Source organism: Achromobacter sp. HZ34, from assembly GCF_002209485.1.
Classification (GTDB): Bacteria; Pseudomonadota; Gammaproteobacteria; order Burkholderiales; family Burkholderiaceae_B; genus Bordetella_C.
The window spans coordinates 56,064-112,108 of the sequence record NZ_NJIX01000007.1 but is presented as its reverse complement, the minus strand read 5'-3'; the positions used below and the strand labels follow the sequence as shown (position 1 = coordinate 112,108).

Genomic DNA, 56,045 nt, shown 5'->3' with positions numbered 1-56,045 from the left:
GAGATCCTGGCCGCGCGCGCGGCGCAGCGCTTCGGCATCCCCTTCACCCTGTCGACCGTCAGCATCTGCTCCATCGAAGACATTGCGCAAGCCACCGGCGGCCATCCTTTCTGGTTCCAGCTGTACATGATGCGGGACCGGCGCTTTGTCGAGAAGCTGGTGCGCCGCGCCCATGAGGCTCATTGCGACGCCCTGGTGCTGACGCTGGACCTGCCGATCAGCGGCCAGCGCCACAAGGACTTGAAGAACGGGCTGACCGCGCCGCCCCGCCTGACGGTGGCGAACATGGTCAATATGGTGGGCAAGCCGGGATGGTGCCTGCGCATGCTGGGTACCCGGCGCCGCAGCTTCGGCAACATCGTCGGCCATGCCGAAGGCGTGGGCGACATGGCTTCGATGGCCGACTGGAGTTCGCGCAATTACGATCCTTCCGTGACGTGGGAAGACATCGCCTGGATCCGCAAGATCTGGGAGCGCAAGCTCATCCTGAAAGGCATCCTCGATGCCGAGGATGCACGCCAGGCCCAGCGCGTGGGCGCCGACGCGATCATCGTGTCCAACCACGGCGGCCGGCAGCTGGACGGCGCGCCTTCCAGCATCCGCGCCCTGCCCGCCATCGTCGATGCCGTGGGCGCCCGCACGGAAGTGCATCTGGACAGCGGCGTGCGCAGCGGCCAGGACGTACTCAAGGCGCTGGCCCTCGGTGCCCGCGGCGTCTATATCGGCCGTGCCATGCTGTATGGCCTGGGCGCATTGGGCGAAGCGGGTGTCACGCGGGCTTTGGAAATCATCCAGAAGGAACTGGACCTGACCATGGCCTTCTGCGGCCACACCGATATCGCGCGGGTGGATGGGGACGTCTTGTTGCGCGACTCCACGCAATGGCCGGCGGCGCTGGCAGCGTAAGCTGCCGCGCTCCGAGGGGATGCAGACGAGTCCCTGTCACGTGGGCCTCGTACACGCTCCTGTTACTCCGTCTTGATATGCACCGCCAGCCAGACCGTCTCTTGATCGGGCGACGTGTAGGTCACCCAATGTTCGACGCCGCCGGGAATCAGCAGGTGGTCGCCCGCATTCAGCGTGTGCTCTTCACCGGCCAGCAGCAGCCGGGCCGAGCCTGAGACCACCATCACCCATTCATCATGGGGCTGGCAATAAGGCTGGTCCGCGGGCGTGACGTTGCCGTGGGAAACGATGCGTTCGATCACGAGATCCGGGCGCGTGAGCAAGCCCTCGAAAGTCTCCGCCTTGCGCTTGGACAGCATCCGTACCTTCGGCGTCCACTCCGCAATGGCGTCCATGGGCACCACCGGCCGCGGCAGCCGCCGGAAATCGAAACGCGCCAACACGGGCGAAGTCAGGCCGGCCACATCCACGTTGTAGATCTGTTCCGGTTTGAAGAACTCATCGAAGGCCGCGCGGAAGTGGCCGCGCGACTTCACCACCACGGTCCTGGCGGCAGCGATGTCCAGACCGAACATTTCGAAGAACATGGGCTCGTGGCATTGATAGCGGTTGGACACCACCACCACCTCGATGCCGCCGATCCGCAGCAATACCGACGGCCCCAGGTCGTAGCGGCAACCCTGCAACTGTCCCCGGCGCCCGACGCCCTGGCCATCACGCAAGGCCAGCACCCGGGCCTGCGTTTCGAAGGCGTCCGAATACAGCGTGGTCTCCTCCCGGTTGAAGCGCGCCAGGAACGAGGCATCGACACCCAGGCGATGCGCTTCGGCGCACAAGGCTGCATCGGTGATGACGCCGACGATCACGCCCTGGACATCCGCCGCCAGCAAGGCTTGCAGCAAATAAGGCGTATTGCCGCGGCCACCGCCGCCGGGGTTATCGGCAACGTCGGCCAGGCACACGGCGGGCAGCCGCTCGTCTTCGCCGGCGGCACGCGCCAGGGCCACCGCCCGTTCGACCGACGTCAGTTCCGGCGTGAAGGCCGCGCGGCCTTGCCACGCGGGCAGCGCCAGATCCAGCGCGACCTGGCGCGCGTACGCGGGATCGTTGCGCGTGGTGACGATCACCGTCAGGCCGTTCTTCGGCGTATCGCCATAAACGAAACCCGCCACCCCGGAAATATTGATGATGCGGGGATCGTCCAGCAGTGCTTCGGCCGAGGCAATCATGTCGGCGTAAGGCCCCGTGCCGGGCGCCGTCAACAGCTGCGTAGGCGGCGCGCAGACGGGCATGCGGATGTGTGCCACCGAGACCTCCCCGCCCGCCATCAGCTCGCGCAGGACGCGCGCCGCGTCGGCGCCGCGCTCGGCCATGTCGACGTGCGGATTGCGGCGATACGAGATCAGGGTATCCACGCTGTCGACCATGCGGTCCGACACATTGGCGTGCAGGTCCACCGTGGCGACCACGGGGATGGCGTCCCCCACGATACGGCGCACCATGGCGAAGACCTCGCCATCGGGATCGTCGGACTCGGTGGTGATGGCCGCGCCGTGCTCGCAGATATAAACCGCCTGCACGGGCAAGGCCGCGCGCAAGCCGGCCTCGAATACCACCATGGTGTCGGTGAAGAAACCGTGCTCCACCGGACCGCCCGACTCCGCATTGGCGAACAGGATGGGCACCGGCGTCCAGGCGCCGGCGCCATCCATGTCGCGCACGAAGGCCGGAATCTCGGGCGTCATGGCCGGCGCATCGCTACGGGCGTCGGCCATCAGGGCGTCGCCGCGCAGGTAGGCCCTGGTGACGAAGTCCTCGCGCGTGGAAATCGGCGCGAAACGGTTGGATTCGATCGCAAAGCCCAGTATGGCGATGCGCGGTCCGGTGGTGGAAGTCGGCATGATCAGTTCTGCTTCTCGATATGGGCGGAGGCAATCACGTCGGCCCACTTCTTCTGTTCAACGGCAACGAATTTGACGAAATCGGGTTGATTGCCCGGCGTGGGCGTGGCGAAGGCCTTGGCCAGGTCCGCCTTGACCGCATCGGACTTCATCACCTCTTCCAGCACCGCGCTGGCACGATCGACGATGGCCTTGGGCGTCCCGGCCGGGAAGATCAAGCCGCCCCAGGCGCCGTTGTCATAACCCTTGAAACCGGATTCGTCGATGGTGGGAATGTCCGGAAACGCGGGCGCGCGCGTGATGCTGGTGATCGCCAATGCGCGCAGCTTGCCGGCCTGCACCAGGGGCCAGGCGATGGGGGCATTGGTGATGGTGTAATCCAGCTGGCCGCCCGCCAGATCCGTCAGCGATGCGGGGTCGCCGTTATAGGGCACGAAAGAGGTGTCGATATTGGCCATGCGCTTGAACAACTCTCCGCCCATGTGCCCGCTGCTACCCAGGTTGGACGCGGCCCAGAACAGCTTGCCCGGCTTGGCCTTGGCGGCGGCGACCAGATCCGCGATCGATTTGTAAGGCGAGTCCGCCCGCACTACCACCAGGTTGGGCAGGGTGAACATGGGACCGATCAAGGCGAAGTCCTTGGACGCGTCGTAAGGTATCTGGTTGAACAGCGACGGATTGACCGCCAGCGTATTCAGATTGCCGTACCCCATCGTGTAGCCATCGGGCGCCGCGCGCTTGATCTGGCCCATGCCTATCGATCCCCCCGCGCCGGGGCGATTTTCCACGATGAAAGACTGGTGCGTGGCCTGGGCCAGATGCGTCACGACCACTCGGGTCAGCACGTCGGCGCCGCCGCCCGCGGCGGACGGTACGATGACGGTGACCGGCCGGGCTGGCCAGGTGGCATCCGCGGCGTGGCCGCTCAGCGGTGTAAGCAGCGCCGTGGCCAGGATGGCGGCGGTAGCCAGCTTGCAGCGGACCGCCCCGGTGTATTGTTTTCCGAACATTTTCACTACCCCTTGGAATGTTATTTACATCAAGCCGGACTCAGGCGCCGGCTGCCTTGCCTAATTCCCCGTCGACCACGGATAACCAATAGGCGACGCCATAAGGAATCGCTTCGTCGTTGAAGTCGTAGTTGGGCATATGCAGATTGCCGCCGCCATCGCCCTGGCGCACGCCATTGCCGATGAATACGAAGGCGCCGGGACGCTTCTGCAGCAGCCAGGAAAAATCTTCGCCGGCGGTCAGGCGCTGCATGTCGCCATTGACGCCGTCGTTGCCGACCACGCGCGCAGCCGCCGCCACCGCGGCCTGCGTGACGGCCCCATCGTTGATCACCGTGGCCGCATTCCACCAGCACTTGACGGTCGCCGTGGCGCCCTGGATCGCCGCGTGGGCATGCGCCATTTCCGTGATGCGCTGCTCCAGCAATGCCTGCACGTCCGCGCTGAAGGCGCGCATCGTGCCGGAGATATGCAATTTCGCCGGCATCACATTCATGGCCTGCGGATCGCCAGCCTGGATATGGCCCACGCTGATGATGGCGGTCTGGTCTGGCGGCACGTTGCGCGACACGATGGTCTGCAGGCCCAGGACGAAATTCGCCTGCGCCACCGTCAGGTCCGAGGCCAGGTGCGGCGTCATCCCGCCATGCCCGCCCGTGCCCGAAAACGTCACCTGCCACCGGCCGGAGGCGGACATGAAGGCGTCGGGACGCGTGCCGAACGTGCCCACCGGCATGGTGGGATAGGAATGCAGGCCGAAAATCCGGTCGCAGGGGAAGCGGGAGAAAAGATCGGCCTCCAGCATCGCCAGGGCGCCGCCCCGGCCTTCCTCCGCCGGTTGGAAAATCAGGTGTACGGTGCCCGCGAAGTCGGGGTCGCGCGCCAGGGCGCGGGCCGCGCCCAGCAGCATGGTGGTATGCCCATCGTGGCCGCAGGCATGCATGACGCCGACATGGCGCGATGCGTGCGGCAAGGCATTGGTCTCCGTCATGGCCAGCGCATCCATGTCGGCACGCAGGCCGATGGCGCCGACTTTGCCGCCGCCGTTCTTACCACCGCTGCTTTTGCCACCCCCTTCGCGCTTGCCGACGATGGTGCCGACCACCCCCAGCTTGCCTACGCCGGTCACGGTTTCGATACCCCATTCACGCAGCTTCCCCGCCACCAGTTCGGCGGTGCGGGTTTCCTCGAAACCCAGCTCGGGGTGGGCGTGGATGTCGTGACGAATGGCGGTCAACTCGTCGAGGTCCAGGCGGGCACGTTGCAGATAATCGTTCATGTCTATTGCCGAAGAGGGGTACTGCCGGTTTTCAGGGCTGACCGAAAAGCTCGGTCATGAACTGGGTCGATTTCAAGCCGGTGCCGGTCATGATGGCTACCGTGGTCTCGTTCGCTTGAATCGCGCCGCGCTCCAGCAACACATCGATGGCGGCGGCCGCCGATGCGCAAGTCGGCTCCACATACAGCCCCATGGCCGCCATGGCGCGCACGGCCGCGCGTATCTGGTCTTCCGTCAGGGCCACCGTCTGACCCTGGGTTTCGCGGATGGCTTGCAGGTTTTCCAGCAGGCGCACGGGCCGTTTGATGGCGGTGCCTTCGGCGATCGTCGGTGATACAGGGCGATCGGTCAGCGTATCCACACCGGCCGTGAAGCAGGCGTCGATGGGTGAACAGTTCAAGGGTTGTGCCACGAACAGGCGCGGCAGTTTCTTGATCTGGCCAGCCGCCAGCAATTCCTTGAAACCGATATGGCAGCCCAATACGTTGCTGCCCGCCCCGGTGGGAATGATCACGTTATCCGGCGCCGTGAAATTCAGGTCTTCCCAGATCTCGTAGGCCAGGGACTTGGTGCCCTGCAGAAAGAAGGGGTGCCAGTTATGGCTGGCATAGAAAATCTGCTCGGATTGACGGATGGCCTCGTGTTCGGATTCCTCGCGCGGCCCTTCCACCAACTGCACCTCGGCGCCAAAAGCGCGGATCTGCGCCACCTTGGCGATGGGGGTATAGGCAGGCGCCAGGATCTTCACCTGCATGCCGGCTGCCGCGCCCAATGCGGCGATGGCGGCGCCGCCATTACCCGAACTGTCTTCGAGTATCTTGGGCACGCCTTGCTGGCGCAGCCAGGAAACCATCACCGCGGCGCCGCGGTCCTTGAAGCTGCTGGTGGGGTTGAACCATTCCAGCTTGAAATACGGCCGTGCCTGGCCCCAGTTGCGCTGGATCAGCGGGGTACATCCCTCGCCCAGGCTGACGGCATCGGCGATGGGGGCCGGCAAGGCCGCCTGGTAACGCCAGATGGAACGCCGCCGCGTCTCGATGTCGTCGCGGCCGATGCCGGCAAGCGGGGTCACCATCAGGGGATTGTGGTCGTCCGAGCGCCACCGGATATCCGACAGCGGATACGTCTTGCCGGTGCGCGGATCGATATATATCGGGTTTTTGAACTGCGTCATCAATGCTATTCCTGGTTCAAGCTATTCACGTGGCGGGTTCATCAGTGCCTGTCCACGGCCCCTTACCAAGGCCACGTAATCGCCATGCCGCGCCCCGCCTTGCGGGCGCCATCGAAAATCATTTGGGCCACCACCAGATCCTGCAGCGCCAGCCCCGTCATATCGAAAACGGTGATGGCGCCCGCCTCGCGTACATAGGACTGTTCGCCCAGGATGACGGTGCCGATCTCCGTTGCAGGGCATTCCTTGGCCCACTGCCCTTCGCCCACATTGGCGGACTGGCGCCCGTCATCGACGAACAGCCGGGCGCGTTGCAGCAGACCTTCCGGCAATTCGCGCTTGCCTATGGTGTCCGCGCCCACCGCGTTGACATGCGTGCCAGCCTGTACCGCTTCATTGCCGAACAGCGGCTTGCGGCTGGGCGTGGCCGTGATCACCAGGTCGGCGGCAGCCACGGCCTGGTCGGCGTCCGTCGCATGCTTGAGTGCGCAACGGTCCCCATGGCGGGCGGTGAAATCGCTTTCGAAGCCGGGATCGCTGGCACCGTCCACGGTCAGGTAGGTCACCGACACCAGCGAGGAACGGACCTGCAGCGCATATTCCAGATGGATGCGCGCCTGCACGCCGGTGCCGAACAGGCAAAGGCTACGAACATCCTTGCGCGCGAACAGGTCGATGCCGATAGCGCCGGCCGCACCGGTACGCAAGGTGGTGACGTGGTTGCCATCGAGCAGGCAGACCGGACGTCCGGTGGCCGGATCGAAAAGCATGATGGTGGCCTGGTGCGCCCCTTTGCCATGGGCGGTATTGCCCGGCCAGAAGCCGGCCGCCTTGAAACCCAGGACATTGTCCGGCGCGATGTCACCGGCCTTGATCCCGAACACCGCATTGCTTCCCACCGACTCGCGGATCATCGGAAACACGCGGCCCGTGCCGGCGCTGTGTTGCACGAAGGCCTGGCGCACGGCGGCCATGGTGGCGTCGCGGTCCAGCAAGGCCAGCACGTCAGGCGCGGGGATGAGAAGCAAGGTGTCTGAGACGTCTGAAGGTGCTGTCGCGGAAGGCATCTGGACTCGTGATCTGGGGGTGTTGAAGGTAGACAATATATCCAGATCAAGATTTATTGTCCATGTTCGAATGTCCAACTTTTCTCAGAATCTGTCCGAATTCGGGTAATTACTGATATTTTCTGGATGAATTGTCCAGATCATCCCGGTTTCGCGGGTATAGTTCGCCCATGCCAAACACATCCGACAAAATGTCCGAATCCCTGATGCTGAGCCAGCTGCGCACCATCGCCGAGGGACTGGGCAAGACGTTCGCGCCGTTCTGCGAAGTGGTGGTGCACGACCTCAGCCATCCGAAGAACGCGATCTACAGCATCGAGAACAACCTCAGCGGCCGCAGCGTCGGCCAGGCCGTGACCGAACTGGGCCTGGCCCGGATCCAGGACCCGGACTACCCCGCCATCATCCCCAACTACGCCAACCAGTTCGCCGACGGCCGCCAGGTCAAGAGCACGTCCATCGGCATCAAGAATGCCGAGGGCGAATATGTGGCGGCCTTGTGCCTGAACGTGGACCTGACGCTGTTCAACGGTTTCCAGGCCGCGCTGGCGCAGTTCTCCCAGGTGCAGACCGAAAGCGTCGAGGAAACCCTGGACGCCAGCCATTCAGACCGTATCCGCGAACAGGTGGATGCCTTCGCCGCCGCGCGTGCCACGACCGCGCGCTCCTTGAAGCCCGCCGAACGCAAGCAGCTGGTCCAGGAATTGAAGAAAGCCGGCTATCTGGATATCCGCCGCGGCATGGAAATCGCCGCCGCCCATATGGGCGTTTCCCGCGCGACGGTTTACAGCTACGTCCGCTAGCAAAGCCGGAGCGGCCTGCATGGCCGCTCCAGGCCTGGCTCAGTTACGTGCCTCCGTATGCATCCCAGGCGGATCCAGCGGCGGCTCGGCCGGCAATTCCTGCGGCAGGTAGTTCGGCAAACGGCTGGCGGGGAAGATCGCCAGGATGGCCACCATGGCCATGATCAGCAGACCGATCTTCAAGGCCCGCAGCCGGGCTTCCGTATTGACCCGCATGGCCTCGGACACCTGCTCCGGCGTCGCGGTGGTCCCGGCCAGGACGTTTTGCAGACGGTCATTGCTGACGAAGTTGATACTCTCCAGGTCGATCTGCGCCTGTAGCGTAGGCGTCAGGACAGGCGTCGCCGCGATGCCCCGCATCACATTGCCCGCCAGCAGACCCACCAGCAATGCGCCCGCCACCGCGGTGCCTACGGCGTTGGCCAGGTTGTTCGTGGTGCCCCGCAAGGATCCGACATCGTTGGCCAGTTCCTTCGGCGATGCGCTCACCAGCACATTGAAGACCAAGGTCACCAAGGCCCCCTGGCCGATGCCGAACGTCACCAGTCCCACCAGCACGGCCACTTCAGTCCAGTTATTGCGCACCACGAACGCCAGCCAGCACAAGGCGATAGTGCATATGATGAAACCCACCCGCCCTATCTGCCGCGGCGTGAAGCGCTTGTAGAAACGCACCACCAGCATCGCGGAAAAGAACACCGAGAGATTGAACGGCAGCATGGCGATGGCCGTCGCCATCGGCGTGCGTCCCTGCACGATCTGGATGTACAGCGGTACGCTGAAATTCAGCATCGCCTCCAGCGCCACCACGGAAAACATGGCGATCACGGCAGCGCGTTCGCTCGATGAAGTGATGACTTCCAGCGCCAGCAAAGGCGTCTTGCCGGATTTCGCGCGCCTGCGTGTCCATGCAACGAAGGACTGGCCCAGCACGATGCCCAGCACGATCATCACGGGTGCCGGCGACATGCCGAGCAGGTCGAAGGGCGCGGCGGCACGCGCCGATCCCAGGCCCCAGCGGTTCAGGTTGTTGAACCCGAACGTGATGAGCAGAATGGCGACCGCGGCCAGGATGATCCCCACCACGTCGATGTTCACCTCGGGGCGTCCCCGGTCGGCCTTCAGGCGAAAACTGAGCACCAGGATGATGGCCGACAGCGCGATCAGGATGCCGAACACCGGCCGCCAGCCGATATACGTGCCCAGCACGCCGCCAATCAGGAAGGCCGATACGCCCGCGCCCGCGCGAGCCGAGCCCAGGGCCCCCACGGCCGTGGCCTGCTGCGTGCCGTGATAATTCTCCGCGATCAGGGCGACCAGGGACGGCACCATGGCCGCGCCCGCAAGACCGCTCAAAGCCTGCGCGGTGATCATCAGGGTGGCATTCGGACTGATGGTCATCAACACCTGCGCGGCACCGAAGACGATGACCGACAGCCGAAACACCACCACGGAACCGAAGCGCTGGTTCAACTTGGCGCCCAGCATGACGAAGGCCGCCACCGACAGCGAGTACATGACGATACCGGTGGCAATCGTGGTGGGCGGCACGTTGAAGCTCTTCACCATGCCGCCCATCGCCACCGGTAGTGACGCGACGTTGAAGGACATCAGAATCTGGGCCAGGGCGATGGTGATCATCGGCACCCACGAAGCGCGCGCTTGCGCGCCATACCCGGCCCCTGCAACTGTCGTCGTGTGACTTTGCATCGTTCACTCCTGGTAGATAGGCGTGCCTGGTGAACACCGACACCTGCAGTCGCTATGCGAGAAGGCGCGCGCGGTTAACTCAACGTGTCAACCATGTTCCCGAAAGGGCTCGGAAACGAACATGTCCATGCCGAGGCGCCGCGAAAGAAAGCGCGAGGCAAGCTGCCCCTTGACGCTATTCCCCGCGGCGTCCAGCAAGGGCCCAAAGGTACCCAGCCCGCTCTTGCCGGGAGACACGGTGACGATGCCGCCACCTATCCCGCTTTTGCCGGGCAGTCCCACATCGCACAGCCAGTCGCCGGAGGTCTCATACATGCCGGCGGTCACCATCACCGCCAGCGTGTAATGGCACACCTCATTGCCGACGACCCACTCCCCCGTCACCGGGTTGATGCCACCGTCGGCGAGCGTGGCGCCCATGACGGCCAGATCTCTAGCGTTGATGTCCAGGCAGCACTGCCTGGTGTACAGGTCCGTGGCGGTCTTGGCATCGCAACCCAGGCGGCCGTATCCGAACAGTACATTGGCGATGCCACGATTACGGAAATTGGTCGCCGACGCCGAGGCGTAGACCTCTTCGTTGACCGAGAGTTTCCGGCCGGCGAAGGTGGACAGGCCGTTGAGGATCAGCGCCCATTTTTCCTCGGCGGTGGCCCCGGGCATCAAGCTGGTGGTGGCGATGGCGCCGGAATTCACCATCGGGTTGGTGCGTCCGTCAGGCGTGCGCTCGATGGCAGACAAGGAATTGAACGGCAGGCCGGTGCTGTTGACGCCCAGTTTTTCGCGGCATGCCGCTGCGCCTATCGCCTGGCAGACCAGGGCGAAGACGAAGGGCTTGGAGATGCTCATGATCGTGAACGCGTGATCCACGTCACCTGCCGCATAGACATGGCCATTGGTGCCTACCAGGCAGACACCGAACAGGCTGGGGTCTACACGCTGCAGGGCGGGGTAGACCGTCGAAACCGTGCCGTCGGAATCGCTTCGAAACCGGGTGTGCGCCTCGTGTACCAACAACTCGACGACATACGGATCCGGCAGATGGCCCGTTGAAACATAATCAGCCGTGTCTTGACCAAGATTCTGCGACATGGTGCCCCCAAGTCTGATCTACGGTAAGGATGCAAGGTACTCGTACCTGAAGCTGATGACGCTGAAGCTGATGGCGCTATGGCCGATGTCCGCTGGCGGATCACATAAAGGCTGATGACGCTATGGCCGATAACGCGAACGTGCCGGTGATGGTACGCCTGAATTTGCGATTGATTCAAGTATTGTTGCGCTGGGCCAACTGGGCTGCTCTGCCGTGGCAGGCCAGCCCAGGTCGGCCCTGGTAAGGTCAGGCCAGGTCAGCCCAGATCGGGCAACTGCACCGTCTTGGTCAGCTTCTTGCCATCACGCACGATCAGGAAGTCCACCTTCTGGCCGGCGGCGGTTTTCAGCGCTTCCTCCATCGAGGGCCCGGTGACAGGTTGCCCGTTCATCGTCAGGATGATGTCGTCCGGCAAGACATCGGCCATGAAAGCCGGCGAGTCGTTGACCACCACCACGACGTGAACGCCTTTGTTGGTCTGCAACTTCTTTCGTTCGCTGTCGTCCAGCTCCCGCGTATGTATGCCGAAGCCCGCCTTCTGCTTGACGAAATAGGCGGCGCGATATTCAAAGTGGTCATAGGTGACGTTGACCTGCCTGATCGCTGTCACTGTCGTGGTGGTCGTGGACTTGTCGCTGGCCTTGACCGTGCCCTTCGAACCTTTGACCTTTGAGTCGTTGACCGTTTCGGTCGTCGTCTCCCTGATCGGCACTCTGCGGTTTTCCGTCTCGGTCGTGCTGCCCGTGTACAAGGGGCTGAAGATGGCGACCAGATCCGCCTTCAGCTCCCTGGCCTGGTCCACGGCAAGGCTTTCCTTGATGCTGCCATCCGTGGCGTGGAAGCCCGACTCACCCAGGAAGCCATAGCCCCGCCGCAGATAGGAAGCCATGAACGCATCCCTTTGCTCCGGCGTCGCCAAAGGGGCGATGCGCTCGATGATGGGATCTTCAGGCGGCGGCGCGGCGCGGTTGGCCATGAGTTGGGAGACGTCCACCGCATTGGCCTGCTGGTAGTGGTCCGAATAGACGTTCACGCATCCGGACACCGACAGGACATGGATTGAAGCTGCCATATTTCATGGCGCCGCCAACGTGTGGGCGTCACAGCAATTCGTTACAAGAATGCGAGTCCCTTCCGCCCTCGCCCGGCAGTCGTAAGCAATAAGACAAACTCGGTAACGAAATGCGCGGCAACGCGTGAGCCGGGAGATTGTCCCCCTATCCGTCGCTCGGATAAGATCCCCGGGCATCTTCGCGGGCTCGCGGCGCCGGTCGCCGCGGCATCGCCACGCCCCGTGCGCTACAGCCCGCGGCGTATTTCCCGAGAGACGGAATCCGACCCATGGCCAAGGACAACGCGCAAGGCAATCAAACCGCGCAGGACGGGCGCGAGCTGGAAGTACTGGGCACCTGCCAGACGCAACCCAGCATGGACGCGCAGCACGAGCACAACGTCACGCCGGCGCAAGTGTGGTCCTATGCGCAGGAAGAAGCGTTGGTCAGCGTCAGCGACCAGCATGACCACGACAAGTGCTATCGCCTGCTGCCCGATGCCGAGGACCGCGCCCGCCGCATCGCGGCGCGCTATGCCGGCCTGTATTTCGACAGCGCCGCCAAATCGAAGGGCAAGGTGCAGTTCTACTGGCCCGCGCTGGCTGCCTTCGTGGTGAAGGACATCGTTGAGGCCTATCGCTTCGACCGAGAGAACGTGCTCGAAGGCGGTTGGGGTAACGCCATGCGTACGTCTGCCGTGCCCACCCTGTTCTCCGAGGCCTTGTCGAGCGCGTCGCCGTATGCGCACGCCATGCGCGTCTATGTGGCATTGGCCAAGGGCAATCTGTGGCTGTACATGGATATTTATCCTTGGCTGTATTTCTTCCTGCGCTTCGGCATCAAGCAGGATGGCAGCTTGAACGAGGCCCGCATACGCAGCCATGTCGAGCAGCGCAATGCCACGGAATACCAGCAGCAATCGCGCAAGGCGGTCGAAGACTTGCCCTTCGGCCGCGCGTGGTTCGCCCGCCAGCAGGCCCGCCAGGCCAATGATCCCGTCTACAAGCGCGCCAAACAGTACTTTCCCACGCAGCCCAGTTGGTCCATGGATGGCGGATATGGCGCACACACGGCCGCGGCTTATCAGGCACACAATTACGTGAGGGCGCACATCGCCAGCTATGACGGCGGCTACCACCTGCCGGTTGCGGCAAAGTGGCAACCCATACGCGAAGCGTTCTACGTCATGGAGGAGGAGCGCGTTGAGCTCACTCGCGTGGCCCAGGACAATGCGGCGTTTTCACGTCTGGAGAAAATCGCCAAATTCCCGACAACGGCCGAAGTGCGCGACACCTACGACTTGCTGATCTCCGAATTCCATGGTGGCCCGGAAGCCCAATCCACCACTCAACTCAAAGAGTTGAAGCTGATTGCCGCGCAAGAGCAGCTGAATATCCTGCAGCCGCTCATCTATGACGACCAGAAGTTGAAGGAAACGATGGACATGAATCATCGTTTTGCCCGCGCCAGCGGGGGCATCATGACGACCAAATATCGCGTGATCTACAGCGCCGCGCCCACAACCGATAACCCGAAGTTGCAGACCGTATTCGACCCCCCATCCGGCCGCTGGAGTGGCGTCTGGCACGGCATCATCAACCATCAAAAAAGTCTTCCCAACGCGAATGATCGAATGAAATATGTCGGTCAGATCGCTAGCGACTTCCACAACCTGATGCTCACGCAGCGTGAGTATATGGAAAAACAGTTGAGGGAAATCCAGAAGCGGGGTGGTGAAAAACATGCATAGACGTCGCTTCCTGCGCACCGGCACCTTGACCGCCGGCTTGATGACCGTCTCAGCTCTTACTTATTTCAAAGCCAAAGGCGCACAAATGTCCGATATCCGTTTCGACCTGGGCAAGAACATCGTCGAGACCGCCAAGCAGTCCGGCGTGCCTGCCTTTACCAGCAATGACGTAAATGGCTTTATCTGGTACAGCATCAACGACATTCCACCTCAGGTGGAGGCTTTGTATACCCGCCCCGGTTACGAGATCCGATGGCGAGACCTTTTCGCCTTCACGTTGCGGGCGGACCGCGCACGCTCTGAGGATCTTCTCGTCCAGAACGTTACGCTGCAGCATCGCGCCGATTTCAAGAATCACGCCGATGCCCAGGCCTTTGTCATGCAGACGATTGCGCAATTCAAGCAAGGCCGCTGGCAGCGCGCATTCCCTGGCGACGTAGCGCGACTGACCGGACGATCGTCGCTGCTGGACGAGCAGGGCAAAATCAATGGGAACGCTGCCAGCCCGGACCCCGCCTATACCATGTCGCTGGAAGACTGGACTGAACTAATGCGTTTAGGCGCTCAGTGGCGTTGGTCGGGGGACGGCATCCTGGCCAAGCTGGATGCGTCGACGGTGGGCAAAAACCCTGACGGCTCGCCTTCCTACCAATTGGCCATCGATTTCTACATCGAAAAGATTTGGGATGACGTGCTCGAAAAAGACCAGCAGTACAAGATGAAATCGCTGGCCGAGAATGGCGTCGACACCGCCAAGCTGATGAAGGAAAACAAGGAACAGCAGGCGGCCCGCAGGAAGATCCTGGAAGAAAACGCCATCAAGCGTGGCGACAAGGTGCTGGGGGGCTAAGCGGACAAGGCTCGCCGCTGCGAGTCTCAGGCGGGCAGGCCGGATACCGCGGCCAGGCGGTCCCAGCCGAGCATCAGGTAATCGATACTTGTATCCAACGTGGCGGTGGCAACGCCGTCACGGGCTTCGGTCGACATCCCCATAAGGCAGCCATGCAGCGTCGCGGCATAGGCGCTGACGGCGGTTTCCCCGGACAGATCACCAAGATCGATGGCCTGTCGCACACGCTGCTGGAAACCTTTCCGCACGCGAGCGCGCTGCTCGGCAAGCAGTTGCTGCACATGCTCGTTCGCGGGTGAGCATGTACTGGCGGCAAGCACCAGCAGGCAACCCCTGGGATGCCCGCGCCCCGTCTGCATGCGCGCCGATCCGCGCAAGGTCCGCTCCACGGCTTGCCGAGGCGCCAGATCGTCGTCCCACAGCGGAGCGGTCACCCTGCCGTGTGTCATCAAATAGAGATCGACCACCTCGGCGAACAGCGCCTCCTTCGACTTGAACGCCGCGTAGAAACTGGGCGCGGTGATCCCGCCCATGCCAGCCTTCAAGACACTGAGCGAAGTCGACTCGTAGCCGTGCTTCCAGAAAAGCAGCATCGCCTGCGCAAGCGCAGCATCCCTGTCGAACGTTCTTGGCCGTCCAGCCGTTGCCATCGTAGATCCCCGTGAGCGCCGCTTCAGTCGAAGTCGGTGGCGATGGCGATCTCACGCCACGCATCCAGGTCCTTCTGGAACGCGGCCAGCTTGCGATCGGCAATGCTGAACGCCGCCGGCCCCAGGGGCAGATGCAGAGGCGGCGTATCGCTGTCGACCGCTTGCAGAATGACGGCAACCGCCTTGGCGGGATCGCCGGCCTGCTTGCCGTCGTTGGTCTCGCGATAAGTGCGCCGTTTGCCGGCGGTCTCGTCATAGGCGCTGATCCGCTGCGCCACCATCGTCATCGAACGGCCCAGGAAATCGGTACGGAAAGGACCCGGCTCGGCAATGATCACGTGCAGGCCGAACGGCGCCACCTCCTGCTCCAGCGCCTCCGACAGGCCTTCCACCGCGAACTTGCTGGCGTTGTAGTAGCCCGCCCCCGCCGACCCGGCGATGCCCGCCCCGGAAGACAGGTTGACGATGCGGCCGCCAGGCCGCTGGCGCAATGCGGGCAAGGCCGCGCGCGTGGTTTCGATCAGGCCGAAGACATTGACTTCGAACATGGGACGGTACTCGGCGGCCACCCCTTCTTCCAACGCACCGAACAGCCCATAGCCGGCATTATTGACCAGCACGTCCAGGCCACCGAACGTGGTGGTTGCCAGAGCCACGGCGGCTTGCGCCGTCTCCGGCCGCGTCACGTCCAGGGCACATACGCGTACGTTTTCCGGAAACTGCGTGGCCAAGGCCTGCAGCGTCTTCGGGTCGCGCGCGGTCGCCACCAACTGGTCGCCACGCTGCGCCACGGCTTGCGCCAGGATCTGACCGAAGCCACTGGAACAGCCGGTTATCAACCACGTCTTCTTCATGAGGTTCTCCTGGGAAGGACTGCGAAGCCAATAATTATGTACTGATCGGTATATTAATTAGCGCAAGTCTTCGAAGTCAAACGACCGTGTTTCGGGTGGGGTTCGAGATGCGCTGTGGATGCGGTCCCATCGGACTGCCGAAAGACGGTCGTGGCGCAAGGGCGTGGATGGTATCCAGGCTAATTTCTACATACTTTAGATACCCAATAAGCATTAACTTCTGCTAAGCAGATGGTATCTATCCCTAATTTCTTTGAAATTAAACAAAAGCCGTATAAATTGCGGACTTTTTGCGGAAGCTCATCCGTTAACGCAGGCCAATAGATTGGGTAGCAACGCTCGCACAGCCATCGAGTAACGCTAGGACATCCAAAAGTTGGCCGCTATTTGGAGATCCATTTTGCTATATGGCAAAAAGAAGTGGCTGAAGGCGACCATCGCGCTAAGCGCCTGCTACTGGAGCGGCGCCATGGCCGCCGACCTGACCGTGTCTTCGGGCGATACGCGCGTGTTCGACGGCTCGGCCACCTATCCCGGTGGCGTCGATGTCAACGGAGGCACCCTGGTGATTGGCGGCAACGGGGGCGGCGCGGGAGTCACGATCAGTGGCAACGTCAATGCGACCTCGAATGCCACCATTGCGGGGTTCGGCTCGATCGCGGGCGATCTCAACGTCAGTGGCAATTCGCACGTCGCGCCTGGATATTCCGTCGGCACGCCGACCGGCGTCTCCAACGGCAACCTGATCGTGAACGGCAACCTGTCGATGAACAACGCCGTGTTCGATTTCGAGACCGGCTATGCCGGACTGCCGATCACTCAACCGGGCACCGGCGACAACATCACCGTGCGCAATGACGTCACGCTCAACAACACGACGCTGAACGTCTCGGTGAACACCTTGGGCGTCAACGCCGGCTACTACCGCATCCTGTCCTACGGCGGCACGCTGAGCGGCAACGGCCTGGCCCTGGGCACCGTGACCGGCGACTCCCTGCCCGCGGCAACCATCCAGACGCTTACGGGCGACAAGCAGATCAACCTGATCCTGGGCCCCAGCACCACCAATCTGTGGAACGGCGACGGCCTGGCATCCGCCACCCGCTCGGGCGGCGGCAGCGGCACCTGGAGCGCCACCAGCACCAACTGGAACAGCCCGAACAATGCCACGGGGGCCCTGCCCGACGGCGCCTACGCCATCTTCACTGGCACCACCGGCGTGGTGACCGTGGACGGCGGCGCCGGCCCGGTGCGCGTGTCCGGCCTGCAGTTCGCCAGCGACCGCTACCATGTGCAAGGCGCGCCCATCACCCTGGTCGCCAACGGCGCCAATCCGCCTGCCATCGTCGTCGGCGACGGCACGTATGCCTCCAGCCAATTCGTCGATACCATCGACAATCCCCTGCAAGGCACCAGCGGCTTCGTCAAGACCGGCCCGGGATCGGTGATCCTGAACGGCGACAGCAGCGGCCTGAGCGGCCCCATCCTGATCGCCGACGGCGCGCTGGAACTCAACGGCAAGCTGAACGGCCCGGTGGACATCGGCCGCGAAGTCGTGCTGGCTGGCGTGGGCCAGCTGGGCACTACCACGCTGTATCCCACCGCGGTCATTTCCCCCGGCAACGATGGTTCGCCCATTGGCACCCTCACCGTCAATGGCGACCTCAGCTTCGGCCAGGACGCCATCTATCGGGTGCATGCGGATCCCCTCAGCAGCGCGAGCGACCACATCCACGTCACCGGCATCGCCCACCTGGACGGCACCGTGGCGCACGTGGGCCCCGATGGCAACTATGCCCCGCTGACGACGTACAACATCCTGACCGCGGACGGCGGCATACAGGGCCAGTTCACCGGCGCGTCCAGCGCGTATGCCTTCCTGACGCCCACGCTCAGCTACGACCCCAAGAACGTGTTCCTGACGCTGTCGCGTAACGGCGTGCCGATCGGCAGCGTCGGCAACACGGGCAACCAGGGCAGCGTAGGCGGCGCGTTGGATAACGAAGCGCCGCCCCAGGCGCCCTCCGCGCCGGCGAACGGTTCGGCCTCGACCGGCAATACCGCAACGTCGGGTACCAGCGGCTCGGCGGCAGCCGCGAACGATGCGTCATCGGCAACTGCAGCCCTTGCCACGACCGGGGCCGGCAGTGCCCTGGCCAATGCAGCGGCCAGCAGCGGCAGCGGCGCCCGCCAGGTGGCCACGGCCGTTCTTTCCATGACGCCGGACGAAGCACGCGCGGCCCTGAACATGCTGTCGGGCGAAGCGTACGCCAGCACGCCCAGCGTGCTGCAAAGCCTCGGCGACACCGTACGCACCGTCCCGCTGGCGCACTTTCGCGGCAATCTTGACGCGACCGATCTCCCGGGACGACCGACAGCGCAATTGGGTGCTCCCTCATCCGACGCCTTGCCGCGCAGCGCTGCGCTTCCCGTGTGGGCGCAAGTCGTCGGCAACTGGCGCACGTTCTCCAGCGATGGCAATGCTTCGCGCGTCAGCCAATCGGACGGCGGGCTCTTCGTCGGCGGCGACGGTGCCGTGGGCGGCGGTTGGCGCCTGGGTGGCGCGCTCGGCTATGTCGGCAGCCACAGTTCCATTGCCGATGTGTCGTCGCGTACCGATGTCGACAGCTACACCGCCACCCTGTTCGGCGGACGCAATTTCTACGTCGGTCCCGGCCATCTCCGCTTCACGGCGGGCACGGCCTACACCTGGCACGACATCGAGACGAAACGCAGCGTGGCGGTCGGCAGCCTGAACCAGCAGCTCGATTCGTCCTATCACGCTTCGTCGACGCAAGTGTTCACCGAACTCGGCTACAGCCTGCCGATAGGCGACGCCTACACCGTGGAACCCTACGCCGGCGTGGCCTGGAACCAGTTGCGCACGCGCGGCTTCAGCGAATCGGGGGGCGCGGCTGCCTTGCACGGGGCGGGGCAAACCAACGATGTCACGAGCACCACGCTGGGGTTGCGCGGTGCGTGGCAATTCGGTTCCGACAGTGCGCCGAACCGCCTCACCGCATCGCTGGGCTGGCGCCACGCCATGGGTGATGTGAACCCCACGCAGGCACTGGCTTTCGATGGCGGCACCACGTTCTCGGTGGCAGGCGTGCCCATCGCCCGCGATGCCGCGGTGTTCGGGCTGGGGGCGGAATTCACCATCGCCCGCAACACCACGGCCGGCATTACCTACGACGCGCAGTTTGGCGGCGGCAACCGGCAGCAGTCCGGTGTGCTGAAGGTGGCGATGCGGTTTTAATCCGCGTGTGGCGGCCGGATCAGGCGATAGGAATGTAGATATCGGTCTGCCACTGATCCAGCGGAGTCTCGGGAAAGACGCTCAGGTAGTGGAAGAACAGCGGATGATCCCGCAGTTCTTCCCCGCTTGCCGGCAGCCAGTCGCGATAGAACGGGTAGACGGTTTCACCAACGTTATCCGTCGATCCCGTATGCCGTACCACCGCGCAACGGCCACCCGGGATGACGAGTTCGCGGATACCGTAGGCATTGGCGGCAACCGCTTCGTGGATCTCGCCGCAGATATCAAAGCGGAACTCCTCGGCCGGCGTCGTGTCCGGGTTATTGCGCGGAATACCGAAGGTCCTGCTCGACGCCACGGGGGACTGTCCGCTTTGCTTGCGCCAGTCGACGAACTTGCGCACGCTCTCGTTGACCAGCCCGGGCGGGCCGGCATGCTCGAGCGCCGCGACGCGCGTTGCGGAAAAATCGACGATCTTTACTTGCATGGTGAACTTCCTCGATAGATAGGGGACGACGAAAGTCGCACTCCACGCCTGCCAATTCGGCTGCTGCCGAAACGCACTCGGCGCCATGCCGAAGGCGCGTTTGAAAGCACGGCTGAAGGCTTCGGGGCTATCGAAGCCCGCCTCCAGCGCGGCATCCAGCACCGAGCAAAACTCACGCGCGGCCAGGCGGTACGCGGCCTTGCGCAAGCGCAACAACTGCACGTAGCGTGCGACCGGCATTCCCACGTAAGCGGCGAATTGGCGATGAAAATGAAACTTCGAGAAATTGGCGATGCGACTCAGCGCCTCCACCGACAAGGCATCTTCCAGATGCGCTTCGATATGCACAAGCACGGCATCGAAGCGCTTCGCATAAGCGCGCGTGGCATCAACGGGGTCTTGCATGGCTGGGGTTCTCGAATAGTGCGACGGGGCTATCTTCGCCCATCGTAAGGGCATTGCGCCTAGCCGTGCTTGCTCAATTTCTGAAATGCCGCCGATAGACAACTTTTGGTGATGAGTGATATCACCTTCCACTTACTACCGTGGCATCCCGGGCATCCCTAAAGTTGAGTCCGTCGCAAAGACGTACCTCACTCAATCTTTCGGAGAACTCGGATGTCCACCGTCAACTCGCAAATCAATCAGGATCTGGCCAACCGCGTCGCGGTGATCACTGGCGCGTCCAGTGGCATGGGCCGCGCCTCTGCACTACTGCTGGCATCGCGTGGCGCGAAAGTCGCGCTGCTGGCCCGGCGCCAAGCGCAGCTCGATGAGGTCGCCGGCGAGATTCGGCGCCGTGGCGGTGAAGCCATCGCGATCACCACCGACGTCACGGATGCGGCCTCGTTGGAAGCTGCTGCTACCGCGATCAAGGCACACTATGGCGATGCCGACCTGGTGTTCAACAACGCCGGCCTGATGCTGCCGGGAGCGATCGGCCAGCAGCCGCGCGCCGAATGGGAAACGCAGATCAACCTTAACGTCACCGGCGCAATGCACGTGATCCAGGCGTTCATCCCGCAACTGGAAGCGGCCGCTGCACAAGGAAAGGTCGTCGACCTGATCAACACTTCCTCGATCGCCGGGCAGTACGTATTCGGTTATTTCGCCGTCTACTCCGCCACGAAGGCCTTTGTCAGCCACCTGACGCGCCACCTGCGCATCGAACTGGGCCCGAAGAATATCCACGTCTCCGTCATCGAGCCAGGCATCACGGACACCGAATTGCAAGGTCACTTCACTTTCCAAGGCGCGATAGACTGGCTGGAGAATGCGTCGAAGTCCATCGAGTTCCTCAAGCCGGAGGACATCGCCGCCACCGTCGGCTTCATCGTGTCCCAGCCCAGGCACGTCAACCTGCAGCAGGTGGTCATCATGCCCACGAAGGAAGGCATCTGATCAGGGGGCTTTGCCGAGTGCCCTGAGCTCTGCGAGTGGAATATGGAAATGCTTGCCGCCGCGCAGGCGCTCGACGGTGAAGTCGATGAAGCGCCGCACGCGCGACGGCATGTCGCTGCGCTGGGCGTAGTACAGATACAGGCCCAGGCGCTCGCTCGTATGCTTGACCATCAGCGGCACCAGCTCACCTGCCCGGATCGGCGCGCTGGCATTGATGCTGTCGATCTGTCCTATACCCAGCCCCTGCAGCACCGCCAGCATCTCCGCTTCGGGGTCGTTGCAACAGACCACGTGGTTCACTGCCTGGTAGACCGTTTCTCCTTTCACCAGGAACTCCCAGGGAAACGGTCTGGCAGCCCCTGGCTGCCGATAGCCGACGCAGGCGTGCTGCGTGAGATCGGCGATATCCCGCGGCATGCCTCGCGCCGCGACATAGGCGGGCGTGGCACAGAGGATAAGCTGAATGTCGAAGAGCCGGCGCGAGACAACCTGCTTCGCCGGCGCGTTACCCGCCTTGAAGCCAAGGTCGATACGCTCGCCCACGGTATCGGTGTTGCCATCGTCGATGACGATGTCGAAGGTGATATCGGGATGCTGCGCCCTGAAGTCCGCCAGAATGGGCAGCAAGACCTTGCGTACTACGCCGCCTGCGGCGCAAATGCGGATCAAACCCTCGTCTTCGCGGGCGGCCCCCCTGATTCTTGCCAAGGCGCCCGTCAGGCTTTCCATACTGCCGCGAACGGAATCCAGCAGGCGTTGCCCATCCTCGGTCAGCGACGTTTTTCTCGTGGTCCGATGAAAGAGCCGCACGCCAAGGTGCTGTTCGAGTTGCCTGATGCTCTTGCTGACCGCTTGGGCCGTGGTGCCCTGCCCTGTGGCGGCCCTGTTGAAGCTGCCCGACTCGGCCACCCTGATGAAGGTGCCGATAGCCCGCAATTCGTCCATGGGGTTCTTCCAGTTCAGCCCGTTGCGCCGCTGGCATGCTCGCGCGTCAGCTCGACAGAATAGGTGAATCGCTCGGCCGGATGGGTGGTGATGCCTATGTCTATCACCTGCCCTTCCTGGTCCAGATAGCGGCGCACGATGCGTAGCGCTGGCTGCCCCTCGTCGGCCTGCAATTCGGCGGCCAGCGCCGCGGGCACGACACAGCCCTGGATGTCCTGGCGAATTCTATGGATCCGCCGCCCATAGTGCTTCTCCAGCAAGGACGCCACCAGCGCGTCGGGCGCGGCGGTCACCAGATCCGCGATGCCGGAGAGCGCACCGTCTTCCGTATCGACGTACACGTCCGTCCACCCCATTGGAATATCGGACCCGGCTCCGCCGAATCGAACGAAGGATATCCGCAGCCGGCGTACGCCGGGCGGACAATCCAGCAGCGCGGCCAATGCAACGTCGACGACCACCTCATCGATCCGCTTCAGCAGGCGCGAATGGGTCTCGCCAAACTGGACCAGGTCCTCCACCGAGGCTAGCGACTGGCGGTAGTGGCCGGAAGGCCGCTCCGCTTCGACACGGGTACCGAACTTCCGGCGCCGCGAGACCAATCCCAATTGCTGCAGTTCGCTGATGGCGGAACGGACCGTCTGGCGGCTTACCCCGTATTCGACCGCCAGATCCACCTCGCGCGGCAAGGTCGTGCCCAAGGCGAACTCACGCGCAGCGATCCGGCTCGCCAGATCGCGAGCCAACTGTGCATAGCGCGTGTCGGACATGCTGTAACTCTCCCACCCTGATTGGAACCATACGCATTGCGTATAGGTATAAACACTTATATCACGCTTAGGTACGGACCTAATAGAGTTCGTTTCTTAAGTACGTACCTAAGAAAATAGGTACCCGGCGAAATTTCGACTCATTCTAATGGAGCGGCCATGCAGCCAACCCAATCCACCACGCCAGCGCGCCAGTTGCCGTGGTATCGGAGACTAGGCATCCAGGTGCTGATCGGACTGGCGGCGGGAACCGCGCTCGGTCTACTCGCGCCCCAGGCCGCGGCCTCGATGAAAATCCTGGGCGACATGTTCCTGTCCCTCATCAAGGCAGGCATCGCGCCCCTCATTTTCCTGACCATCGTATCGGGCATCAATTCCGCGGGGGACGCCCGCAGCGCCGGCAAGGTGGGATTGCGGGCACTGCTGTATTTCGAGGTGCTGTCCACGATCGCGCTGGCGCTTGGCCTGCTGGCGGGGAACCTGCTGAACATCGGCGCCGGTATCCATCCGACTGCCACGCAAGGCAGCGCCGCGCCGACGGCGGCCCCGCACGAAGGGTTCGTGGGCTTCCTGCGGCATCTGGTCCCTGACAACGTGGTGGGCGCATTCGTGCACGGCGACACCCTGCAGGTCGTCGTCATGTCGGCATTGTTCGGCATCGGCTTGCTGGCCCTGCCGACCGACCGCCGCGAGCGCATCGCCGCGGGCCTGGACACGCTTTCGCAGTTGGTGTTCTCGTTCATCAACCTGGTCATGAAACTGGCCCCGATAGGCGCGTTCGGCGCCATCGCCTTCGTGGTGGGCAGCAATGGCACGGCCGTACTGATCAGCCTCGCGCAATTCGTAGTGAGCTTCTACGGCGTGGTGCTGGTCTTCGTCGTGGTGGTACTGGGAATAACGTGCCGGCTGGCGAAGATAAGCCTGTGGGGCCTGCTGCGCTACATCAAGGAGGAAATCTTCATCGTCTTGGGAACGGCGTCCTCGGAAAGTGCGCTGCCCGGCCTGCTGCGCAAGCTCGAAAACCTGGGATGTTCCGCCCAGGCCGTGGGCCTGGTCCTGCCCACCGGTTATGCGTTCAACCTGGATGGCACGTCCATCTTCATGTCCATGGGGGTGATGTTCCTGGCGAACGCCTATGGCGTGGACCTGTCACTGACGCAGCAGCTTGGCATCATGCTGGTCATGATGCTGACGTCCAAAGGCGCGGCCACCGTTTCCGGAGGATCCTTCGTCGTCTTTGCCGCGACCGTCACGTCCATGCACGTGCTGCCCGTCGATGGGCTGGCCATCATATTCGGTGTCTACCGCTTCCTGTCGATCGCGGTTTCCACGTGCAACACCATAGGCAATAGCGTCGCCACTGTCGTTGTGGCGAAGTGGAGCAATGAATTCGACGCCGAGCGCGCAAACGCCATCCTCCGTGCGGGATCGGTTCCCGCACAGGCTGCCGGCACGCCGGCGTCCACGGCACCCGCATCCTTAACGAAGTCCTTTGAAGCGAAGTAGCAATGAGCACCGTCAAGACCCGCATCGAGACCGACGCCTTCGGCGCCGTGGAAATTCCCGCGACACGCTACTGGGGCGCGCAGACACAGCGCGCGCTGGGGGTCTTCGAAATCGGTGAGGAACGTTTCCCCGCAAGCCTCGTGCATGTGTTTGGCTTGCACAAACTGGCCTGCGCACGCGCCAATCGCGCATTGGGTACGCTGGATGCCGCGTTGGCGGCACCTGTCGAGGCAGCCGCGCAGGAAATGCGCGATGGCAAATGGGACACGCATTTTCCCCTGACCGTCTGGCAGACCGGCTCCGGCACGCAAACCAATATGAACGCGAACGAAGTGATCGCGAACCGTGCCAACGAACTGCTTGGGCAGGCACTCGGAACGAAGACGCCCGTGCATCCAAACGATCACGTGAACGCCTCGCAGTCTTCGAACGACAGCTTTCCCACGGTCATGCATATCGCCAGCATGCTTACGCTGACGGGTCGGTTGCAGCCCGCGTTGCGAGCGCTGGAAGCCGCCTTGGACGGGCGCGCCCGAAAATTTTCCCAGGTACTCAAGATTGCGCGTACGCACCTGATGGATGCGGTGCCGATGACGGTAGGCCAGACCTTTGCCACGTTCCGGCAGCAGGTGGCCAATGCGATCGCGCGCGTGGACGGTGTCATGCCGCGACTGCTGCTGCTGCCTCAAGGCGGCACGGCCGCCGGCACCGGCTTGAATGCACCCGCAGGGTTCGACGCTTCATTCTGCGCCGTGCTGGCGCAAGAGACGGGGCTGGCGTTTGCGCCCAACCCCAACAAGTTCGAAGGGATGGCATCCCACGATGCATTGGTCGAAGCGTCGGGCGTACTGAACACCATCGCCGTTTCGCTGATCAAGATCGCCAATGATCTGCGCTTGTTGGGGTCTGGTCCCCGTTGCGGACTGGCGGAAATCCAATTCCCCGACGATGGATTGACGTCGTCGATCATGCCGGGGAAGCGTAATCCGACGATCGCGGAAGCGCTACTCCAAGCCTGCTTCCAGGTCTCCGGCAACAACCAGGCCATCATGCTCGCCGGCGCGTCAGGCAATTTCGAACTCAACGTCGCCAAGCCGGTCCTGATCTACAACCTGCTGCAATCCATACGCCTGCTCAGCGACGCCGTGATGGTATTCGCCAACCGGTTCGTCGCCGGAATAGAGATCAATGCGGAACGGCTGGCTGAAAACGTCGAGCGCAGTCTCCTGGCGGTGACCACGCTCAATCCCATCCTGGGCTACGACAAGGTGGCCACCATCACGCGCAAGGCCGTCGCCGAAAACATCTCCCCCCGCGCCGCCGCCATAGCCCTCGGCCTGCTGACAGCGCAAGAGTATGACCGCCTCGTCGATCCCCGGAAACTGGCGGGTGCTTTGCAGTAGGGCCAGGTGGCGCGGGACAGCCCTACTCGGAATAACTCTGCGTTCATCGTCAGCCGGGAAACTCGACCGTTTCTGTCCTCGAACGGATGCACGTCCGTGACCAGGAATGCCGATTGACGGCAGGGTCTCCCGCAGCGAGCAGGATTTCTCCCGAATGTCGTTTTCCAGCTAAGAAAAGGCCCAGAGCGCGGTGCTTTGTCGTATTCCAGCTAAGAGTTGGTGCTTTTTGTCGTTTTTCAGCTAAGTTTTCCGATCGGGCGCCTTGTTCGAGATCATGCTTTCGCTGATCCCGACTGATGCCATCTTGCAAGACCCGGGGCAATTTTTCCACTTATGCTATGTTATAACATCTCACTTTTAACACTAGAGTGATCCCCCATGGCACCGACGAGACTGCCCGTCACGGTCCTTTCCGGCTTCCTCGGCGCCGGCAAGACCACGTTGCTCAATCACATTCTGAACAACCGCGAAGGCCGGCGGGTTGCGGTCATCGTCAACGACATGTCCGAAGTCAATATCGACGCCGCCTTGGTACGGGACGGGGGCGCGGAACTGTCGCGGACGGACGAGAAGCTGGTGGAGATGAGCAACGGCTGTATCTGTTGCACCTTGCGCGAGGACCTGCTTCTTGAGGTCGACCGGTTGGCCAGGGATGGCCGCTTCGACCAACTCGTGATCGAATCGACAGGCATTTCCGAGCCCCTGCCCGTGGCCGAGACCTTCACTTTCGAAGGCGAGGACGGCCGCAGCCTGAATTCGGTGGCGCGCCTGGACACGATGGTGACCGTGGTCGACGCCCACAACTTCCTGCGTGACTACAGTTCCCGCGACAGCCTGCAGGATCGCGGCGAGTTCCTGGGCGAGGAAGACGAACGCACCGTCGTCGATCTGCTGATAGAACAGATCGAGTTCTGTGACGTCATTGTCCTGAACAAGCTGGACCTCGTCACGGAAGCAGAGCGGGATCGCTTGATCGCCATCCTGAAAAAGCTCAATCCGCGCGCACGTGTCGAGATGGCACGGTTCGGCACGGTCGCGCTCGACCGCGTGCTCGACACGCGCCTGTTCGATTTCGATGAAGCCTCCAAAGCGCCCGGCTGGCTGAGCGAGTTGCGCGGCCACCATACGCCGGAGACGGAGGAATACGGCATACACAGCTTCGTCTATCGCGCGCGCCGTCCCTTTCATCCCGCAAGATTCCATGAACTGGTCCAGCGCGAATGGCCGGGTGTCGTGCGCTCCAAAGGCCATTTCTGGCTGGCCAGCCACCCGGAGCTTGCCGGCTCCTGGTCCCAGGCCGGCGCTGTGGCGCGCCATGGCGCGGCAGGCTATTGGTGGGCCGCGATGCCGCCCGAGCGTTGGCCGGAAGACCCCGAGTACGTCGCCATGATCCGCAAGAACTGGGTCGACGAAGTCGGCGACGCGCGCCAGGAGTTAGTGCTGATCGGCATGGACATGGACGAACATGCGTTGTGCCAACAGCTGGACGCCTGCCTGCTCACGGATGAAGAAATGGCGTCAGGCCCACCCGTCTGGATGACCTGGGATAATCCTTTCCCGAATTGGCCTTGAAAAAATCGGCAATGCGATGCCTCGACGCGAGCCGTTATGCGCTTTCGCCGAGTGATGACCAAGAGGGAGCAGCGATGCTCCCTTCTTCTATTAGTCAAGCCACACGCTGATAACCAACGGAATTTGATTGATCAAAATTTTAAAGCGGACGAAATCAATCGCTCGACCTCACAATGCCCGGAGAAAGCATATAACGAGGAGACAAGACCATGCAGAAAGCATGCACGCCGTGGCTGCGCGCCGTTGCGCTGGCACTAGGATTGACAGCGGTGTTCACCGCGCAGGCTGCGGGTAACTGGCCAGATCGGCCCGTACGCATCATCGTCCCCTATGCGGCGGGCGGGACCACGGATTTCTCCGCGCGCCTGGTCGCGCAGAAGCTCGCCGAGCAGACAGGCGGATCCTTCGTAGTGGAGAACAAGGCCGGCGGCTCGGGCACCATCGGCGCCCTGCAAGTGGCACGCAGTGCACCGGACGGCGCCACGCTGCTGACCAACGATACGTCCTACGCGATGCTGCCGGCGCTGTTCGCCAACCTGCCCTGGGATCACGCCCACGACCTGGTGCCGGTGACCACACTGGTACAGACGCCCGTGGTGCTGGTGGTTCCCGCCAACTCGCCCTTCAAGACCCTGGACGCCTTGCGCACCTATGCCCGCGCGCATCCTGGCAAACTGAATTTCGGTTCGGGCGGCGCCGGCAGTTCCACCCACTTGCAAGGGGCTTTGTTCAACAAGGATGCGGGCGTGGAGATCACGCATGTGCCGTACAAGGGCGCCGGCGAAGCCATGCTGGGACTGGTGTCGGGGCAGGTGGACGTGCTGATCACGGCCGCGCCCACGGCGATGCCGCAGGTCGCCGGCGGGCGCGCACGGGCCCTGGCCGTGAGCGGTGCGCGGCGCCTGCCCGCGCTGGCCGATATACCCACCTTCGCCGAAGCGGGCCTGCCTGCCTACAATGTGGTGAACTGGTTCGGCCTCTCCGCGCCCAAGGGCACCAAGCCTGAAGTGATCAAGACCATCGCTGCCGATGTACGCAAGGCGCTCGACGATCCCGCGTTGAAGGCCCGCCTGGCGGAGCAAGGCGCGGAGCCCGGTGGCATCTCGCCCGAAGAATTCGCGGCGCGCATCACCAAGGAGACCGCGGTCTGGTCCGATATCGCGCGCAGTGCCGGTATCACGCCGCATTGACGCGACGCCGTCAGCGGCCCGGCATGTTATCCGTCACGAAGACAAACCTCGAACTGGACATTGCAAACCCATATGTGGAACCTGAGTTTCAAACCACCCGAGATCATCGACGCCACCATCCTGACGCGCCTGCCGGAGCAGTTTCGCCAAGCGCAACGCACTGAATGGAGCGATGCCAACAAGCCGGGCCACGCGCTGGACAGCTTTCTGGAAGGGCCATCCTTCGACCGCGATGGCAACCTGTGGGTTACCGATATTCCCAATGGCCGCATCTTCCGTATCGATACGGCCTTGAACTGGACGCTGGCCGCGCACTACGACGGCTGGCCCAATGGCAGCGCCTTCCATCGTGACGGTTCACTGTGGATCGCCGATTACCGCCGGGGCATCCTGCGGCTGGAGCCGGGCGCGGATAAGCCTCAGGCGGTCATGCCGCATCGGAACAGCGAGTCGTTCAAGGGCATCAACGACCTGACCTTCGATGCGCAGGGCGCCTGCCTGTTCACCGACCAGGGGCAGACCGGCATGCAGGATCCGACCGGGCATGTCTATCGGCTGGGCGCCGATGGCCGGCTGGAACCGTTGATCCGCAATGCGCCCAGCCCGAACGGACTGGCGCTCAATGCCGACGGCAGCGTGCTGTATGTCGCGGTGACGCGCGCCAACGCCATCTGGCGCGCGCCGCTGCCCGCCAGCGGCGGCGTCAACAAGGTCGGCCAGTTCCAGGCCTTCTTCGGTGCCAGCGGCCCGGACGGCCTGGCCGTCGATGTCAACAACGGCGTCGCGGTCGGGCACGCCAGCCTGCGGGGCGCTTTCCTGCTCAACGCCCATGGCGAGATCACCCACTATGTCCGCAGTCCCATCGGCGCGACATTGACCAACCTGGCCTACCGTCCCGGCACCAACGAGCTGATCATGGTCGAGTCGCAAACGGGAACCTTGCTGACCGCGCGCCTGCCGCATGAAGGGCTGCCCTTGTATTCTCACGCCTGATTCGGTCACCACGGCCAAGCGAGAGGCAACATGATGAAGGGCTCGACCGCCGGCGTCGTGTTCAGCGCCCTGCGACTGAAGGCGCGTGCCGTGGCCGCATGACCGAAATTCACTCAGCGGCGTCCGTCAACCGCCGTAGTTCGTCCTCGACAAATTCCATCCGGTCCTTGCCCCAGAACAGTTCTTCGCCGACGATGATCATCGGCACGCCGAAGACATCCCGCTCCACGCCGCGGTCAGTACTCTTGGCGAGTTCGGCGCCCACTTCGTCGCTGACGCAGCGCCGCTCGAACTCGTCCGGATCCACGCCCAGGCTTTCAGCGATCTGGCGCAGCCCTGCGTATTCCGCGATGCCCGCATCACCGTCTTCCCAGTAGGCGGACATCACCCGCTCCACGAATTCGAACTCCTTGCCGTAGTCGCGCATCACGATGGACCCGCGCAAGGCCCGGCTGGACTTGATCGGGAACTGGCTCGGCATCTTGAACGGCAGTTGGTACTTCTCCGCCCACCGCATCAGGTCGCGCTTGCGGTTACGCAGCTTGGCCTTGGATTCCTTCATCAGGTCGTAGTTGTTGTTGCGGAAGACGTAGCCCAGGTTGAAAGGATGCAGGACCAGCCCCACCTGATAGCGCTCCAGCAGCGGCTTGATCAGTTTCAAGGCGAAATAGGTATTGGTGCTGCCAACGTCCCAGTACATCTCGATCTGCTTGATGGTCATGAATGCTGTCTCCGGTGAATGGTGTGCCTACTGCAGGAATGCGCGGGAACTCTGGATGAGGGGCGTCCACACGGCTTCCTGGCCGCGCAATTGGTCCAGCAAGCCCTGGGGCGTCGCCTTGGCGGCCTCGACAGGAGTCGCGCCCAGGCGGTTCATGGACTCCTTGAAATCCGGATCGGCCAACGCCGCCTGCAAGGCATGCGAAAGGCGGTCCACCACGGGCTTGGGTATCCCCTTGGGCCCATAGACGCCGTGCCACACCGTGACCTCGAATCCCTTCAATCCTTGTTCATCCAAGGTCGGCAGATCCGGCAGCAACGGCAGCCGCTGTGGCGTGGTGCTCCCGAACGCCTTGATGCGGCCGGCCTTGATCGGACCAATCGTAGTGGTGATCTGGTCGCACAGCAAATCGACCTGGCCGCCCTGCAGGTCGGTCATCGCCGGGGCCGCCCCTTTGTACGGGATCGTCGTCAACGCCAGGTTCAGCCGGTTCATCAACATCAGCCCGCACAGGTGCGACGCCGTCCCGATGCCGGCATTGGCGACGTTGACCTCTTTCTGGTGTGCCCGCAGATAAGCCTGCAGCCCTTTGAAATCCTGGGCCGGCACCTTTTGCGCGCTAACCAGGGTCATGGGTACATCGACCACCTGCCCGATATACGTGAAGTCGGTCGACGGGTTGAAGCGCAGATCCGGCGACAAGGCTTTCAAGGTGGACATGCCGATGTTATGCAGCAGCAACATATAGCCGTCGGGCTTGGCCTGGGTGACCAGTTCGGATCCGACGATGCCGCCGGTACTCGGGCGGTTATCCACGATGATGGTCTGCTTCAGCACCTTGCCCATCGACTTGGCCAGGTTGCGCGCCACGACATCGGTGGGTCCACCCGCGGCGAAAGGGACGACCAGGGTGATGGCGTGCGACGGATAGTCGTCCGCCCATGCGGTGCAGGCGACCAGCGCCAGGCCTGCGGCCACGAGGCTCCTTCTCATTTTTGTCTCCTCCAGGTTGAGTGATCCGCCTGTCCCGGCGGTACGGCGCTGTCTACGCGATGTCGTCGCGCACCAGCACCTTTTCCTCGTAGAGCCGGCGGATTTCGTCTTCCGGCAGATCGAGTATCTGGCTCAGGATCTCGTCGTTGTGCTGGCCCAGTGCGTCCGCGTGCAAGGCTTCGGGCGGCTCCCATCGAGAGAACTTCACGGGCAGGCCGGGTATGTCGAATTCACCCAGCACGGGGTCCTGCACACGGCGTACGGTGCGCCGCTGCCGCAGGTGGGGATGCTCGATGGCTTCGTTGAGGGTCAATACGGGGGCGCAAGGTATGCGGTGCTGCTCCAGCACGCGCATCGCCTCGTCCCGGCCTGCGAACGTTCCGAGCCATCCTTCCAGGATGTCCTTGAGCGCGCCGTTGTTCTGTTTCCGCAGCGACGCCGATTCGAAGCGCGGGTCTTGCAGCAGCTCCGGCATTCCCAAGGCCTGCACCAGGGCAGCCCATTGATGCGGCAACGTGGCGATCGAGACATAGCCACCGTCGCCGCAACGGAACACGCCCGTCGGTCCGCCATCGGGATGCTGGGATCCCGTCCGCTTGGGCACATAGCCGGGTCGCAGGGAGACCCGGGGCACGGCGACCTCGTGCATCTGGAAGTAGGTGTCGAGTAGCGACGCCTCCACATGCTGGCCCTCGCCGGTGCGTTCGCGATGCAACAGCGCGAAACCGACAGCCATGGCCGCCGCAATGCCGGTCGCCGTGTCGCCGATGGCCATGGTGATCAAGGCCGGATCACCCTGGGGATCGCCGATCAGGTCGGTGACGCCCGCGTACGCCTGTGCAACATAGTCGTAGCCGGGCTTCTGGCTCAAGGGCCCGGCCTGCCCCGCAAGCGAAATCGAACACATGACCAGTCCAGGATTGAGTTCGCGCAATGCCTCGTAGGACAAGCCCACTCGTTCCATTACACCGGGGCTGAAATTCTCGACCAGCACGTCGAAGTGCGGGATCAGTGCGCGGATCAGTGCCTGCCCCTTCGGGCTCTTGAAATCCAGCGCCAGGCTGCGCTTCGAATGATTGTGCTGGAAGAAATAGGTGCTCCTGCTCGATCGCTTGTGTTCGGGCTGGCGCGACCGCAGTCCACCGACACGCGTACGGTCGCCGAACGGCGCAAGCTCCAGCTTGACGACATCGGCGCCCAGTTCGGCCATGATGCGCGTGCAGGTCGGGCCCGCGACGATCTGCGTCATGTCCAGGACGCGGTAGCCTTGCAGCATGGGCAATCCAGGTTTCATCGTTACCGCACTCCCACTCGGTTGACAAGGTTCATCGGCCATTGAATTGTTTCTCGCCAAACAGATTGGCCCATCGTTCGCCCGCCGGCGGCTTGCCACTGCGGTCCACCTTCTCGCCCATCACGGCCAGCCCTCGCTGGACCGCCGGACGTGCGCGGACCTCCGTGTACCAGCGCTGCAGGTTGGGCCAGTCGCTCAATTCCTGCCCCTGCCAGCGATACGCGCGCAGCCAGGGATAAGTAGCGATATCGGCAAGGGAATAGTCGTCGCCGGCGAGAAAGCGGCTACGCGCCAGCTGACGGTCGATAACGCGGTATAGACGCGTCGCTTCCTTGGTGTAGCGCTCGATGGCGTAGGCGATCTGCTCGGGCGCATAGCGCCGGAAGTGATGCGCCTGCCCCAGCATGGGCCCAACGCCACCCATCTGGAACATCAGCCATTGCAGTACCGCGTAACGCCGTACCGTATCCTGGGGATAGAGATCGCTGCCCACCTTTTCGGCCAGGTACACCATGATCGCTCCCGACTCGAACATCGGCAGCGGTGTGCCGCCCGGACCGTCCTGATCGACGATGGCGGGAATCTTGTTGTTGGGGCTTATGTCGAGGAACGCGGGATCGAACTGCTGGCCCTTGCCGATATGCACGGGAATCACCTCGTAGGGCAGCCCCAATTCCTCCAGCAGGATTGACACCTTGTAGGCATTGGGCGTCGTCCAGAAATACAGTCGAATCATTGGCTATCCGTCCCGAATGAGGCTTGGCGAAACAGGGCCCATGATAGGTGGCGGATTTTTTTCAGAACAATATGAGATCAAGATCCCGGCATATCGGTATCCTATGGCTGGACTACCCTCGGTCTGGCCAGGCACCTGCTGCTACGCACAAAGAAATCCGGAATACATGGAACTGAGACAGCTGAAGTACTTCGTCCGCATCGTCGAACTGGGCAGCCTGTCGCGCGCCGCCAAGGACCTCTTCATCGCGCAGCCGGCACTGAGCGCGCAGATCATGAACCTGGAGAAGGAACTCGACGTCCGGCTGCTGGCGCGCAGCGTGCGCGGCGTGGCGCCCACCGAAGCGGGCCAGGCGCTGTATCTGCATGCGCAAGCGGTACTGCGGCAGATTGAAAGGCTGCGCCACGACGTACAGGGTCCGACCCCGTCCGGCCCCGTCTCCATCGGCATGCCGACCAGCGCCGCCAATGTGCTGGCCGGCCCGCTCATCGCAGCGGTAGGAGAAAGATTTCCCGATGTCCGCTTGAAGATCGTCGAAAGCCTCAGCGGCCATCTTTACGAGCTGGCCGCCAACGGCCGCCTGGAACTGAGCCTGCTGTTCGAAGCGCATCCAGAGTCCGCCCCGGGTGAACCTGTCGACGACGCACTGCACCATGGCGGCGCGCACCTTCCGCTGGTCGACGAGGATCTCTGCCTGATCCATGCACCGCAGGATGGGGGTACGCCGCAGCGCGCCGACATCTCCGTCGCCGACGCCGCCGCGTTCCGCCTGGCCTTGCCGGCCCATGCGAACATCACGCGCCGCCTCATCGACCGCGCGTTCGACAAGGCGGGGGTGAAGATGGACCTTCTTGCCGAACTCGATTCGCTGTCCACCATCCAGTCCATCGTCACCAAGGGACAGGCCGCGACCATTCTCACACCGGCGGCCTTCATCGGCCCCGGCGCGCTGTCCGGGCTGAGTGTCCGCCGTATCGTCGATCCGCCTCTCGTCAGGCGCCTCAGCCTTTATTCCTCCGAGGTGGTCGGCCTGGGCGCGGCGGCGGACCAGGTGGCCTTGCTCATTCCCGAACTGGCACACGCGCTGGTCAACTCGGGCACTTGGGAGGGCGCGTCATGCGCGCGTGCCCAAGCCGGCCAGTCATAGTTCCTCCATATACCCCTACATGCAATTCCTATTAGGGCACCGGCACACTGGCTCCGTACACTTCATCGAATGGCGGGCTCACAGCGGGGCACTCGATAGCGATGAAGAAGATATTGGAAGGCACGGTCGTCCTGGATCTCACGCGATTCTTCTCCGGTCCGCAGGCAACACTGCTGCTGGCCGGGATGGGCGCCGAAGTCATCAAGATCGATGATCCCGCGACAGGCGATCCCACCACCTTCTCACCTCCTTTCGTGGGGCCGAAGGGGGTGTCCTTCCAGCGCCAATCCGAGCAGGACATGGGGATCGCCTACCTGAAACGCGCTCGCGCCAAGAAGTCGGTCTGCCTTGACCTGAAGACGGCGGAGGGACTGCGCGTATTCAGGAAGATGGTGAAGCAAGCCGACGTCGTCATCGAAAATTTCAGCGTGGGCGTCGCTGAGCGCCTGGGTGTGGATTTCGCCAGCCTGTCCCGGATCAACCCGGCGCTGGTTCATTGTTCCCTGACAGGCTACGGCACGACCGGGCCGGACAGCCGGCTCAAGGCATATGACCTGATGGTGCAAGCGGCCGTGGGCTTGATGGGCATCACCGGGCATCCGCAGGCCCCTCCCGTCAAGGCGGGCTCGCCGCTGTCCGACGCCATCGCCGGCGTCTTCGCCGCCACGGGCATCGTTTCCGCGCTGCTGCATCGGGACAGGACCGGTGAAGGGCAGTCGGTCGATGTCTCCATGGCCGATTGCCTGTTCGCCCTGCTGTTCGACGAACCCTTCGATTGTTACGACGCGCTGGCGCTACCCCAGCGCCAAGGCAGTCGCATCATGCGATTCTCTCCATTCAACAGCTATGAAGCGCTGGACGGCTGGGTCGTCGTCGGGGCCGCTACGAGCGCGGATTGGCAAGCGCTGCTGCGCGTCATGGGGCGCGAGGACTTGCGCGCGGATGCGAACATGATGGACCTGGGTTGGCGCCTGGCGAATAACGCCAAGGTCGACACCATCGTGGCGGACTGGACACGGACGTTATCGAGCGACGAGATCATACGCTTGCTCAATGCGGTACAGGTACCTTGCAGCCCCATACGCACCATGGCGCAGGCCTTGTCGTGGCCGCATCTGTTGGCGCGCGGCATGGTGCGCCCGCTGTGGAATCCGTTGACGGATGCGCCGGCGTGCGCGTCCGGGCCGGGCTTCCCGGTCAAGTTCAGCGCCACGCCGGGAGACTACGACACGCCGGCGCCGCTGCCTGGCCAACATACCGCGGAGATCCTTGCGCGGTTGGGCGGCTGTAGCGCGGAGGATATCCGGGCGTTGGCGGCGGCCGGAATCACCAACGGCGCGGGTTGCGCGGATGCCAACCTCGATTAGACGCCGGGCTGTATGATCGGGCGTTGCTCCACAAACGGCCATTGACAGTAAAGCCAGAGGTAAGGATGTCCATCGCCAAGACGCCGCCCGTTCCCTATTACGCGGTAATTTTCACGTCCCTCCGTACACCCGGCGACGACGGGTATGGAGACATGGCCGATGCCATGGTCGCGGCGGCATCCAGGCAGCCCGGATTCCTGGGGGTGGAATCCGCGCGCGAAGAACTTGGCATCACGGTGTCCTATTGGGACAGCCTGGAAGCCATCGCCGCCTGGAAGCAGGATACGAAGCACCTGGTGGCGCAGCGCCTGGGGCGAGAGAAATGGTACGCCAGCTACAAGACCCGTATCTGCCGCGTCGAGCGGGACTACGATTTCGAGAAGCTCTGATGCTGTCCCAGGCTACCCTGTCCTTTCTCGACGACCATTGCAAACGAGCACACGCGGCGTTTCCGGAGGGCGGTACGCTGTGGACCTATATCGAAGCCGCGAGCCAGGCGCACACGCGCTTCAAGGATCATCGCCGCAAGCCCGCCGCCGACGCCCTGGACATCGAGGAGCTCGCCACCTGGTTGCAGGCGGCGGAAGGCAATTTCGGGGCCTTGCTTCCGCAGGCTATCGAACAGGCCAATACGCTGATCGACCTGCTACGCGCCGACCTGGGCGTGGACGAGTTCCTCTGGTATTACCAGAACGACGGCGACGTCATGAATGCCGACATCCATATGGCTCGCCGCGCCGACAATCGTTATTTCGCGCTGGAGTTGTGGTGGAGCTTCGATTGAGCCGCGGCACGGCGCCGCCGCGGCTGGGCTGAGCCCCCCTATTCCGCGGTTATCCCCGCATCCTTGGCCACCGCCGCCCACTTGGCAATTTCCTTGACGATGAAGGCGTCGCACTGGGCGGGCGTCGTGCCGGCCGCTTCGAAGCCATGGTCTTGCATGGTCTTCGCGAAAGCAGGGTCCTTGACCGCCTTCACCAGCACCTCGTTGAGACGATTGATCACCGGCGCCGGCGTGCCATTCGGGACGAACATGCCCGACCACAGGTTGGCCTGGAAGCCCGGCACGCCCGCTTCGGCGACGGTGGGCAGGTCAGGCAGCGACGGAGAACGGTGGTCGTCACCGATGGCCAGCGCGCGCAGGTGCCCCGACTTGATGTAGGGAATCGCCGACGCGGCGGCGATGAAGCCCATCTGCACGCGCCCCGCGATCATGTCGGTCAGTGCCGGACCCGATCCCTTGTAGGGGACCGCGGTCAGCTTCAGGCCCGTCATCCGGGCGAACAGCTCCATCGGCAGTTGCGACGCCTTGGAGGAAGTGCCGAAATACAGCGAGTTGGGATGGGTCTTGCCGTAGTCGATCAGCGCCTTGACGTTGTGCACCGGCAGGGACGGCGTGACGACCAGCACGATCTGCTGCACGGCGGTCTGCGTGACGCAGCGCAGATCCTTGACGGTATCGAAGGTGATGTTCTTGTACAGGGTGGGATTGACCGCGTGCCCGCTCGACACGAAGGCCACGGTGTAGCCATTGGGTTTGGCCTGCGCCACGTAGGCCGTGCCTATCATGCCGTCGGCGCCCGCGCGGTTCTCCACGATGACGGACTGGCCCACCGCGGCGGACAGTTTCTGCGCCAGCAAGCGGCCCAGTTCGTCCGTGCCGCCGGCCGGCGCATAAGGCACGACCATGCGGATGGGTTCGTCGGGATAGTCACCCGCGGCGGCGTCGGTAGCAGCTGCCAGGGCTGCCAGCCCCAGCACGGTGGCGATACAGGACGCCGTACAGGAAGCCCGGCGTGACGCCGGACGGATATTCAGTCTCTTCATTGTTCCTCCGGATTTCTCGTTCTTTTGGCGGCCGCGTCTATGCGCGGCCCTCTGCCTGTGCCGGCAGTCGTGTTCAGACGGGACGCGTACCGCGGATCTGCACGCGATGCATCAGCCGGCGTTGGCCCGGATAGTCGTCCAGCGCCAGATGCTGGCAACAGCGGTTGTCCCAGAAGGCGATTGAACCCGGCTCCCAGCGGAAGCGGCAGGTGAACTCGGGCCGCGTGCTGTGTGCATAGAGGTAGTCCAGCAAGGGCTGGCTTTCAGCCAGCGTCATGCCATCGAAGCGCTCGGTGTGCATGGTGTTGACGAACAGTGCCTTGCGTCCCGTATCGGGATGGGTGCGGACGACGGGGTGCACGGAGGACATGGTGCCGTTCTTGTTGCCCAGGCCCTGGCCCGGGGCCAGCACGTCGTCCACTTCCAGCGACGCCAGGATGCGACTGTTGGAGTGCACCGCCTTCATCCCGTCCAGCATGGCCTTCATGCCTTCGGACAAGGTGTCGTAGGCCAGGTACTGGTTCGCGAACATGGTGTCGCCGCCGACCGTCGGCAGTTGCCGCGCGGCCAAGACCGATCCCAACGGCGGCACTTCCAGGTGGGTGGTGTCGGAATGCCATTCCCAACCGAACACCAGGCCCGTCTCCGGCTTTTTGTCGATGACCAGCAACTCCGGGAACAGGCCCGGATGCTGGCGGTGCGGCGGCAGTACCGCCAGATCCCCGAAGTGGCGGGCGAAGCGGGCCAGATCGTGATCCGACGCTTCCTGGTCCCGGAAGAAGATGACCTGGTACTGGTTGAAGGCCTGCTTGATCTCCGCGACGGTCGCTTCCGGCATCTCGCCGGACAGGCTGGCGCCGAAGACCTCGGCGCCCAGGGCGCCTGAAAGGGGTCGAACTTGAATGTGGGAATACATGGGGACCTCGTCTCATCGGTGGTTGGATAGGGTGTGCGCGACGGTTTCGGATGAACCGCTTCGACATCGATGCCCGAATACATCGTTCATATATATGAACGTATATTCGTATATCTGAACGTATGATAACGATCAAGTTGGCGATCCGCAATGTGCTTTAGAATTCCGCGACTTCAGGGAGCGTTATGAAAAACCCCTCCGAGACCGACGTGAAAAGCGCGCGCCGTGTCGTGCAGATCTTCCAGTTGTTCGCCGAATTGCGGCAGCCGGTGCCGCTGTCCTTGGTCAGCAAGCGGCTTGAGCTTCCCAAGTCCAGTTGCCTGGCCTTGCTGAAAACGTTGGAGAGCAATGGCTACCTGTACCGCCTGAACGACGGCAAGGATTACTACCCGACGCGGCGCATCTTCAACGAGGCGCGCATCATCACCGAGAACGATCCCTTGCTATCCAGCATGGGTTCCTATCTGCATGGCCTGCGGGAACTCACCGGCGAGACTGTCTACCTGGCCAAGCGCGAAGGCCATCTGTCGCACTACGTCGAGGTGGTCGAGTCGGACCAGCAATTGCGTTATGCGGCCTCGGTCGGGGAAAAGCGCCAGTTGCACATCGGCGCCGCGGGGCAATGCCTGCTGGCGGCCATGGCCGACGACGAACGGGATGCGCTGATCGACGAGCTCGACCTGACCAAATACTCCGCCAACACCATCACCAGCGCGGCAAAGCTGAAGAAGACGCTGGCCGAGGGCAAAGCGCGCGGATGGTATATGTCGGTGGGCGGCTACCAGTCGGGCGTCGCGTCCATCGGCGGCTATGTGTGGATCAACGGCGAACCCTATGCCATCGTGGTAGCCGGTCCCACGGAGCGCATCGTCGACCACGAACAGGCCATCGGCCGCGCCGTCGCGGCGCTGTGCAAGAAGGTGACGCAGCAGGGCTGACGCTGCTGCTTGCTGCAAGATGGGAGCGGACGCAGACCCATTTGCCGCGGATAACGTCCGCCTTCGCCGTGGTTATTCACCCAGAACGCAGCGCGATAGCCCTCGCATCGCATCGATGACGCGGTCGGTGGGCTCGCCCATCTGGGCGTGCACGATAGCGCCATCGATGGCGACCGTCAGGGGGCGGCCCAGGGTGCCGCCGGGGCTTTCGAATATCTCGTCCAGGCATCGCGCGACGTCGTTCTTGTGGTCGCGCACGACCTTCAGTATCTCGGGATGGGTGGCGCCGAATTCGGCCGCGGCATTCAAGAAGGCGCAGCCACGGAATTCCGCGCTGTCGAACCAGTCGCGCAGCGTGAGCGCCAGTGCGTCGATCCGCGAGGCGCCGGCGGCCAGGTTGGACGCGAGACCGTCTCGAAACCACTGCATCCAGCGTTCGTGGCGGAATTCAAGATAAGCCGCCACCAGCAATTCCTTGCTCGGATAGTGCCGATAGAACGTCACCTTGGTGACGGCAGCAGCCTCGATGATCTTGTCGACCCCGGTGGCGCGGATGCCCTGGCCGTAGAACAGGGCATGGGCCGCGTGCAGGATGCGTTCGCGCGGCGGGAGTGTGTCGACGGAGGCGGGAGTGCTTGACATGGCGCATTGTAGACAGATCGGTCCACCATCCGCAATGATATGTAGACAGATCGTTCCACTTACGTTAGCCTGCGCATGTAGACAGGTCGTCCTACTCTCACTTGCCCAGGAGCAATCATGGAAACTCGCCCCCCGCTGCCGCCATTCACCAAAGAAACCGCCATTCAGAAAGTACGGCTTGCCGAAGATGGGTGGAACACGCGCGATGCCGCGAAAGTCGCGCTGGCCTATACGCTGGACACCAAGTGGCGCAATCGCGCGGAGTTCGCCAACAACCGGATGGAAGCCCAGGCCTTTCTGGATCGGAAGTGGAAGAAGGAGCTCGACTACCGCCTCATCAAGGAACTCTGGGCTCACGACGGCAACCGCATTGCGGTGCGTTATGCCTACGAATGGCATGATGACGCGGGCAATTGGTTCCGCTCCTATGGCAACGAGAACTGGGAATTCATGCCGGACGGACTGATGCACCGCCGCTACGCCTGCATCAACGACATGCCGATCAAGGAATCGGAGCGCAAGTTTCATTGGCCGCTGGGCCGCCGGCCTGACGATCATCCGGGCTTGTCGGAACTCGGACTCTGAGGCAGCCTCCCCCGGCTGCCGCCTGCTTGTAGGAATGGGACTACAAGCGTAGTCCCGCACTGTCATCCTTTCGCGCTCGCTCCCGATAGCGCACTCCGGCCCAGGGGCCGACAATCTCGGCATCGACATCCCCTACCTGGAGTTCCTCATGCAACCCCGCCCCGCGCTTAGCGTTCCGATCTCCATCGGCCAGTTGCCCGTCATGCCGCGCCGCCCGGACGACATGTTGCGCAACCGGAGCGCCTCGCGCTGCACCACCTGCGCCCTGCAGCCCGCCTGCCTGGAAGCGGAATCCTGCGAACAGATGCTGGCCGCCGGCACGTCACTGACGTCCGGCTGGCGCATGGTGCGCAAGGGCCAGCCGCTGTATCGCGCCGGCGATGAGTTCGGCAATCTGTACGCGGTGGTGTCCGGGTCGCTGAAGACGGTGCTGTTCCATAGCGAGGGCCGCGAGCAGATCTGCGGCTTTCCCGGGGTGGGCGAGCTGGTCGGCATGGATGGGATCGATACGGGACACCACGCGTGCGACGCTGTCGCGCTGGAAGACACCCAGGTGTGCGTGATTCCCTTCAACATGCTGGAGCAGCGCTGCCGCCAAGCCGCCACCACGCAGCATCACCTGCTGCGTCTGATGAGCGCGGAGATCGTGCGCGAACAGCGCTTCTTCATGCTGCTGGGCCGCATGTCCGCCGACGAGCGTTTAGCGTCCTTTTTGGTCGGACTGTCGAACAAGCTGTCGGCGCGGGGTTATTCCTCGTCTGAATTCCACCTGCGCATGACGCGGGAAGACATCGGCAACCACCTTGGAATGAAATTGGAAACGGTCAGCCGCACCTTCTCCAAATTCCAGGCGCAAGGGTGGATCATTGTCCGGCAGAAGCATGTCGCGCTGCGCGACGTGGAAGCGCTGCGGACCATGTCCTGCCAGTAAGGCCTGCTTATTTCACCGGAATCTTGACCGATGCCGGCACGGGAACGGCGGTGATGCCATTCTTGGGGCTGCCATCCACCACGCGATCGGAATAGACCAGGTAGACCAGCGCGTTGCGCTTGGCGTCGACCATGCGCACGACGCGCAGATGCTTGAACAGGAAGGAAGCGCGTTCGGTGAAGACTTCCTCCTGGGCGGGCACGGGCGACTTGAACTGGATGTCGCCCACTTGCCGGCACGCCACCGAGGCTTCGGCCTTGTCTTCGGCCACGCCGAATGCCCCGGACACACCGCCGGTCTTGGCGCGTGACAGGTAGCAGCTGACGCCCGCCACGCGGGGATCATCGAACACTTCGACGACGATCTTGTGGTTCGGGCCGATCAGCTTGAAGGCAGTGCTGACGTCGCCCACTTCCTCCGCATGAGCGGAGCCCACACCAAGAAGCGTCGCGGCAGCGAGGAAGATCAATTTCTGGAACATGTGGATATCCGGAGCAGGAAAAAGGGAAGATTGGGGCAAAGACGAGAATACCTGCCGGCCTGCGTCCCTGGAGACCTTCCGGCGCGCCAATCTGCCCGCCTGAGGCCGGCAGGATGCCCGTCGCCGAAATAGTGTAGAATAGCGGGCTTGCTCCAATTCCATCCTGGCTGATAGGGTCACTGGCCCAATTTCACGCTTTGGTGACGCCCGCGCTTGCCGCGTCCCGGATGAAATCCCTGGAGCATATCGGGACTTGTCTCCCGAACTGCTGGCGCAATGGCAGAGTGGTTATGCAGCGGATTGCAAATCCGTGAACGTCGGTTCGATTCCGGCTTGCGCCTCCAAGATTCCAAAAGGCTCTCCAGACGGAGAGCCTTTTTCTTTGCGCTGACACCGGCAAGCGCGATGCGCTTGGCCGGAAATGACAAAAGCCACCTCTCGGTGGCTTTCATAGACTGGCAACGAACCTCAGTCACATGGCGTCGGTGCTGCAGGTCATCACGCAATCATCCTGACGCTGGTCTGCTTACCCGTTGCGGGCGCCTTCGTGGCTGCGCGGACTTCAGTAGGTCAAGGGGTACGGGACCCCGTTTTCGTCGATCGATTCGATGCGATCCACAACGACATCGGAAGCGTCCTTCGCATCACCCAGTTGCGCGAACGTGCAATCCGTCACTACTCGAAAAAAACGGCTCGATTCAGGATCGCCATCTCGCTGGATTTCCACATCCGCGATTGCCGGCACATCACCCGACTGAAACGCTCCGCTGCACACAGTCCAACCATCGATTTCACGTGTACCCATATCTTCTCCATTTGTCTGTGTCAGGAGGGATCGTAGCACGCACCCCCAAAAACAAGACCTCGCAGCGATATCGGCACCGACCCTCAGAGCTTGCTACCGCGCAATAACTTCGCCAATTCGGGCGCAGTCATGAAAGAGATATTGTTCTTCGCGGCATAGTCGCGTGCAGACGGAGATATCTCTCCCAGCGCGATATAGATGGCTTCACGGGCGCCGCGCTTTTCGCGGGCCGCTTGCAGTTCGCGCACAGGTTCGACGCCCGTGCGGGCCGCTTTCCAGCGCTTGGCACTGACCAGGGCGACATGGCCATCCTTGCTCAATGCAAGATCGGCACCGCTGCCATTCAAACGCTCGACCTGGCAGCCATCGCGCTCGAAACCAGCCTGGATCGCCGCGGCAAACGCCGACCACGGCATGATGGCGGCCGCCGCCGCAACGGTTTCCACCTGGCCGGCCGAAGGCGCGCGCATCTGCCGCCAGGCAGCCACGATCGCGATGATCACAAAGGGTATGGAGCCGAATACGCCAATGGCCCAATACGTCTGAGGCAAGGCCGCGACCGCACCGACAATGAATACCAGCGCAATGCCCGCGCTCATCCACCACGGCGAACGCAACAGCACGCCAAAGGCGGAGTCATTGAAACGCGTGGGCTTGAAGCGAGGAAATTTCATGACGCGGCGGCCTCGCGCACGACGATGCGTACGTTGCCGCAGGTCACCACCTGGCCCGCCCGGATCTTCGCCGTCTTGCGCGTTTCCACGGCGCCGTCCACGCGGACCATGCCGTCCGCCACCATGGCCTTGGCAGCACCACCGCTGTCACTGATGCCCGTGACCTTCAGCAGGTGGTTCACTTCAATATAAGGAGCGCCAGGCGCGAGATCGAATTCTATGGTTTGCATGGAGGCGGTAAAAAAGCCAGGACCGAAGGCCGCGCAGCGACACCGGCCGCGCGAGAAGAAAGGCGTAGTTTACGCGCGCCGTGACGGCCATAGCGGCCGGCCGCTGGCTACTCTGCTGGGCGCTGCCCGCAGATCACTGGGCGCCGGCTGCTGGCTGCTGGCTGCTGGCTGCTGGCTGCTGGCTGCTGGCTGCTGGCTGCTGGCTGCTGGCGACGGGCGGCGGGCGGCGGGCGGCAAATGGTAAAAGAGCCAAATCCCTCAGCCGTTCATTTCATCGCATGCCCCAAGCCGCCCCACCCGTCCTCTATTCCTTCAGACGCTGCCCTTACGCCATGCGCGCCCGACTGGCACTGGCGGTGAGCGGAATCGCCTGCGAACTCCGCGAAGTGGTGCTGCGCGACAAGCCCGCTGAATTGCTGGCGGCTTCGCCCAAAGGTACGGTGCCGGTCCTCGTCCTGCCGACTGGCCACGTCATAGACCAAAGCCTGGACATCATGCGCTGGGCGCTGCAACAGCATGACCCGGAACGATGGCTGCAACCGGAGCACGACTCCCCGGCCGCCATGGACGCTCTGATCGCGCAGTGCGACGGTGAATTCAAAGCCGACCTGGATCGTTATAAATACCCTGATCGCTATCCGGGCACCGAGCCACAATCGCATAGGCAGGCAGGCGCCGCCTATCTGGCCCGCCTGGAAACACGCCTGTCGGCCACCCCTTATTTATTCGGATCCCGCGCCGCCCTGGCCGACATGGCCATCGCCCCATTCGTGCGCCAATTCGCCCACACGGACGCCGAGTGGTTCCGTGCCCAACCGTGGCCGGCGCTGATACGCTGGCTGGACAACTTCACCGACAGCGCGCGCTTCAACGCGATCATGCAAAAGTCAGCTGCCTGGATACCAGGCACCTCCGGGCTGCGCTTCCCCCCCTGTCGAAATTCACCTACGCTGGAATCGTGAGTTCTGCAAAATCAATGAGTCAGGTTGAAGCTGTTCAAGCACATCCCCCACGCCAAGCGAGGTAAGCGGCCACAACGGGGAAATTACCAGTTGGTCGAAATGTACTTCGCTTCCATAAATTCCAGTAACCCATGGTGCGCACCTTCGCGGCCAAGGCCGCTCTGCTTGACGCCGCCGAAAGGCGCCGCAGGATCAGAGACCAATCCGCGATTGAGAGCTATCATCCCGCTCTCGATCGCTTCGGATACGCGCATGCCACGCGCGAGGTCTTTTGTATAAACGTAAGCGACCAAACCATATTCGGTCGCGTTCGCAAGGCCAATGACCTCGTCTTCAGTGTCGAAAGTGACGATAGCGGCAACCGGCCCGAAAATTTCCTCATGCAGCAAATCGGCAGTCGGCGTGACGTCGGCCAGGACAGTCGGAAGATAGAAGCATCCAGAACGGTCCGGAGACTTACCGCCCGTCACCAGGCGCGCGCCCTTAGCCACTGCGTCGTCCACTAACGAAGCTACCTTGTTAACGGAACTGCGATTCACCAACGGTCCGCATTCGGTGATTTCGTTTACGCCATCATCGACAACCAATGACTTCATTCGTGCCGCAAGACGCGACGTGAACTCGGCGACCAAGGATCGGTGTACGTAGAAGCGATTGGCAGCAGTGCAGGCCTCGCCCCCGTTTCGCATCTTCGCGATCATCGCCCCCTGGACCGCTGCGTCGAGATCGGCATCTTCGAAGACGATGAACGGGGCATTCCCCCCAAGCTCCATCGAACAATTGATGATGGAGTCGGCAGCCTTTCTGAGCAAGACACGGCCAACCTCCGTAGATCCTGTAAACGATAATTTACGCACGCGAGGATCTTCCAACATCGCGCCACATACCTTGCCGGAGCGCGAGGTTGTGAGAACATTCACGACACCAGCAGGCACGCCGGCTTCTGCTAACAATGCCGCGATCGCGTACGCCGTGAGCGGCGTTTCAGTTGCCGGCTTAAGAATGCAGGTGCAACCGGCCGCGAGCGCCGGCCCGATTTTCCGAGTGGCCATTGCCGCTGGGAAATTCCATGGCGTGATCAACAGCGCAATGCCGACCGGCTGATACTGCACGATAGTGCGGGCCGCGCCTGATGGCGACGTACTGATTTCTCCGTTGATGCGCACAGCCTCTTCTGCATACCAGCGGAAAAACTCGGCAGCGTATGCGACTTCTCCCCGCGCATCGCTCAAAGCCTTGCCGTTTTCGAGTGAGATGAGCGCGGCAAGGCGTGCGGCATCGCGCATCATCAGTTCATAGCACCGGCCAAGGATTTCGCTACGCTTGCGTGGCGCAGTAGCAGCCCAACCAGCCGCGGCGTGCTCCGCGGCATCCACCGCCAAGCGGGCCTCTTCTTCTCCGGCATCCGCAACGCACGCCAATAGCTGCTCGTTCGACGGATTGAACACGTCGATACGTTCCCCAGAGCTCGCTTCTACCCATGAGCCACCAATGAAGAGATCCACCGGGATGCTGTCGAGATGTTGTTTGTTTAAAGCGGACATAAGGTTCCTGGATATTTGGTGGTGTTGAGGGACTCAGTTGGCGCCGTGGTAAGCACGCCGAACAACCTGGCCAATTGCGTCCACGTCCAACATCCGTGGATTGTTATTGATCAACCGTGCCGAACGCATTGATTGTTCGGCAACCCAATCAATTTTTTCTTCCTGCAGGCCAAGGTCCTTGAGCGTAAGCGGGATGCCGATGTCCGACAGAAACGCCCGGATGCGATCTATGGCCTGTTTCGCCACCGCGCCGTCGTCCGGGTTATCAACTCCTATGACACGCCCGATAGCCGTAAGCTCCGTTTGACAAGCCGACGCGTTGTACTCCATCACGTAGGGCATCAACACCGCTACTCCCAGCCCATGCGGCGTGTTGGTAAGCGCGCCAACTGGGTACTGAATCGCATGCGCGAGTGACGTACCGGCACTGCCGAACGCCAGACCCGCGAGTAACGATCCCTTCATCACCATCGTTCGAGCCAGGATATCGGAGCCGTTCCGCACCGCTTGGGGTAGATAAAGGCACAGCGCTTCAATCGCGCTCAGCGCGAATTGATCGCTGAGCACGTTCTTTCCAACAAACACTCGTTCTTGCGATAAATCAGGCGTGGGCGGATGTGCGACCGCGGTGTATGCCTCGATCGCGTGCGTAAGCGCATCAGCGCCCGACAGCGCGGTCAGGCCCGGCGGGCAGGTCATGGTCAACTCGGGATCGCATATCGCCGTATGAGGGATAAGGTAAGGACTCGAAATGCCAACCTTCAAGTCTCGAGTGTCGTCGGCCAGTACCGCGACCGGTGTCACCTCTGATCCCGTACCCGACGTCGTCGGTACGGCCACGATGGGCGTCACCGGCCCCGGAACTTTGAACTCTCCATAGTATCGGTCGATAGGGCCTCCGTGCGTAAGCAGGAGACTGACCAACTTGGCCATATCCATGCAGCTGCCGCCACCAATACCGACCACGACGTGCGGCGCGGCACTACCCATCATATCCACGCATCTCTCAATGCTACTGAGTGGAAGTTCAGCCAGTGTCCCATCGAAAACCGTCACACTCAGCCCGTTTTGCGCGAGATCGTCCAGGATCCCGAGCATGTCCCCGGAGGATGCAAAGCGCTTATCCGTGCAGATCAGAACCCGCTTCCCGATGGCAGACAGAGTTTTGCCAAGTGCCCGGCGTTGGCCCGCTCCGAAAAGGACCGAGCGGGGCGCGCGCATGACGCCGATTGATGTATGCATGATTGGATATTTCCAAGGAGTTCAGGAACGAGCACGCACTCCGGCGTACTCGCGAATACTGTCCCAGATGGCAGGCGCGATCGATACGCCACTCGCGAGACTACGTTCACGCATCGCGTGTGCGCGGTCGCCCGGCACGTTGACTGGTCGGGCGGGGTCCGCGGAAGAACTCGCGCGCAAAGCCTCCAAGTAAGCCGAGACACTACCCACGGACGATTTCGCAGCCGGCTCGATCACGATGAAAATGTCGCCCTTATTGCAGACGGTCTCGGAATCGAGGGTGCCTGTGACGTCTGTCCCGAGTGCCGATGCCGTCAACGCTGCCACCATTACTTCGAAACCCAGGCCAAGCGCATAGCCCTTGGGTCCGCCGAATGGCGAAATTGAACCTTGGCGCGCTGCCGCGGCATCCAGCGTTGGATCGCCGTTGCTGTCGAGCGCCCAGCCCGGCTCCAAAGGCTGCCCCCGGTTCGCGTAGTCGTGGACTTGGCCCATCGAGATCAGACTGGTTGCCATATCCAGCACAAACGGACGCGGTTGCGCTGGTACGCCGATCGCCACCGGGTTCGTACCCAGCATCGCCTTGCGGCCCCCCCAGGGATGGACAAGCGCCTCACTCGTCGTCAGCGCGAACAGCACTTGCCCTTGGCGTGCCACGCTTTCAGCGTAGAGCGCAAGCATTCCCAGATGATTGCTGTTGGAGATTGCTGCCATTGCGACGCCCGTCTGCCTGGCGCGATCGCAGATTTGATCGAGCGCCGAATACGCAACAACCGGACCCAGGCCACGTTCTCCATCCACCTGCAGGAATGCCTGCCCCCGCCACTGCCCGCGACCCGTAGTTACAGGATCCGCGACGCCATTCCGAATACGTTCGATGAGACGAGGCAGGCGAAGCAGACCGTGGGATGCACGGCCGCGCAACTCCGCCTCGACAAGGAACTCGGCCTGAGTCCGAGCATGCACTTCTCGCACGCCTGAATTCATCAAGGCGCGGACTGCGAGGCTCGTCGCCTCCGACGCGTCAATTAGTAGCTCGTCCATCGCTACCGAAGCTCCAGGGCAAATTTGTGGATCCTGTCGAGTCCTTTTTGGATCTGATCGAGTTCAAGGGCGATGGATACCCGGAAGAAGGGACTCAAGCCAAACACTTCGCCTGGCACGGCGGCAACCTCAGCTTCCTCAAGAAGGGCCGCAACCACGTCAACATCCTTCTTCAGGATGCGTCCCGCGGCAGTCTCGCGTCCGAGCCACTCACCACAATTGATATAGACGTAGAAAGTGCCTGAAGGTCGCACCGCCGAAATGCCGGGAATCTCGGCGATGCGTGCGATCACCACATCGCGCCGCTCCTGGAATATGCGGCGATTCTCATCCATAAACGCCTGATCGCCCGCGAGCGCTTCAATCCCCGCGGCTTGAGCAATGCTGCTGGGAGAGCCAGTCATGGAGCTAAGTAAATCGCCGATCGATTTGATGACATCGAGCGGGCCAGCAGCAAACCCCAAGCGCCAGCCTGTCATGACGTAGCCTTTCGAAAAGCCGTTGACCGCGATAACACGATCAGCCATGTCTGGCATAACTTCAACGAACGACGGTGCTTTAACGCCATCGAACGTAATGTGTTCATACAGCTCGTCGGTCAGAATCCATACGTCCGGGCGCTGCTTCAACACTTCCGCGAGCGCACGGATCTCATCAGCCGAATACACTGCACCCGATGGATTGTTGGGCGAGTTGAAGATGATCGCCCGGGTCTTCTCCGTCAACGACGCCCGCAGCAGCTTCGGCGTCAGTTTGAATCCTGACGCTTCCGGACACTCAACAATGACAGGGACGCCACCCACCATCTCCACGTGGTCAGGATAAGTCACCCAATAGGGCGCTGGAATGATGACCTCATTACCGGCATCCACGATCGTGTACAAGCTCGCGAGCAGAATTACTTTCGCGCCGCTGCCGATGACGATCTGCGCAGGCAAATAGGCGATCCCACTATCCCGCAACATCTTATCGGCGATGGCTTTCTTCAGCGGGCCGTAGCCGTCGGCGGCGGTGTACTTGGTGAAGTCGCTCGTGATGGCCTTCATCCCCGCCTCCTTGATGTTTCGCGGAGTGTGAAAATCGGGTTCCCCAAGGCTGAAGGGGATAACGTCCTTACCCTGGCGCTTCATCTCGGCAGCCCGTGCCGAGATGGTCATGGTGGGTGATGGGCGAACTTCAGTTGCCCGATGAGCTAATTTCGGCATGATCAATTTTTGTTCAGTAGATTTTGTAAGCTTCCAACAGGCGTGGAGCCGGATGGACACACTGCGATTGGCTAGATACCGGGAGGTGCAACAGGATCCGACGTAAATCCTGCGTCGTCGAAGAGTTTCCTGACCAAACCCGAGGATTTGGCACTCTCGAGAAAGCTGCTGACGGCACATAGTCCAACCGGCCGATCCTTCGCCACCGATACGGCGATGCCGGTGCTATGAAGCGTTCCATCGAGAACACGGGTGCTCGGAATTTTGGCTTGGTACGCCGTCAAAACATCTCGCGAAAGCACAACAGCATCTACTTTCTTGTCCTGCAGCCCTGACATCGCTTCTTCAACGGAGGACACCGGGACGATCTGCGCCGCGCTCAACACCCTTTCTGCATTGCGTATCGTTGTAGTGTTAGCGATCCCGGCCGCGCGAACGCCGCGCTGGTTAAGATCCATCGTGAATTGGAATGTCGAATCCGCATTTACCAATGCGGTACTTTCAATGACGAAATAGGAGGGGCCGAAGGCGACGCGCTGCTTCCTTTCTTCGTCCATCGGCATGAACGCTACGTCTATCTGCTTCGCCTCGACGGCGTCTGCCAGCTCGCCCGAGTTCGGCACCGCATTAAAAGTGACTTCGCAACCGAGCCACTTCGCCAGACCTTTCCCAAGTTCGACAGTCGGGCCATGCGGCGCGCCGCTCTCATCCAGCTCGACAAAGAAGGTGGACATTGCCGGCGCGTAGACCACGCCCACGCGCAGCAGCCCGCCAGGTGCCAGCTCGCCGCGGTCTTGAGTTATCGCATTTAAGGTATTCATGATTTTCGAAAAACGTTCAACAGTAGCGTTCAAGATGCCTGATCAGGCTGACCCAGCCAGGCTCACATATCGATATGGATCAGTCTCTTTGCGTTGTCGCAAGCCCAGGAACAAGATCCGTCGTCATTGGCACATCACCCCCCTCAAGACGCGCAAGCGCAGCGGTAGCTATGCTGTTGCCGATGACATTGGTGACAGTCCGGCCCATATCCAGGATCTGGTCGATACCTAGAATAAGCAGCACACCTTCAGTGGGCAGACCGAACATCGGAGCAACCGCTGCAACGACGACCACTGACGCACGGGGCACGCCGGCGGCGCCTTTACTGCTGATGAGCAGCACGAAGAGCATTGTGATCTGCTGTGTGACCGAGAGCTCGACCCCAAAAGCCTGCGCGATGAAAAGCGCGGCAAATGTGCAGTACATCATCGAGCCATCCAGATTGAAGGAGTAGCCGAAAGGCAGCGTGAAGCCGACTACCTCTTTCCTGATGCCAAACTGTTCCAGTCGTTCCGTCATCAAGGGGTAAGCCGCCTCGCTACTTGCAGTTGAGAAGGCGATCAAAGCTGGTTGTCTCATCATCTTGAGCAACCGGAAAACGTCCTTCCCCAGGACCAGATAGCCTGCAAAGATGATGACCATCCAAAGCAGGACAAGTCCAAGATAGAAGGATCCGACCAGCTTCCCGTACGTGAACACAACGTCCAGTCCATTCACCGCGACTGCCGTGGCCAGGGCCGTGAAGACACCGATCGGAGCAAACTTCATGACAAACTCGGTGACTTTGAGCATCACCATCACTATCCCATCGAGGGAGTTTCTCAGTTGCGCAACTCGCGGATCTTTGTGATAAATGCTTAGACCCGCTCCGAAAAACAGCGCAAACACCACAATTTGAAGAGCCTCGTTGCGCGCGAGCGCATCGAAAATGCTGGTCGGAAACACGTGCGTCAGAAACTCGTGCAGGTTGAGGCTGGCGGTTTTCAGTCCAGTCGAGATGCTCCCGCCCTTGGCCACCAGCCCCATGCCCGCGCCGGGTTGGAGGAGGTTTGCCAGCACCACACCCAGGGCCAATGAAATCAACGACGCGACCAGAAACCAGGCAACTGCCCGGCCAGCCAGGCGGCTCACGGTTCCCTGCCCACCGATGCCGGCGATACCGGAGACCAAGGTGGTGAATATCAATGGCGCGATGATCATCTTGATCAGCCGCAAGAAAATTTCCGTCACGATCGACAGATAGCCCGCGATCGTTGTCGCAGTAGCGTGATCGATTGCGAGGACGTGGATCAGATATCCCACGCCCAAACCTAGAACCATGCTGATCCCGATATTCCGGGTGAGTCGATTTTTCACCTTGGCGCTCTCCATAGAATTGTGTGCCCCTGGCTCGGGGCTCCCCTTGTCGTCTACGCTCGGCGGTCAAGGCGCAATCAGCGACCGCGGAACGTTCGAACGCACCTAGTATTCACACAATCGGCGCAACGCAAAAACGGATTAAACTGAACGGATTCCTCAGTTTTTCTGATTATTATGAAAGCACTTGACCTCGACGTTCTCGAGATGGTGGTGGCTGTCGCCGACGCCGGCTCTTTCGTAAGTGGAGCGGAGCGCGTGCATCGATCGCCCTCTGCGGTAAGCATGCGGATCAAGGCGTTGGAGGAGTCGATGCAAAAAACGCTGTTCACCCGCACAACGCGTAGCGTTGTCCTGACCGATGCCGGAGAGAGACTGCTGGACTATGGACGCAGGATGCTGGAAATCCGTGACGCAGCGTGGACGTCCGTGGTGCGCCCCGAAGTCAAGGGCAGGGTCACGATAGGCGTACCGGACGACTATGCGTCGTCGCTGTTGTCACCAGTGTTGAGAAAGTTCTCACTGGCACATCCGCAGGTCGAGCTTCGTGTCTTGGGACTGCCAAGTAGCGACCTGGCCCCATTGCTCAAGGACAACGCGCTCGATCTTGCGTGCCTCACGCGGGTAAAGGGCATCCCGGGAGACCTTCTCAGGCGCGAGCCGCTTGTCTGGGTTTGCTCCGATAGGCATCGCGAGATTTGGAAAGAAAGGCCTTTGCCAATCGCCGTGTACACAAGTGGCAGCGCGGCTCGCGCGCTCGGGTTGGCAGCGCTCCAGAATGCAAAGATAAAGTTTCGCTTGTCGTTCGAAAGCGCCGGCGTGATGGGACTTGTCAGCGTGCTGGAGGCCGGCCTTGCCATCGCTCCAATGTCACGCTGTAGCGTGCCGGGTCACCTCACTCAGCTGGGCGAAGAAGATGGTCTACCCAAACTCCCGATGCTGGACATTGTGCTGTCGCGCAGCGCTAATTCAAACCGTCCTCCGTGCGACTTCTTGGCAAAGGCGCTGCTGGACCACCTAAAGAGCTAGAACGCGGGATCGGTGCTGCCACTGCGCCCGAGTGGCTTCGGCCATTCACTTGAGAATCTCACGCCACTGCCGCGTCTGCTCGACTATCCCACGCGCCACGTCCTGGGACGGCTCTCCCCCCGCCTCGGCACTGATGGTCTGCAACCCTTTCTGCATATCCGGCGTCTTCAACGCTGCGATCACGCCTTGATATAGCCGGGCCTGCACATCGGCCGGCGCCCCCGTCGGTATCATCAACGCATACCAGGTCTTGAAGGTGTACTGCGGCAAATGCGCCGCCTCTGCAATAGAAGGCAAACCGGGAAAGTATTCGCTGGGCTTGCTACTGCTCACCGCCAACGCCTTGACGCTATGCGCGCGCACCGGCCCTAGCACGATACCGCTAGGCGGCATCGCCACCTGCAGCCGCCCGCCGAGCAGGTCAGTCAACATTGGTTCGTCGCCCTTGTAAGGCACGTGTTCCATCTTGATGCCCGCGTCGCGAGCGAACAGCTCCATCGACAGATGATCCGTGCTGCCTATCCCGGCGGACCCGAAATTGATCTGGCCAGGATGTGCCTTGGCGTACTGGATCAATTCAGGAACGGATTTGACCGGGAAATTCGCGTTGGCGATGAGGACATGCGGCAGCGAGGCCACCGTCGTGATCGGCACGAAATCCTTGGTGAAATCGTAGGTCAGCGAGTCGTAGATGGACGGCGCGATGGTATGCGCCGTGGTCGCCAGGAACAAGGTGTAGCCGTCCGGTTTGGACCGTGCGACGTAGGCCGCGCCCAACGTCCCGCCCGCCCCTGCACGGTTATCCACAACCACCGTCTGGTTCAGCTGCTTGCCTAGTGTCGAGGCGAGCAAGCGCCCTATCATGTCGGTGGACCCACCAGGGGGAAAAGGGACGACCAGGGTAATCGGCCTGTCAGGCCACGCTGCCTGGGCAGCAAATCCATAAGACGCACACAGGCAGGCAGCGACGCCCACCGTCAAGCCACGCAGGATCTTCATCTTGTCTCGCTCCGCCGTCAGGCTTTTTTTATCGTGTCCGCGGTCAATGCCGCGTACGTCTCAGCGCCTTGCAGAGCAGCAACTCATCGGGCGTGATGGCGCTCTGGGAGTATTCGCGCCGACGGGAGCAAGATCAATTTCCTTGCGTTAATACGTTCATAACAGCCGCGAATGAATCGCGGCAGACGAGGCTGATAAATCAATGGCCGATGAGCAAACGGCCGATAAGCAAATCATAGGCAGCAAAACGGCGCTGGTTCCGTTGCAACCAGCGCCGCGCATCTCCTTGAAAAAATCGGACTTGCGATCCCAATTAAGCCAGATCGATCGGGCCGATGCTTATTTTCTTACCCTCAGCCTCGGGATCTTCCTCGTCCTTCGGCGGCACCTCATCAGCGGGTAAGACATCTGGATCTTCCGGCAGCGGATCGGGTCTCATGCCGGGCACGACCGGATCAGTACCCAAAACATCCGGGTTGTCGGTATTCGGATTTTGCGTAGCCATAAGCTTCTCCAAGACACCGCGAATCGCGGCGGTTCGAAGCTGGCTTCGCAATCGAGGTGCCCAAGGACGACGCTATCGGGAAACTCCCAGGTAAACCTGCCCCCAATCGTCCAGGGCAAAGCCACTTATTCGCTCGTCGGCACCCCGGCGTAATCCCGCCGCCTCCAGAACCGTTCCCGCTTATGCTCTTCATCGTAATGGCTGGCCGACGGTTTCAGCAGATCGCTGCGAGTCACCAGTCCCAGCAGCCGCAGACTGGTCAGGTCTTCCACCACCACAACCCGCTCCAGCCCGCGCGATGCCAAGCGCGTCGCAACCTGGCGGCAGGTCTCCTGCGGCAGAGCCAGCGCGAGGTCGCGCGGCTCCATGGCATCTCCGACAGCCTGATCCAGTCCATCCAGGCCCACCCGCGCCTGGATAGCCAGCACGGCCGCGCGATCCACCACGCCCAGCACGGCCCCATCCGCCACCACCGGATAAGCGCGCCATTGCTGGGCCGCGCCGAAGGGGCCAGCCATCACGTCGCGCAAGGTCATCGTGGCGTCGATCGCAACGGGATCAACGGTCATGACTTCGTCCACATGATGCCGTTCCAGCGGATCCACGCCGTACTCACGGAAGATATGGTGCCCGCGCCGCGCGATCTTCTCCGTCATGATGGAACGGCGCATCGTCACCGCGACAAAACCATGGGCCGCCAGCGTCGCCGCCAGCAAGGGCAGGAAGGCGTTCGCATCATGCGTCACGCCGAAAGCAAAGACGATGGCCGTCAACGGCGCACCCAAGGTCGCGCCCAGCGTGGCGGCCATGCAGACCAGCGGCCACAAAGTGGGATCGCCACCCGGCAGGATGGGACTGAGCACCACGCCCAGACCCGCGCCCAGCATCAGCAAGGGGGCCAGTACCCCACCCGACGTGCCGGAACCCAAGGCCACGACCCAGATCACGGCCTTCACCGCCAGCAAGGCCAGCGCCACCTGCATCGCGATGTTCTGGTGCAGCAGGTCATCGATGACGTCATAGCCCACGCCCAGCGCGCGCGGCTCCAGCAGGCCACCGATACCGATCACCACACCGGCCAGCGCCGGCCACCACATCCAATGCACGCGCAGGCGAGCGAAGGTGTCCTCGGTCTTGTACAGCGCCAGCGACAACCCGGCTGCCAGGGCCCCGGACAACAGACCCGCCACCAGGCAGGACAACAGCGCCGTGGCGCCGGGCATGGCCGTCTGCATGGCGAACAAGGGCTCGGACCCGAAGATCAGGATGCGCGCGAAGCCGGCCACGGCACATGCCAGTGCCACCGGCAGCAGGCTGCGCGGGCGCCATTCGAACAACAGCAATTCCACCGCCAGCAGCACCGCCGCCACCGGCGTACCGAATACCGCGGTCATCCCCGCGGTAGCGCCCGCCACCAACAGGGTC

General features: G+C 62.3%; 53 protein-coding genes and 1 tRNA gene (2 of these 54 cut by a window edge). 21 read left to right on the top strand and 33 right to left on the bottom strand.

The genetic code is table 11. From position 1 onward, the window contains the following. Nucleotides 1-906 carry the 3' portion of an alpha-hydroxy acid oxidase gene (locus CEY05_RS24895; RefSeq protein ID WP_088599971.1) on the top strand. It extends 273 nt beyond the left edge of the window, so 906 of the gene's 1,179 nt are visible here — the last part of the coding sequence; the start codon falls outside the window, past its left edge; the stop codon is at nucleotides 904-906. 62 nt (nucleotides 907-968) lie between these two features. On the opposite strand, the gene CEY05_RS24890 is transcribed toward CEY05_RS24895, so the two are convergent. The 5 genes from CEY05_RS24890 to CEY05_RS24870 all read right to left on the bottom strand — a co-directional run bounded on the left by CEY05_RS24890 (nucleotide 969) and on the right by CEY05_RS24870 (nucleotide 7,289). After that, complete coding sequence (locus CEY05_RS24890) at nucleotides 969-2,807, bottom strand: M81 family metallopeptidase (protein ID WP_158219418.1); 1,839 nt, start codon at nucleotides 2,805-2,807, stop codon at nucleotides 969-971. A gap of 2 nt (nucleotides 2,808-2,809) precedes the next feature. Then, nucleotides 2,810-3,817 carry a tripartite tricarboxylate transporter substrate binding protein gene (locus tag CEY05_RS24885; RefSeq protein ID WP_088599970.1) on the bottom strand — a complete coding sequence of 336 codons (1,008 nt, stop codon included), beginning with the start codon at nucleotides 3,815-3,817 and terminating at the stop codon, nucleotides 2,810-2,812. Between the two features lie 40 nt (nucleotides 3,818-3,857). Next, the gene (locus CEY05_RS24880) at nucleotides 3,858-5,096 is read right to left on the bottom strand and encodes an amidohydrolase (protein ID WP_088599969.1); all 1,239 of its coding nucleotides are present in this window, start codon (nucleotides 5,094-5,096) and stop codon (nucleotides 3,858-3,860) included. Nucleotides 5,097-5,127: 31 nt separating this feature from the next. Continuing rightward, nucleotides 5,128-6,270, bottom strand: coding sequence for a pyridoxal-phosphate dependent enzyme (locus tag CEY05_RS24875; protein WP_088599968.1), 1,143 nt, complete (start codon nucleotides 6,268-6,270; stop codon nucleotides 5,128-5,130). Between the two features lie 62 nt (nucleotides 6,271-6,332). Further along, nucleotides 6,333-7,289 (bottom strand): ornithine cyclodeaminase family protein, encoded by a 957-nt coding sequence (locus CEY05_RS24870; RefSeq protein WP_369825992.1) that lies wholly within the window; start codon nucleotides 7,287-7,289, stop codon nucleotides 6,333-6,335. Between the two features lie 239 nt (nucleotides 7,290-7,528). On the opposite strand from CEY05_RS24870, the gene CEY05_RS24865 reads away from it, so the two are divergent. Next, complete coding sequence (locus CEY05_RS24865) at nucleotides 7,529-8,140, top strand: transcriptional regulator (protein ID WP_198952900.1); 612 nt, start codon at nucleotides 7,529-7,531, stop codon at nucleotides 8,138-8,140. Between the two features lie 39 nt (nucleotides 8,141-8,179). On the opposite strand, the gene CEY05_RS24860 is transcribed toward CEY05_RS24865, so the two are convergent. The 3 genes from CEY05_RS24860 to CEY05_RS24850 form a co-directional block, all read right to left on the bottom strand. Further along, entirely contained in the window at nucleotides 8,180-9,850 is a 1,671-nt protein-coding gene (locus CEY05_RS24860) for an MFS transporter (protein WP_088599965.1), read from the bottom strand. Between the two features lie 87 nt (nucleotides 9,851-9,937). After that, entirely contained in the window at nucleotides 9,938-10,942 is a 1,005-nt protein-coding gene (gene glsA, locus CEY05_RS24855) for a glutaminase A (protein ID WP_088599964.1), read from the bottom strand. Between the two features lie 257 nt (nucleotides 10,943-11,199). Beyond that, on the bottom strand, nucleotides 11,200-12,015 hold the full coding sequence (locus tag CEY05_RS24850) for a PDZ domain-containing protein (RefSeq protein WP_088599963.1): 816 nt from the start codon (nucleotides 12,013-12,015) through the stop codon (nucleotides 11,200-11,202). A 269-nt stretch (nucleotides 12,016-12,284) separates the two neighbouring features. On the opposite strand from CEY05_RS24850, the gene CEY05_RS24845 reads away from it, so the two are divergent. Both CEY05_RS24845 and CEY05_RS24840 read left to right on the top strand, forming a co-directional pair. Further along, nucleotides 12,285-13,745 carry a hypothetical protein gene (locus tag CEY05_RS24845; protein ID WP_088599962.1) on the top strand — a complete coding sequence of 487 codons (1,461 nt, stop codon included), beginning with the start codon at nucleotides 12,285-12,287 and terminating at the stop codon, nucleotides 13,743-13,745. Continuing rightward, on the top strand, nucleotides 13,738-14,595 hold the full coding sequence (locus CEY05_RS24840) for a hypothetical protein (protein ID WP_088599961.1): 858 nt from the start codon (nucleotides 13,738-13,740) through the stop codon (nucleotides 14,593-14,595). Before CEY05_RS24845 ends, CEY05_RS24840 begins: the two co-directional genes overlap by 8 nt. A 26-nt stretch (nucleotides 14,596-14,621) precedes the next feature. On the opposite strand, the gene CEY05_RS24835 is transcribed toward CEY05_RS24840, so the two are convergent. Then, complete coding sequence (locus CEY05_RS24835) at nucleotides 14,622-15,245, bottom strand: TetR/AcrR family transcriptional regulator (RefSeq protein WP_088599960.1); 624 nt, start codon at nucleotides 15,243-15,245, stop codon at nucleotides 14,622-14,624. Between the two features lie 23 nt (nucleotides 15,246-15,268). After that, nucleotides 15,269-16,099, bottom strand: coding sequence for an oxidoreductase (locus CEY05_RS24830; RefSeq protein ID WP_088599959.1), 831 nt, complete (start codon nucleotides 16,097-16,099; stop codon nucleotides 15,269-15,271). A gap of 400 nt (nucleotides 16,100-16,499) precedes the next feature. Here CEY05_RS24830 and CEY05_RS24825 point away from each other — a divergent pair, with 400 nt between their 5' ends. Beyond that, nucleotides 16,500-19,358, top strand: a complete 2,859-nt coding sequence (locus tag CEY05_RS24825) for an autotransporter outer membrane beta-barrel domain-containing protein (RefSeq protein WP_088599958.1) — start codon at nucleotides 16,500-16,502, stop codon at nucleotides 19,356-19,358. 19 nt (nucleotides 19,359-19,377) lie between these two features. Here CEY05_RS24825 and CEY05_RS24820 read toward each other — a convergent pair whose 3' ends face one another. Then, on the bottom strand, nucleotides 19,378-20,250 hold the full coding sequence (locus CEY05_RS24820; RefSeq protein ID WP_088599957.1) for a GyrI-like domain-containing protein: 873 nt from the start codon (nucleotides 20,248-20,250) through the stop codon (nucleotides 19,378-19,380). Nucleotides 20,251-20,463: 213 nt separating this feature from the next. Between CEY05_RS24820 and CEY05_RS24815 the strand changes: the two genes are divergently transcribed. Next, nucleotides 20,464-21,246, top strand: a complete 783-nt coding sequence (locus CEY05_RS24815; RefSeq protein ID WP_198952899.1) for an SDR family oxidoreductase — start codon at nucleotides 20,464-20,466, stop codon at nucleotides 21,244-21,246. On the opposite strand, the gene CEY05_RS24810 is transcribed toward CEY05_RS24815, so the two are convergent. Further along, nucleotides 21,247-22,191 (bottom strand): LysR family transcriptional regulator, encoded by a 945-nt coding sequence (locus CEY05_RS24810; protein WP_088599956.1) that lies wholly within the window; start codon nucleotides 22,189-22,191, stop codon nucleotides 21,247-21,249. Between the two features lie 14 nt (nucleotides 22,192-22,205). Further along, nucleotides 22,206-22,961, bottom strand: coding sequence for a GntR family transcriptional regulator (locus CEY05_RS24805; RefSeq protein ID WP_088599955.1), 756 nt, complete (start codon nucleotides 22,959-22,961; stop codon nucleotides 22,206-22,208). 159 nt (nucleotides 22,962-23,120) lie between these two features. Between CEY05_RS24805 and CEY05_RS24800 the strand changes: the two genes are divergently transcribed. The 5 genes from CEY05_RS24800 (at nucleotide 23,121) to CEY05_RS24780 (ending at nucleotide 29,625) form a co-directional block, all read left to right on the top strand. Next, nucleotides 23,121-24,467 (top strand): cation:dicarboxylate symporter family transporter, encoded by a 1,347-nt coding sequence (locus tag CEY05_RS24800; protein ID WP_088599954.1) that lies wholly within the window; start codon nucleotides 23,121-23,123, stop codon nucleotides 24,465-24,467. Between the two features lie 2 nt (nucleotides 24,468-24,469). Beyond that, nucleotides 24,470-25,870 carry a lyase family protein gene (locus tag CEY05_RS24795; RefSeq protein ID WP_088599953.1) on the top strand — a complete coding sequence of 467 codons (1,401 nt, stop codon included), beginning with the start codon at nucleotides 24,470-24,472 and terminating at the stop codon, nucleotides 25,868-25,870. Between the two features lie 378 nt (nucleotides 25,871-26,248). Then, nucleotides 26,249-27,442, top strand: a complete 1,194-nt coding sequence (gene zigA / locus CEY05_RS24790; RefSeq protein WP_088599952.1) for a zinc metallochaperone GTPase ZigA — start codon at nucleotides 26,249-26,251, stop codon at nucleotides 27,440-27,442. Nucleotides 27,443-27,651: 209 nt separating this feature from the next. Continuing rightward, complete coding sequence (locus CEY05_RS24785; RefSeq protein WP_088599951.1) at nucleotides 27,652-28,632, top strand: tripartite tricarboxylate transporter substrate binding protein; 981 nt, start codon at nucleotides 27,652-27,654, stop codon at nucleotides 28,630-28,632. Nucleotides 28,633-28,704: 72 nt separating this feature from the next. Then, nucleotides 28,705-29,625 carry an SMP-30/gluconolactonase/LRE family protein gene (locus CEY05_RS24780; RefSeq protein ID WP_198952898.1) on the top strand — a complete coding sequence of 307 codons (921 nt, stop codon included), beginning with the start codon at nucleotides 28,705-28,707 and terminating at the stop codon, nucleotides 29,623-29,625. A gap of 109 nt (nucleotides 29,626-29,734) precedes the next feature. Here CEY05_RS24780 and CEY05_RS24775 read toward each other — a convergent pair whose 3' ends face one another. Genes CEY05_RS24775 through CEY05_RS24760 form a run of 4 tightly spaced genes read right to left on the bottom strand, consistent with a single transcriptional unit; the run spans nucleotide 29,735 to nucleotide 33,369 of the window. Then, complete coding sequence (locus CEY05_RS24775; protein WP_088599950.1) at nucleotides 29,735-30,346, bottom strand: 2-hydroxychromene-2-carboxylate isomerase; 612 nt, start codon at nucleotides 30,344-30,346, stop codon at nucleotides 29,735-29,737. A gap of 27 nt (nucleotides 30,347-30,373) precedes the next feature. Continuing rightward, on the bottom strand, nucleotides 30,374-31,339 hold the full coding sequence (locus CEY05_RS24770) for a tripartite tricarboxylate transporter substrate binding protein (protein WP_088599949.1): 966 nt from the start codon (nucleotides 31,337-31,339) through the stop codon (nucleotides 30,374-30,376). Nucleotides 31,340-31,391: 52 nt separating this feature from the next. Beyond that, nucleotides 31,392-32,633: a CaiB/BaiF CoA-transferase family protein gene (locus tag CEY05_RS24765; protein WP_158219417.1), complete on the bottom strand. Its 1,242-nt coding sequence runs from the start codon at nucleotides 32,631-32,633 to the stop codon at nucleotides 31,392-31,394. A gap of 31 nt (nucleotides 32,634-32,664) precedes the next feature. Then, nucleotides 32,665-33,369, bottom strand: a complete 705-nt coding sequence (locus CEY05_RS24760; RefSeq protein ID WP_088599947.1) for a glutathione S-transferase family protein — start codon at nucleotides 33,367-33,369, stop codon at nucleotides 32,665-32,667. 166 nt (nucleotides 33,370-33,535) lie between these two features. Here CEY05_RS24760 and CEY05_RS24755 point away from each other — a divergent pair, with 166 nt between their 5' ends. The 4 genes from CEY05_RS24755 to CEY05_RS24740 all read left to right on the top strand — a co-directional run bounded on the left by CEY05_RS24755 (nucleotide 33,536) and on the right by CEY05_RS24740 (nucleotide 36,667). Next, entirely contained in the window at nucleotides 33,536-34,516 is a 981-nt protein-coding gene (locus tag CEY05_RS24755) for a LysR family transcriptional regulator (RefSeq protein WP_158219416.1), read from the top strand. A gap of 101 nt (nucleotides 34,517-34,617) precedes the next feature. Continuing rightward, nucleotides 34,618-35,883: a CaiB/BaiF CoA-transferase family protein gene (locus tag CEY05_RS24750; protein WP_088599945.1), complete on the top strand. Its 1,266-nt coding sequence runs from the start codon at nucleotides 34,618-34,620 to the stop codon at nucleotides 35,881-35,883. A 65-nt stretch (nucleotides 35,884-35,948) separates the two neighbouring features. Then, a complete protein-coding gene (locus CEY05_RS24745; RefSeq protein WP_088599944.1) occupies nucleotides 35,949-36,272 on the top strand; it encodes an antibiotic biosynthesis monooxygenase in 324 nt (107 codons plus the stop codon). After that, nucleotides 36,272-36,667: a hypothetical protein gene (locus tag CEY05_RS24740; RefSeq protein WP_088599943.1), complete on the top strand. Its 396-nt coding sequence runs from the start codon at nucleotides 36,272-36,274 to the stop codon at nucleotides 36,665-36,667. Before CEY05_RS24745 ends, CEY05_RS24740 begins: the two co-directional genes overlap by 1 nt. Nucleotides 36,668-36,705: 38 nt before the next feature. Here the strand turns inward: CEY05_RS24740 and CEY05_RS24735 are convergent, their stop codons facing one another. Together CEY05_RS24735 and CEY05_RS24730 are read right to left on the bottom strand one after the other, a co-directional pair. Then, on the bottom strand, nucleotides 36,706-37,710 hold the full coding sequence (locus CEY05_RS24735) for a tripartite tricarboxylate transporter substrate binding protein (RefSeq protein WP_088599942.1): 1,005 nt from the start codon (nucleotides 37,708-37,710) through the stop codon (nucleotides 36,706-36,708). Nucleotides 37,711-37,783: 73 nt separating this feature from the next. Further along, nucleotides 37,784-38,626 carry a TauD/TfdA family dioxygenase gene (locus CEY05_RS24730; RefSeq protein ID WP_088599941.1) on the bottom strand — a complete coding sequence of 281 codons (843 nt, stop codon included), beginning with the start codon at nucleotides 38,624-38,626 and terminating at the stop codon, nucleotides 37,784-37,786. Nucleotides 38,627-38,811: 185 nt separating this feature from the next. Between CEY05_RS24730 and CEY05_RS24725 the strand changes: the two genes are divergently transcribed. Then, nucleotides 38,812-39,564, top strand: a complete 753-nt coding sequence (locus tag CEY05_RS24725) for an IclR family transcriptional regulator (protein WP_088599940.1) — start codon at nucleotides 38,812-38,814, stop codon at nucleotides 39,562-39,564. 72 nt (nucleotides 39,565-39,636) lie between these two features. Here the strand turns inward: CEY05_RS24725 and CEY05_RS24720 are convergent, their stop codons facing one another. Continuing rightward, a complete protein-coding gene (locus tag CEY05_RS24720) occupies nucleotides 39,637-40,206 on the bottom strand; it encodes a TetR/AcrR family transcriptional regulator (protein WP_088599939.1) in 570 nt (189 codons plus the stop codon). 117 nt (nucleotides 40,207-40,323) lie between these two features. Here CEY05_RS24720 and CEY05_RS24715 point away from each other — a divergent pair, with 117 nt between their 5' ends. Both CEY05_RS24715 and CEY05_RS24710 read left to right on the top strand, forming a co-directional pair. Then, nucleotides 40,324-40,791 carry a DUF1348 family protein gene (locus CEY05_RS24715; protein ID WP_088599938.1) on the top strand — a complete coding sequence of 156 codons (468 nt, stop codon included), beginning with the start codon at nucleotides 40,324-40,326 and terminating at the stop codon, nucleotides 40,789-40,791. Between the two features lie 148 nt (nucleotides 40,792-40,939). Beyond that, on the top strand, nucleotides 40,940-41,722 hold the full coding sequence (locus tag CEY05_RS24710) for a helix-turn-helix domain-containing protein (RefSeq protein ID WP_088599937.1): 783 nt from the start codon (nucleotides 40,940-40,942) through the stop codon (nucleotides 41,720-41,722). 7 nt (nucleotides 41,723-41,729) lie between these two features. Here CEY05_RS24710 and CEY05_RS24705 read toward each other — a convergent pair whose 3' ends face one another. Continuing rightward, nucleotides 41,730-42,203: a CreA family protein gene (locus CEY05_RS24705; RefSeq protein WP_088599936.1), complete on the bottom strand. Its 474-nt coding sequence runs from the start codon at nucleotides 42,201-42,203 to the stop codon at nucleotides 41,730-41,732. 270 nt (nucleotides 42,204-42,473) lie between these two features. Between CEY05_RS24705 and CEY05_RS24700 the strand changes: the two genes are divergently transcribed. Beyond that, nucleotides 42,474-42,547: transfer RNA gene (locus CEY05_RS24700), tRNA-Cys, on the top strand. Nucleotides 42,548-42,765: 218 nt separating this feature from the next. On the opposite strand, the gene CEY05_RS24695 is transcribed toward CEY05_RS24700, so the two are convergent. The 3 genes from CEY05_RS24695 to CEY05_RS24685 all read right to left on the bottom strand — a co-directional run bounded on the left by CEY05_RS24695 (nucleotide 42,766) and on the right by CEY05_RS24685 (nucleotide 43,912). Then, entirely contained in the window at nucleotides 42,766-43,008 is a 243-nt protein-coding gene (locus CEY05_RS24695) for a hypothetical protein (protein WP_088599935.1), read from the bottom strand. An 83-nt stretch (nucleotides 43,009-43,091) separates the two neighbouring features. After that, nucleotides 43,092-43,682 carry a restriction endonuclease gene (locus CEY05_RS24690; protein ID WP_088599934.1) on the bottom strand — a complete coding sequence of 197 codons (591 nt, stop codon included), beginning with the start codon at nucleotides 43,680-43,682 and terminating at the stop codon, nucleotides 43,092-43,094. Beyond that, entirely contained in the window at nucleotides 43,679-43,912 is a 234-nt protein-coding gene (locus CEY05_RS24685) for an RNA-binding S4 domain-containing protein (RefSeq protein ID WP_088600170.1), read from the bottom strand. The genes CEY05_RS24690 and CEY05_RS24685 overlap by 4 nt, the downstream gene beginning before the upstream one ends. Nucleotides 43,913-44,190: 278 nt before the next feature. Here CEY05_RS24685 and CEY05_RS24680 point away from each other — a divergent pair, with 278 nt between their 5' ends. Continuing rightward, nucleotides 44,191-44,874 carry a glutathione S-transferase gene (locus CEY05_RS24680; RefSeq protein ID WP_088599924.1) on the top strand — a complete coding sequence of 228 codons (684 nt, stop codon included), beginning with the start codon at nucleotides 44,191-44,193 and terminating at the stop codon, nucleotides 44,872-44,874. 83 nt (nucleotides 44,875-44,957) lie between these two features. On the opposite strand, the gene CEY05_RS24675 is transcribed toward CEY05_RS24680, so the two are convergent. The 6 genes from CEY05_RS24675 to CEY05_RS24650 form a co-directional block, all read right to left on the bottom strand. Then, on the bottom strand, nucleotides 44,958-46,418 hold the full coding sequence (locus CEY05_RS24675) for an NAD-dependent succinate-semialdehyde dehydrogenase (protein WP_088599923.1): 1,461 nt from the start codon (nucleotides 46,416-46,418) through the stop codon (nucleotides 44,958-44,960). A 33-nt stretch (nucleotides 46,419-46,451) separates the two neighbouring features. Then, entirely contained in the window at nucleotides 46,452-47,660 is a 1,209-nt protein-coding gene (locus CEY05_RS24670; protein ID WP_088599922.1) for an iron-containing alcohol dehydrogenase, read from the bottom strand. A gap of 21 nt (nucleotides 47,661-47,681) precedes the next feature. After that, the gene (locus CEY05_RS24665) at nucleotides 47,682-48,704 is read right to left on the bottom strand and encodes an Ldh family oxidoreductase (protein WP_088599921.1); all 1,023 of its coding nucleotides are present in this window, start codon (nucleotides 48,702-48,704) and stop codon (nucleotides 47,682-47,684) included. 2 nt (nucleotides 48,705-48,706) lie between these two features. After that, a complete protein-coding gene (locus CEY05_RS24660) occupies nucleotides 48,707-49,909 on the bottom strand; it encodes a pyridoxal phosphate-dependent aminotransferase (protein ID WP_158219415.1) in 1,203 nt (400 codons plus the stop codon). Between the two features lie 71 nt (nucleotides 49,910-49,980). Continuing rightward, complete coding sequence (locus CEY05_RS24655; RefSeq protein ID WP_143220636.1) at nucleotides 49,981-50,763, bottom strand: transporter substrate-binding domain-containing protein; 783 nt, start codon at nucleotides 50,761-50,763, stop codon at nucleotides 49,981-49,983. A 46-nt stretch (nucleotides 50,764-50,809) separates the two neighbouring features. Beyond that, nucleotides 50,810-52,087: a dicarboxylate/amino acid:cation symporter gene (locus CEY05_RS24650; protein WP_088599933.1), complete on the bottom strand. Its 1,278-nt coding sequence runs from the start codon at nucleotides 52,085-52,087 to the stop codon at nucleotides 50,810-50,812. 177 nt (nucleotides 52,088-52,264) lie between these two features. On the opposite strand from CEY05_RS24650, the gene CEY05_RS24645 reads away from it, so the two are divergent. Further along, entirely contained in the window at nucleotides 52,265-53,116 is an 852-nt protein-coding gene (locus CEY05_RS24645; protein ID WP_088599918.1) for a LysR family transcriptional regulator, read from the top strand. Nucleotides 53,117-53,161: 45 nt separating this feature from the next. Here the strand turns inward: CEY05_RS24645 and CEY05_RS24640 are convergent, their stop codons facing one another. The 3 genes from CEY05_RS24640 to CEY05_RS24630 form a co-directional block, all read right to left on the bottom strand. Continuing rightward, nucleotides 53,162-54,115: a tripartite tricarboxylate transporter substrate binding protein gene (locus tag CEY05_RS24640; protein WP_088599917.1), complete on the bottom strand. Its 954-nt coding sequence runs from the start codon at nucleotides 54,113-54,115 to the stop codon at nucleotides 53,162-53,164. Between the two features lie 313 nt (nucleotides 54,116-54,428). Continuing rightward, the gene (locus tag CEY05_RS31090; protein ID WP_143220634.1) at nucleotides 54,429-54,620 is read right to left on the bottom strand and encodes a hypothetical protein; all 192 of its coding nucleotides are present in this window, start codon (nucleotides 54,618-54,620) and stop codon (nucleotides 54,429-54,431) included. A gap of 125 nt (nucleotides 54,621-54,745) precedes the next feature. Next, a protein-coding gene (locus CEY05_RS24630; RefSeq protein ID WP_088599915.1) for a chloride channel protein crosses the window boundary here: on the bottom strand, nucleotides 54,746-56,045 show its 3' portion. It continues 482 nt past the right edge of the window; only the last 1,300 of its 1,782 coding nucleotides appear in the window; its start codon lies beyond the right edge, outside the window — the gene reads right to left on this strand; the stop codon is at nucleotides 54,746-54,748.

Excerpts from the sequence above, each read along its gene's own strand:
- CEY05_RS24640 (WP_088599917.1), bottom strand. The coding sequence starts at position 54,115 with ATGAAGATCCTGCGTGGCTTGACGGTGGGCGTCGCTGCCTGCCTGTGT.
- CEY05_RS24890 (WP_158219418.1), bottom strand. The coding sequence starts at position 2,807 with ATGCCGACTTCCACCACCGGACCGCGCATCGCCATACTGGGCTTTGCG.
- CEY05_RS24690 (WP_088599934.1), bottom strand. The coding sequence starts at position 43,682 with ATGAAATTTCCTCGCTTCAAGCCCACGCGTTTCAATGACTCCGCCTTT.
- CEY05_RS24865 (WP_198952900.1), top strand. The coding sequence starts at position 7,529 with ATGTCCGAATCCCTGATGCTGAGCCAGCTGCGCACCATCGCCGAGGGA.
- CEY05_RS24880 (WP_088599969.1), bottom strand. The coding sequence starts at position 5,096 with ATGAACGATTATCTGCAACGTGCCCGCCTGGACCTCGACGAGTTGACC.
- CEY05_RS24775 (WP_088599950.1), bottom strand. The coding sequence starts at position 30,346 with ATGACCATCAAGCAGATCGAGATGTACTGGGACGTTGGCAGCACCAAT.
- glsA (WP_088599964.1), bottom strand. The coding sequence starts at position 10,942 with ATGTCGCAGAATCTTGGTCAAGACACGGCTGATTATGTTTCAACGGGC.
- CEY05_RS24845 (WP_088599962.1), top strand. The coding sequence starts at position 12,285 with ATGGCCAAGGACAACGCGCAAGGCAATCAAACCGCGCAGGACGGGCGC.
- CEY05_RS24710 (WP_088599937.1), top strand. The coding sequence starts at position 40,940 with ATGCAACCCCGCCCCGCGCTTAGCGTTCCGATCTCCATCGGCCAGTTG.
- CEY05_RS24770 (WP_088599949.1), bottom strand. The coding sequence starts at position 31,339 with ATGAGAAGGAGCCTCGTGGCCGCAGGCCTGGCGCTGGTCGCCTGCACC.
- CEY05_RS24745 (WP_088599944.1), top strand. The coding sequence starts at position 35,949 with ATGTCCATCGCCAAGACGCCGCCCGTTCCCTATTACGCGGTAATTTTC.
- CEY05_RS24800 (WP_088599954.1), top strand. The coding sequence starts at position 23,121 with ATGCAGCCAACCCAATCCACCACGCCAGCGCGCCAGTTGCCGTGGTAT.
- CEY05_RS24765 (WP_158219417.1), bottom strand. The coding sequence starts at position 32,633 with ATGAAACCTGGATTGCCCATGCTGCAAGGCTACCGCGTCCTGGACATG.
- CEY05_RS24730 (WP_088599941.1), bottom strand. The coding sequence starts at position 38,626 with ATGTATTCCCACATTCAAGTTCGACCCCTTTCAGGCGCCCTGGGCGCC.
- CEY05_RS24680 (WP_088599924.1), top strand. The coding sequence starts at position 44,191 with ATGCCCCAAGCCGCCCCACCCGTCCTCTATTCCTTCAGACGCTGCCCT.
- CEY05_RS24885 (WP_088599970.1), bottom strand. The coding sequence starts at position 3,817 with ATGTTCGGAAAACAATACACCGGGGCGGTCCGCTGCAAGCTGGCTACC.
- CEY05_RS24860 (WP_088599965.1), bottom strand. The coding sequence starts at position 9,850 with ATGCAAAGTCACACGACGACAGTTGCAGGGGCCGGGTATGGCGCGCAA.
- CEY05_RS24835 (WP_088599960.1), bottom strand. The coding sequence starts at position 15,245 with ATGGCAACGGCTGGACGGCCAAGAACGTTCGACAGGGATGCTGCGCTT.
- zigA (WP_088599952.1), top strand. The coding sequence starts at position 26,249 with ATGGCACCGACGAGACTGCCCGTCACGGTCCTTTCCGGCTTCCTCGGC.
- CEY05_RS24735 (WP_088599942.1), bottom strand. The coding sequence starts at position 37,710 with ATGAAGAGACTGAATATCCGTCCGGCGTCACGCCGGGCTTCCTGTACG.
- CEY05_RS24875 (WP_088599968.1), bottom strand. The coding sequence starts at position 6,270 with ATGACGCAGTTCAAAAACCCGATATATATCGATCCGCGCACCGGCAAG.
- CEY05_RS24645 (WP_088599918.1), top strand. The coding sequence starts at position 52,265 with ATGAAAGCACTTGACCTCGACGTTCTCGAGATGGTGGTGGCTGTCGCC.
- CEY05_RS24685 (WP_088600170.1), bottom strand. The coding sequence starts at position 43,912 with ATGCAAACCATAGAATTCGATCTCGCGCCTGGCGCTCCTTATATTGAA.
- CEY05_RS24750 (WP_088599945.1), top strand. The coding sequence starts at position 34,618 with ATGAAGAAGATATTGGAAGGCACGGTCGTCCTGGATCTCACGCGATTC.
- CEY05_RS24660 (WP_158219415.1), bottom strand. The coding sequence starts at position 49,909 with ATGCCGAAATTAGCTCATCGGGCAACTGAAGTTCGCCCATCACCCACC.
- CEY05_RS24675 (WP_088599923.1), bottom strand. The coding sequence starts at position 46,418 with ATGTCCGCTTTAAACAAACAACATCTCGACAGCATCCCGGTGGATCTC.
- CEY05_RS24785 (WP_088599951.1), top strand. The coding sequence starts at position 27,652 with ATGCAGAAAGCATGCACGCCGTGGCTGCGCGCCGTTGCGCTGGCACTA.
- CEY05_RS24715 (WP_088599938.1), top strand. The coding sequence starts at position 40,324 with ATGGAAACTCGCCCCCCGCTGCCGCCATTCACCAAAGAAACCGCCATT.
- CEY05_RS24670 (WP_088599922.1), bottom strand. The coding sequence starts at position 47,660 with ATGCATACATCAATCGGCGTCATGCGCGCGCCCCGCTCGGTCCTTTTC.
- CEY05_RS24795 (WP_088599953.1), top strand. The coding sequence starts at position 24,470 with ATGAGCACCGTCAAGACCCGCATCGAGACCGACGCCTTCGGCGCCGTG.
- CEY05_RS24810 (WP_088599956.1), bottom strand. The coding sequence starts at position 22,191 with ATGGACGAATTGCGGGCTATCGGCACCTTCATCAGGGTGGCCGAGTCG.
- CEY05_RS24840 (WP_088599961.1), top strand. The coding sequence starts at position 13,738 with ATGCATAGACGTCGCTTCCTGCGCACCGGCACCTTGACCGCCGGCTTG.
- CEY05_RS24850 (WP_088599963.1), bottom strand. The coding sequence starts at position 12,015 with ATGGCAGCTTCAATCCATGTCCTGTCGGTGTCCGGATGCGTGAACGTC.
- CEY05_RS24780 (WP_198952898.1), top strand. The coding sequence starts at position 28,705 with ATGTGGAACCTGAGTTTCAAACCACCCGAGATCATCGACGCCACCATC.
- CEY05_RS24725 (WP_088599940.1), top strand. The coding sequence starts at position 38,812 with ATGAAAAACCCCTCCGAGACCGACGTGAAAAGCGCGCGCCGTGTCGTG.
- CEY05_RS24695 (WP_088599935.1), bottom strand. The coding sequence starts at position 43,008 with ATGGGTACACGTGAAATCGATGGTTGGACTGTGTGCAGCGGAGCGTTT.
- CEY05_RS24820 (WP_088599957.1), bottom strand. The coding sequence starts at position 20,250 with ATGCAAGACCCCGTTGATGCCACGCGCGCTTATGCGAAGCGCTTCGAT.
- CEY05_RS24705 (WP_088599936.1), bottom strand. The coding sequence starts at position 42,203 with ATGTTCCAGAAATTGATCTTCCTCGCTGCCGCGACGCTTCTTGGTGTG.
- CEY05_RS24740 (WP_088599943.1), top strand. The coding sequence starts at position 36,272 with ATGCTGTCCCAGGCTACCCTGTCCTTTCTCGACGACCATTGCAAACGA.
- CEY05_RS24720 (WP_088599939.1), bottom strand. The coding sequence starts at position 40,206 with ATGTCAAGCACTCCCGCCTCCGTCGACACACTCCCGCCGCGCGAACGC.
- CEY05_RS24815 (WP_198952899.1), top strand. The coding sequence starts at position 20,464 with ATGTCCACCGTCAACTCGCAAATCAATCAGGATCTGGCCAACCGCGTC.
- CEY05_RS24665 (WP_088599921.1), bottom strand. The coding sequence starts at position 48,704 with ATGGACGAGCTACTAATTGACGCGTCGGAGGCGACGAGCCTCGCAGTC.
- CEY05_RS31090 (WP_143220634.1), bottom strand. The coding sequence starts at position 54,620 with ATGGCTACGCAAAATCCGAATACCGACAACCCGGATGTTTTGGGTACT.
- CEY05_RS24760 (WP_088599947.1), bottom strand. The coding sequence starts at position 33,369 with ATGATTCGACTGTATTTCTGGACGACGCCCAATGCCTACAAGGTGTCA.
- CEY05_RS24830 (WP_088599959.1), bottom strand. The coding sequence starts at position 16,099 with ATGAAGAAGACGTGGTTGATAACCGGCTGTTCCAGTGGCTTCGGTCAG.
- CEY05_RS24755 (WP_158219416.1), top strand. The coding sequence starts at position 33,536 with ATGGAACTGAGACAGCTGAAGTACTTCGTCCGCATCGTCGAACTGGGC.
- CEY05_RS24805 (WP_088599955.1), bottom strand. The coding sequence starts at position 22,961 with ATGTCCGACACGCGCTATGCACAGTTGGCTCGCGATCTGGCGAGCCGG.